56 protein-coding genes, 1 tRNA gene and 1 pseudogene are annotated in these 54,890 nt (G+C 60.5%); 39 read left to right on the forward strand and 19 right to left on the reverse strand.

Translation table 11 applies throughout. From position 1 onward, the window contains the following. Positions 1-55: 55 nt before the first annotated feature. From ACGYK7_RS01850 to ACGYK7_RS01865, 4 genes are read right to left on the reverse strand one after another with little or no spacing between them, the layout of a single operon-like run. Positions 56-904, reverse strand: coding sequence for an ABC transporter permease (locus tag ACGYK7_RS01850; protein ID WP_394398455.1), 849 nt, complete (start codon positions 902-904; stop codon positions 56-58). A 4-nt stretch (positions 905-908) separates the two neighbouring features. Beyond that, positions 909-2,138 (reverse strand): ABC transporter permease, encoded by a 1,230-nt coding sequence (locus ACGYK7_RS01855; RefSeq protein WP_394398457.1) that lies wholly within the window; start codon positions 2,136-2,138, stop codon positions 909-911. Between the two features lie 60 nt (positions 2,139-2,198). Further along, positions 2,199-3,242, reverse strand: a complete 1,044-nt coding sequence (locus ACGYK7_RS01860; RefSeq protein WP_394398459.1) for an ABC transporter substrate-binding protein — start codon at positions 3,240-3,242, stop codon at positions 2,199-2,201. Positions 3,243-3,301: 59 nt separating this feature from the next. Beyond that, complete coding sequence (locus ACGYK7_RS01865; protein WP_394398461.1) at positions 3,302-4,393, reverse strand: ABC transporter ATP-binding protein; 1,092 nt, start codon at positions 4,391-4,393, stop codon at positions 3,302-3,304. A gap of 249 nt (positions 4,394-4,642) precedes the next feature. On the opposite strand from ACGYK7_RS01865, the gene ACGYK7_RS01870 reads away from it, so the two are divergent. The 17 genes from ACGYK7_RS01870 (at position 4,643) to ACGYK7_RS01950 (ending at position 17,483) form a co-directional block, all read left to right on the forward strand. Further along, on the forward strand, positions 4,643-5,725 hold the full coding sequence (locus ACGYK7_RS01870; protein ID WP_394398463.1) for an NAD(P)/FAD-dependent oxidoreductase: 1,083 nt from the start codon (positions 4,643-4,645) through the stop codon (positions 5,723-5,725). A 118-nt stretch (positions 5,726-5,843) separates the two neighbouring features. Further along, positions 5,844-6,023: a hypothetical protein gene (locus ACGYK7_RS01875; protein ID WP_394398465.1), complete on the forward strand. Its 180-nt coding sequence runs from the start codon at positions 5,844-5,846 to the stop codon at positions 6,021-6,023. Between the two features lie 74 nt (positions 6,024-6,097). Then, complete coding sequence (locus tag ACGYK7_RS01880) at positions 6,098-6,493, forward strand: PleD family two-component system response regulator (protein WP_394398467.1); 396 nt, start codon at positions 6,098-6,100, stop codon at positions 6,491-6,493. Between the two features lie 242 nt (positions 6,494-6,735). After that, positions 6,736-7,935, forward strand: coding sequence for a tyrosine-type recombinase/integrase (locus tag ACGYK7_RS01885; RefSeq protein WP_394398469.1), 1,200 nt, complete (start codon positions 6,736-6,738; stop codon positions 7,933-7,935). 73 nt (positions 7,936-8,008) lie between these two features. After that, complete coding sequence (locus tag ACGYK7_RS01890; RefSeq protein WP_394398470.1) at positions 8,009-8,191, forward strand: helix-turn-helix transcriptional regulator; 183 nt, start codon at positions 8,009-8,011, stop codon at positions 8,189-8,191. Positions 8,192-8,255: 64 nt separating this feature from the next. Next, positions 8,256-8,834 (forward strand): hypothetical protein, encoded by a 579-nt coding sequence (locus ACGYK7_RS01895; RefSeq protein ID WP_394398472.1) that lies wholly within the window; start codon positions 8,256-8,258, stop codon positions 8,832-8,834. A 58-nt stretch (positions 8,835-8,892) separates the two neighbouring features. Next, entirely contained in the window at positions 8,893-9,090 is a 198-nt protein-coding gene (locus ACGYK7_RS01900) for a helix-turn-helix transcriptional regulator (protein WP_394398473.1), read from the forward strand. Positions 9,091-9,201: 111 nt separating this feature from the next. Continuing rightward, positions 9,202-9,570 (forward strand): hypothetical protein, encoded by a 369-nt coding sequence (locus tag ACGYK7_RS01905; protein WP_394398474.1) that lies wholly within the window; start codon positions 9,202-9,204, stop codon positions 9,568-9,570. A gap of 103 nt (positions 9,571-9,673) precedes the next feature. Then, entirely contained in the window at positions 9,674-10,102 is a 429-nt protein-coding gene (locus tag ACGYK7_RS01910; RefSeq protein WP_394398476.1) for a hypothetical protein, read from the forward strand. Further along, positions 10,102-11,280: an AAA family ATPase gene (locus ACGYK7_RS01915; RefSeq protein WP_394398478.1), complete on the forward strand. Its 1,179-nt coding sequence runs from the start codon at positions 10,102-10,104 to the stop codon at positions 11,278-11,280. The genes ACGYK7_RS01910 and ACGYK7_RS01915 overlap by 1 nt, the downstream gene beginning before the upstream one ends. A 187-nt stretch (positions 11,281-11,467) precedes the next feature. Continuing rightward, the gene (locus ACGYK7_RS01920; protein ID WP_394398480.1) at positions 11,468-11,914 is read left to right on the forward strand and encodes a DUF5681 domain-containing protein; all 447 of its coding nucleotides are present in this window, start codon (positions 11,468-11,470) and stop codon (positions 11,912-11,914) included. Then, positions 11,911-12,141 carry a hypothetical protein gene (locus tag ACGYK7_RS01925; protein WP_394398482.1) on the forward strand — a complete coding sequence of 77 codons (231 nt, stop codon included), beginning with the start codon at positions 11,911-11,913 and terminating at the stop codon, positions 12,139-12,141. Before ACGYK7_RS01920 ends, ACGYK7_RS01925 begins: the two co-directional genes overlap by 4 nt. Next, the gene (locus tag ACGYK7_RS01930; protein ID WP_394398484.1) at positions 12,138-12,413 is read left to right on the forward strand and encodes a hypothetical protein; all 276 of its coding nucleotides are present in this window, start codon (positions 12,138-12,140) and stop codon (positions 12,411-12,413) included. Before ACGYK7_RS01925 ends, ACGYK7_RS01930 begins: the two co-directional genes overlap by 4 nt. A 90-nt stretch (positions 12,414-12,503) precedes the next feature. Continuing rightward, complete coding sequence (locus tag ACGYK7_RS01935) at positions 12,504-12,896, forward strand: hypothetical protein (protein ID WP_394398486.1); 393 nt, start codon at positions 12,504-12,506, stop codon at positions 12,894-12,896. Continuing rightward, positions 12,896-14,623 (forward strand): hypothetical protein, encoded by a 1,728-nt coding sequence (locus ACGYK7_RS01940; RefSeq protein ID WP_394398488.1) that lies wholly within the window; start codon positions 12,896-12,898, stop codon positions 14,621-14,623. The genes ACGYK7_RS01935 and ACGYK7_RS01940 overlap by 1 nt, the downstream gene beginning before the upstream one ends. Further along, on the forward strand, positions 14,620-17,148 hold the full coding sequence (locus ACGYK7_RS01945; RefSeq protein ID WP_394398490.1) for a hypothetical protein: 2,529 nt from the start codon (positions 14,620-14,622) through the stop codon (positions 17,146-17,148). The genes ACGYK7_RS01940 and ACGYK7_RS01945 overlap by 4 nt, the downstream gene beginning before the upstream one ends. Positions 17,149-17,150: 2 nt before the next feature. Then, positions 17,151-17,483, forward strand: coding sequence for a hypothetical protein (locus ACGYK7_RS01950; protein WP_394398492.1), 333 nt, complete (start codon positions 17,151-17,153; stop codon positions 17,481-17,483). 21 nt (positions 17,484-17,504) lie between these two features. Here ACGYK7_RS01950 and ACGYK7_RS01955 read toward each other — a convergent pair whose 3' ends face one another. The 3 genes from ACGYK7_RS01955 to ACGYK7_RS01965 form a co-directional block, all read right to left on the reverse strand. After that, complete coding sequence (locus ACGYK7_RS01955) at positions 17,505-18,044, reverse strand: hypothetical protein (RefSeq protein WP_394398494.1); 540 nt, start codon at positions 18,042-18,044, stop codon at positions 17,505-17,507. Between the two features lie 86 nt (positions 18,045-18,130). Continuing rightward, positions 18,131-18,487 (reverse strand): Rap1a/Tai family immunity protein, encoded by a 357-nt coding sequence (locus tag ACGYK7_RS01960; protein WP_394398496.1) that lies wholly within the window; start codon positions 18,485-18,487, stop codon positions 18,131-18,133. Between the two features lie 15 nt (positions 18,488-18,502). After that, positions 18,503-18,868 carry a hypothetical protein gene (locus ACGYK7_RS01965; protein WP_394398498.1) on the reverse strand — a complete coding sequence of 122 codons (366 nt, stop codon included), beginning with the start codon at positions 18,866-18,868 and terminating at the stop codon, positions 18,503-18,505. A gap of 732 nt (positions 18,869-19,600) precedes the next feature. Between ACGYK7_RS01965 and ACGYK7_RS01970 the strand changes: the two genes are divergently transcribed. Further along, positions 19,601-20,002 (forward strand): excalibur calcium-binding domain-containing protein, encoded by a 402-nt coding sequence (locus ACGYK7_RS01970; protein WP_394398920.1) that lies wholly within the window; start codon positions 19,601-19,603, stop codon positions 20,000-20,002. Between the two features lie 377 nt (positions 20,003-20,379). On the opposite strand, the gene ACGYK7_RS01975 is transcribed toward ACGYK7_RS01970, so the two are convergent. After that, entirely contained in the window at positions 20,380-20,895 is a 516-nt protein-coding gene (locus ACGYK7_RS01975) for a type II toxin-antitoxin system PemK/MazF family toxin (RefSeq protein ID WP_394398922.1), read from the reverse strand. Between the two features lie 235 nt (positions 20,896-21,130). On the opposite strand from ACGYK7_RS01975, the gene ACGYK7_RS01980 reads away from it, so the two are divergent. The 6 genes from ACGYK7_RS01980 (at position 21,131) to ACGYK7_RS02005 (ending at position 23,707) form a co-directional block, all read left to right on the forward strand. Then, positions 21,131-21,466: a hypothetical protein gene (locus ACGYK7_RS01980; RefSeq protein WP_394398500.1), complete on the forward strand. Its 336-nt coding sequence runs from the start codon at positions 21,131-21,133 to the stop codon at positions 21,464-21,466. 82 nt (positions 21,467-21,548) lie between these two features. Continuing rightward, complete coding sequence (locus ACGYK7_RS01985) at positions 21,549-21,968, forward strand: hypothetical protein (protein ID WP_394398502.1); 420 nt, start codon at positions 21,549-21,551, stop codon at positions 21,966-21,968. Beyond that, a complete protein-coding gene (locus tag ACGYK7_RS01990) occupies positions 21,965-22,477 on the forward strand; it encodes a hypothetical protein (RefSeq protein WP_394398504.1) in 513 nt (170 codons plus the stop codon). Before ACGYK7_RS01985 ends, ACGYK7_RS01990 begins: the two co-directional genes overlap by 4 nt. A gap of 69 nt (positions 22,478-22,546) precedes the next feature. After that, entirely contained in the window at positions 22,547-23,062 is a 516-nt protein-coding gene (locus ACGYK7_RS01995) for a hypothetical protein (RefSeq protein ID WP_394398506.1), read from the forward strand. Positions 23,063-23,134: 72 nt separating this feature from the next. After that, positions 23,135-23,413, forward strand: coding sequence for a hypothetical protein (locus ACGYK7_RS02000; protein ID WP_394398508.1), 279 nt, complete (start codon positions 23,135-23,137; stop codon positions 23,411-23,413). A gap of 138 nt (positions 23,414-23,551) precedes the next feature. After that, positions 23,552-23,707 carry a hypothetical protein gene (locus ACGYK7_RS02005; RefSeq protein ID WP_394398510.1) on the forward strand — a complete coding sequence of 52 codons (156 nt, stop codon included), beginning with the start codon at positions 23,552-23,554 and terminating at the stop codon, positions 23,705-23,707. A gap of 354 nt (positions 23,708-24,061) precedes the next feature. On the opposite strand, the gene ACGYK7_RS02010 is transcribed toward ACGYK7_RS02005, so the two are convergent. Next, positions 24,062-24,147: transfer RNA gene (locus tag ACGYK7_RS02010), tRNA-Leu, on the reverse strand. Between the two features lie 168 nt (positions 24,148-24,315). Between ACGYK7_RS02010 and ACGYK7_RS02015 the strand changes: the two genes are divergently transcribed. The 9 genes from ACGYK7_RS02015 to ACGYK7_RS02055 all read left to right on the forward strand — a co-directional run bounded on the left by ACGYK7_RS02015 (position 24,316) and on the right by ACGYK7_RS02055 (position 37,890). Further along, positions 24,316-25,302, forward strand: a complete 987-nt coding sequence (locus tag ACGYK7_RS02015; protein ID WP_394398512.1) for a complex I NDUFA9 subunit family protein — start codon at positions 24,316-24,318, stop codon at positions 25,300-25,302. Beyond that, the gene (locus tag ACGYK7_RS02020; protein ID WP_394398514.1) at positions 25,302-26,108 is read left to right on the forward strand and encodes an undecaprenyl-diphosphate phosphatase; all 807 of its coding nucleotides are present in this window, start codon (positions 25,302-25,304) and stop codon (positions 26,106-26,108) included. Before ACGYK7_RS02015 ends, ACGYK7_RS02020 begins: the two co-directional genes overlap by 1 nt. Positions 26,109-26,267: 159 nt before the next feature. After that, positions 26,268-27,701: an NAD(P)-dependent oxidoreductase gene (locus ACGYK7_RS02025; RefSeq protein WP_394398516.1), complete on the forward strand. Its 1,434-nt coding sequence runs from the start codon at positions 26,268-26,270 to the stop codon at positions 27,699-27,701. Positions 27,702-27,865: 164 nt separating this feature from the next. After that, positions 27,866-32,398, forward strand: a complete 4,533-nt coding sequence (gltB, locus tag ACGYK7_RS02030) for a glutamate synthase large subunit (RefSeq protein ID WP_394398518.1) — start codon at positions 27,866-27,868, stop codon at positions 32,396-32,398. 242 nt (positions 32,399-32,640) lie between these two features. Then, a complete protein-coding gene (locus ACGYK7_RS02035) occupies positions 32,641-33,345 on the forward strand; it encodes an SGNH/GDSL hydrolase family protein (RefSeq protein WP_394398520.1) in 705 nt (234 codons plus the stop codon). Between the two features lie 7 nt (positions 33,346-33,352). Continuing rightward, on the forward strand, positions 33,353-34,081 hold the full coding sequence (gene mtgA / locus ACGYK7_RS02040; RefSeq protein WP_394398522.1) for a monofunctional biosynthetic peptidoglycan transglycosylase: 729 nt from the start codon (positions 33,353-33,355) through the stop codon (positions 34,079-34,081). Positions 34,082-34,139: 58 nt separating this feature from the next. Then, entirely contained in the window at positions 34,140-34,808 is a 669-nt protein-coding gene (locus tag ACGYK7_RS02045) for a glutathione S-transferase family protein (protein ID WP_394398524.1), read from the forward strand. Then, on the forward strand, positions 34,808-35,872 hold the full coding sequence (gene queG, locus ACGYK7_RS02050) for a tRNA epoxyqueuosine(34) reductase QueG (protein ID WP_394398526.1): 1,065 nt from the start codon (positions 34,808-34,810) through the stop codon (positions 35,870-35,872). Before ACGYK7_RS02045 ends, queG begins: the two co-directional genes overlap by 1 nt. Before the next feature lie 11 nt (positions 35,873-35,883). Continuing rightward, positions 35,884-37,890: a hydantoinase/oxoprolinase N-terminal domain-containing protein gene (locus tag ACGYK7_RS02055; protein ID WP_394398528.1), complete on the forward strand. Its 2,007-nt coding sequence runs from the start codon at positions 35,884-35,886 to the stop codon at positions 37,888-37,890. A gap of 28 nt (positions 37,891-37,918) precedes the next feature. On the opposite strand, the gene msrA is transcribed toward ACGYK7_RS02055, so the two are convergent. The 6 genes from msrA to ade all read right to left on the reverse strand — a co-directional run bounded on the left by msrA (position 37,919) and on the right by ade (position 43,852). Beyond that, on the reverse strand, positions 37,919-38,428 hold the full coding sequence (gene msrA / locus ACGYK7_RS02060; protein WP_394398530.1) for a peptide-methionine (S)-S-oxide reductase MsrA: 510 nt from the start codon (positions 38,426-38,428) through the stop codon (positions 37,919-37,921). Further along, positions 38,425-38,874: a peptide-methionine (R)-S-oxide reductase MsrB gene (msrB, locus tag ACGYK7_RS02065; RefSeq protein ID WP_394398532.1), complete on the reverse strand. Its 450-nt coding sequence runs from the start codon at positions 38,872-38,874 to the stop codon at positions 38,425-38,427. Before msrB ends, msrA begins: the two co-directional genes overlap by 4 nt. Positions 38,875-38,953: 79 nt before the next feature. Next, positions 38,954-39,823: a DMT family transporter gene (locus tag ACGYK7_RS02070; RefSeq protein WP_168612445.1), complete on the reverse strand. Its 870-nt coding sequence runs from the start codon at positions 39,821-39,823 to the stop codon at positions 38,954-38,956. A 351-nt stretch (positions 39,824-40,174) separates the two neighbouring features. Continuing rightward, entirely contained in the window at positions 40,175-40,462 is a 288-nt protein-coding gene (locus tag ACGYK7_RS02075; protein WP_007118569.1) for an HU family DNA-binding protein, read from the reverse strand. Between the two features lie 127 nt (positions 40,463-40,589). Beyond that, a complete protein-coding gene (locus ACGYK7_RS02080) occupies positions 40,590-42,053 on the reverse strand; it encodes an AMP nucleosidase (protein ID WP_394398534.1) in 1,464 nt (487 codons plus the stop codon). Further along, positions 42,050-43,852: an adenine deaminase gene (ade, locus tag ACGYK7_RS02085; RefSeq protein ID WP_394398536.1), complete on the reverse strand. Its 1,803-nt coding sequence runs from the start codon at positions 43,850-43,852 to the stop codon at positions 42,050-42,052. The genes ACGYK7_RS02080 and ade overlap by 4 nt, the downstream gene beginning before the upstream one ends. 123 nt (positions 43,853-43,975) lie before the next feature. Here ade and ACGYK7_RS02090 point away from each other — a divergent pair, with 123 nt between their 5' ends. Continuing rightward, positions 43,976-45,220 (forward strand): glycosyltransferase family 4 protein, encoded by a 1,245-nt coding sequence (locus ACGYK7_RS02090; RefSeq protein ID WP_394398538.1) that lies wholly within the window; start codon positions 43,976-43,978, stop codon positions 45,218-45,220. A gap of 2 nt (positions 45,221-45,222) precedes the next feature. Here the strand turns inward: ACGYK7_RS02090 and ACGYK7_RS02095 are convergent, their stop codons facing one another. Beyond that, positions 45,223-46,341, reverse strand: a complete 1,119-nt coding sequence (locus ACGYK7_RS02095) for a polysaccharide biosynthesis/export family protein (protein ID WP_394398540.1) — start codon at positions 46,339-46,341, stop codon at positions 45,223-45,225. Between the two features lie 186 nt (positions 46,342-46,527). On the opposite strand from ACGYK7_RS02095, the gene ACGYK7_RS02100 reads away from it, so the two are divergent. The 5 genes and pseudogenes from ACGYK7_RS02100 to ACGYK7_RS02120 all read left to right on the forward strand — a co-directional run bounded on the left by ACGYK7_RS02100 (position 46,528) and on the right by ACGYK7_RS02120 (position 51,738). Continuing rightward, positions 46,528-47,370, forward strand: coding sequence for an NAD-dependent epimerase/dehydratase family protein (locus tag ACGYK7_RS02100; RefSeq protein ID WP_394398542.1), 843 nt, complete (start codon positions 46,528-46,530; stop codon positions 47,368-47,370). Between the two features lie 10 nt (positions 47,371-47,380). Further along, positions 47,381-47,992, forward strand: coding sequence for a sugar transferase (locus tag ACGYK7_RS02105; protein ID WP_394398544.1), 612 nt, complete (start codon positions 47,381-47,383; stop codon positions 47,990-47,992). Between the two features lie 242 nt (positions 47,993-48,234). Beyond that, positions 48,235-50,119 (forward strand): annotated as a pseudogene (locus ACGYK7_RS02110) (polysaccharide biosynthesis protein). Positions 50,120-50,263: 144 nt separating this feature from the next. Next, positions 50,264-51,118: an SDR family oxidoreductase gene (locus ACGYK7_RS02115; protein ID WP_394398924.1), complete on the forward strand. Its 855-nt coding sequence runs from the start codon at positions 50,264-50,266 to the stop codon at positions 51,116-51,118. Positions 51,119-51,144: 26 nt separating this feature from the next. Beyond that, positions 51,145-51,738 carry an exopolysaccharide biosynthesis protein gene (locus tag ACGYK7_RS02120; RefSeq protein ID WP_394398546.1) on the forward strand — a complete coding sequence of 198 codons (594 nt, stop codon included), beginning with the start codon at positions 51,145-51,147 and terminating at the stop codon, positions 51,736-51,738. Here ACGYK7_RS02120 and dxs read toward each other — a convergent pair. From dxs to ACGYK7_RS02135, 3 genes are read right to left on the reverse strand one after another with little or no spacing between them, the layout of a single operon-like run. Further along, positions 51,735-53,663, reverse strand: coding sequence for a 1-deoxy-D-xylulose-5-phosphate synthase (gene dxs, locus ACGYK7_RS02125; protein ID WP_394398548.1), 1,929 nt, complete (start codon positions 53,661-53,663; stop codon positions 51,735-51,737). The genes ACGYK7_RS02120 and dxs overlap by 4 nt on opposite strands. 41 nt (positions 53,664-53,704) lie before the next feature. Continuing rightward, entirely contained in the window at positions 53,705-54,586 is an 882-nt protein-coding gene (locus tag ACGYK7_RS02130) for a polyprenyl synthetase family protein (RefSeq protein WP_394398550.1), read from the reverse strand. An 8-nt stretch (positions 54,587-54,594) separates the two neighbouring features. Further along, on the reverse strand, positions 54,595-54,837 hold the full coding sequence (locus tag ACGYK7_RS02135) for an exodeoxyribonuclease VII small subunit (RefSeq protein WP_067264990.1): 243 nt from the start codon (positions 54,835-54,837) through the stop codon (positions 54,595-54,597). Between the last annotated feature and the right edge of the window lie 53 nt (positions 54,838-54,890).

A 54,890-nucleotide genomic window follows, 5' to 3' on the forward strand; every position in this document is an offset into this window, starting at 1 on the left:
CCCTCCTTAAATGGTTATGGATCAGGTGTTTGGTGCCGCCCGCGGGCGGATGCGGTCATTCCTGACCGCGCAACCGGGCCGAGCGCCGCCGCAGCGCTTCGAGCACAAAAAGCATCGTCGCCGAGAGCACGACCAGAAGCGTCGCCACCGCCAGAATCGTCGGGTTGATCTGTTCGCGCAGGCCCGAGAACATCTGCCGCGGAATCGTGCGCTGTTCGGGACCGGCGAGGAAGAGCACCAGCACCACCTCGTCGAAGGAGGTGACGAAGGCAAAAAGCCCGCCCGAGATCACGCCGGGGCGAATGAGCGGAATCACCACGTCCCAGAACACTTTGATCGGCGAGGCACCGAGGCTGAGCCCTGCCACGAAGAGCGAGCGGTCGAAGCCGCTGAGCGTCGCGGTGACGGTGATGATGACAAACGGCACGCCAAGCGCGGCATGGGCGATGATCAGCCCGGTGAAGGTGCCCACGAGGTTGAACTGCGTGTAGAAGAAGAACATGCCCGCCGCGATGATGATCAGCGGCACGATCATCGGCGAGAGCAGCAGCGCGGTGATCACCCGTTTGAACGGCATCCAGGGCGAGGCGAGGCCGACCGCCGCCAGCGTGCCCAGCACCGTGGCAATGCTGGCCGCGGCAATGCCGATAAGGAAGGAGTTGCGAATCGCGATGCGCCATTTCTGGTCATCGACGATCTCGTGATACCAGCGGGTCGAATAGGCGTCCGGATCGAGCGAGAGCATGCCTTGGGTGAAGGTGAAGAAGGGCTCGGCATTGAACGACAGCGGCATGATCACGAGGATCGGCAGCATCAGGAAGATCAGCACCAGCCCGGCCATGATGCGCAGGCCGTAATGCCCCGCCTTGTGCCAGATCGTGTAATAGTCGGGCAGTTGGCTCATGGCGTCATCCCAGCTTGAGGTTGTCGGTGCCGACGAAACGGTCGAACAGCCAGTAGAGAACGAGGATCAGGATCAGCAGGAGCGAGCCCAAGGCCGCCGCCAGCTCCCAGTTGTTCGACACCTGCATGTGGAAGGCGATGATGTTGGAGATCATCTGCCCGTCGGTGCCGCCCACCAGCGCGGGCGTGATGTAGTAGCCCACGGAGATGATGAAGACCAAGAGCGCCCCGGCAGAGAGGCCTGGCAGGCTCATCGGCAGGTAGATCTTGTACCACGCCCCAATCGGGTTCGACCCCATGGAGATCGCCGCGCGCATGAAGCTTGCGTCGATCCCGCGCATCACGGCGTAGAGCGGCAGCACCATGAAGGGCAGCAGGATATGGGTCATGGCGAGGATGGTGGAGAACTCGTTGTAGAGAAGCTCGATCGGCTCATTGATCAGCCCCGCCCAGAGCAGCGAGGAATTTACCACGCCCCCGGCCTGTAGAAGCGCGATCCAGGCGGTGGTGCGGACCAGAAGCGAGGTCCAGAAGGGCAGCAGGACAAAGACCATCAGGAAGTTGGCGCGCGCGGGGCTGGCCTGCGACATGTAGAAGGCCAGCGGATAGCCCAGCAGCATTGTCAGCCCGGTGATGATCAGCGCCATCTTCAGCGTCTTGGTATAGAGCTGTTTGTAAATCTGCGTGTCGCGTAGGACGATCTCCCCTTCGGCGTCGTATTCCATATCGACGGCGGTGAGGTAATAGCTCGAGGTATAGACCTGCCCGGCGCTGCGGATCGCGCGCCAGGTGGCAGGCCGGGACCAGCGCTCGTTTTCCTCCAGCAGCATCTGCGCGCCATCGGCGGCAAGCTCGGCATCCTCGGCCCGGCGCAGGCCCCGGGCGGTGGATTTGATGACGCTCGACATGCCGGGCAAGGCGCGGTTGATCTCATCGGCGAACCTGCCGGAGGTGCGGTTGTTTGCCATGCGCTTCATGTCGATAGCCATTTGGGTGATGACCGCCGCATCGGGCAGGGTCTCGCCCTCCCAGTCCTCCAACATGGTCAGCGTCTCGGGCACCAGTTCGGCCACGGTGGGATTGTAGACGCTGCGGAACAGCATCGTGGTGATCGGGGCGACAAAGGCGAAAAGGATGAAGAGCAGCAGCGGCACCACGAAAAGAAACGCTTGCAGGCGGCGCCTGCGCATTTGGCGACGGGCGTTGGCGGCGTCTTGGGAAGTGAGGCTGGACACGCGGTAACTCTTCTATACGGGGTGGGTGCCCCGCGCCCGGTCAGGCGCGGAGCGGGGTGCTTATTGCAGCAGCCATTCGTTGAACTTCTCGCCCAACGTCTCGCCATAGTCGGCCCAGAAGATGCCATCGGCCTTGACGCCTTCGTCAAGATGCGCGGTGGGCAGATCTTGCTTTACGTCCTCGGGCAGCAGCGCTTGGGCAGAGGCACGGGTCGGGCCATAGGCCACGTCCTGCATGCCCGAGAGCGGCACGGTGCCGGTGGCGAATTTGATGAACTCCATCGCCTCTTCTTTCTTCTCGGTGCCCTTCATGATGGCCCAAACGTCGAGGTCATAGATGTGGCTGTCCCAGACGATCTCGAAGGGGGCGCCATCGTCCTTGATCGCGGCGAAGATGCGGCCATTGGCGGATTGCACCATGGTCGCCCCGCCGTCGTTCAGCAGCACGGGGGCCTGCGACCAGCTGTCGTACCAAGTGATGTCGTCCTTGATGGTGTCGAGCTTGGCAAAGGCGCGCTTCTGCCCCTCTTCGGTGGAAAGCACCTCATAGACCTCTTCCGGGGCGACGCCATCGGCCAGCAGCGCCCATTCCATATTGACCTGAGGCCGCTTGCGCAGACCACGTTTGCCGGGGAACGTCTCGGTATCAAAGAAATCTTCGATGGTTTTCGGGCCTTCGCCGTTCTCGGTGTTCACGGCAAAGACGACGGACCAGACGATATTGCCCACGCCGCATTCATTGGCCAGCGCGTCATCGATGAAGTCATCCGCCGCCGGGGTGCCATCGTCGCCATCGGGCAGAACCGATTGGTCGATCACTTCCAGATAGCCCTCGGCACAGGCGCGTTCGAGGTCGATCACTTCGATGTCGACGACATCCCACAGGATGTTGCCCGCCTCGACCTGCGCCTTCATTTCGGCCACGCCGCCGCCGTAGTCTTCGAACAGGATGTTGGTGCCGGATTTGTCCATATAGGGCTGGATCATATGCTCCATCTGCGCGGCGCCATAAGCCCCGCCAAAGGACGTTACCGTCAGATCCTCGGCCAAGGCGGGGCTGGCGATCAGCGCCGCGGTGGCCAGATAACTCAAATGCTTTTTCATCGGTCTCTCCTTGTCATGTCCAGGTTTTATGCGGGGCCCCGGTTTGCCCCCGGTCGCCCTTAATTGGCAAAGGCGATGCAGTCTTTCGTCAGGGACAACAGCTGCGCCGTCGCGCCCTCGTCGAACTCGGGTGCGGACAGGTCGTTGAGCACTTTGACGATAATGTCGGTGCCGTCCGGCAGGCGGAAATAATATCGGATGAAATCGCCCACGTAGATGCGCGTGACAAAGGTCGCCGTCAGCGCGTTGTCATGCGCATGGGTCGTGGGGTGAATGAACAGTTTCTCGGGCCGGATCGAGACGCGGCATTGCGCGCCTTCGGTCAGCCCTTCGGAGGTCTGTGTGGTGATGGTGCCGGTGTCTGTCTCAACCTTGGCGATCTCCCCTTCGATCCGGGTGACACGGCCCTGCACGAAATTGTTCTCGCCGATGAACTCGGCCACGAAGGCATTCACCGGGCGCTCGTACAATTCCGCGGGCGGGGCGCATTGCTGCACCACACCGTCGTTGAAGACGGCGATCCGGTCGGACATCGACAGCGCCTCGGTCTGGTCGTGGGTGACGTAGATCACGGTAAAGCCGATCTGCTTGTGCAGGCGGGTGATCTCGAACTGCATCTGCTCGCGCAGGTTCTTGTCGAGCGCGCCAAGAGGCTCGTCCATCAGGATCAGCGTCGGCTGGAAGATCATCGCGCGGGCCAGCGCCACGCGTTGCCGTTGCCCGCCCGAAAGCTGCCCGGGGCGACGGTCGCCAAAGGCCGAAAGCTCCACCAGCGACAGATACTCGGCCACCCGGTCCTTGATGTCCGCCTTGGGCATTTTGCGCACGCTCAGCGGATAGGCGAGGTTTTCGGCGACAGTCATATGCGGAAACAGCGCGTAGTTCTGGAACACCATGCCGATGTTGCGCTTGTTCGGCGCGGTCTTGTTGATCGACCGGCCATTGATGGCGATATCGCCTGAGGTCACGCTCTCAAACCCCGCCAGCATCATCAACACGGTGGTCTTGCCCGAGCCGGAGGGGCCAAGAAGGGTGATGAACTCCCCCTCCTGCACATCCATGTCGAAACCTTTGACGACGAGATTTTCCTGATCGTAGCTCTTCTTGACGTTATCGAAACGCAGAAAAGTCTCTGCTTTGGTGTCTTTCATTGTGTCGCGGCTCTCCCTGTCGCTTGGGGGAGTTAAGCAGGTGCGATGATTCTAAACAATATGTTGCACCGTTTAAGAGAATCGCGCCCTTCCCCGCGCTTATCGCGTAAGCATCTAGCCCCCTGTGACGGCAAGATCGGCGGCTTTGGCCACGTTCTGCAAGACATTGGTGAGAGGGCACCTATGTAGATAGCTGACCACGCGGGCAGACTGTCCGGCAGGCGAAACCGACCAAAAGGAGAGACCCCCATGGGCAAGCGTATCGCAATCGTAGGGGGCGGCTATCTGGGGGCCGAACTGGCCAAGGCGATGGACGAGATTGCCGAGGTCACCTTGATCGAGCCGCGCAGTCATTTCGTACATGCCTCCGCGATGATCCGCGCCGTGGTGCAGCCCAGTTTGGTCGAGCAATCGCTGATCCCCTATGACCGTTTGTTGAAGCGGGGCCGTGTCGTCGCGGCGCGGGCGACTGGAGTGGATGGCAATGGTGTCACATTGGAGGACGGGACGCGGGTCGAGGCGGATTACATCGTCGTCGCCACCGGCTCGGACTATGCGACGCCGTTCAAACCAAAGGGCGCAGACATCGACGGGCTGCGGGCCGCGAACCAAGAGACGCGGCAGAAGCTGCTGGCGGCCAAGACCGTGGGCATCATCGGTGCAGGCGCTGTCGGGGTCGAGCTAGCCGGTGAGATTGCCCATGCCATGCCCGACAAAAAGATCACCCTGATCACCAAAGACGACAAGCTTTTTGCCGGAAAGCCCGACAGCCTTGGTGCCTCGCTGAGCAGGAAGCTGAAGCGCGCCGGGGTGGAGCTGATCCTCGGCAAGAAGGCCGAAGGGCTCGCCTCCATGACAGAGCCGCACGCGGGCAGCCTCACCCTCGACGGCGGGGCGGCGCGGAGTTTCGACCTGATCTTCCCCGTTTTGGGTGCGCGCGCCGCCTCTGAGTTGTTGAAGAACCTGCCGGGGGCCGAGGTCACCGCCGCGGAGCGGATCAAGACCGACGGCTATCTGCGCCCCTCGACCTTGCCCAATGTCTTTGCCGCGGGGGATGTGGCAGACCCCGGGGACAACATGACCATCGTCGCGGTCAGTCGCCAGTTGCCTTGGCTGAGAAAGACCCTCACCGGGCTGATCACGGGCCGCAAGCTGGCGGATATGAAAACCTATCGCCCTTGGGGCGCGGAGGCGCCACTTCTCCTGCCCTTGGGGCCGATGCGCGGCAATAGCTTTTTGATGCTCTTCACCGCGGGCGATTGGGCGACGCAAAAGATGAAGGGCGCGCATCTCTTCGTATCGAAGTACCAAAAGCTTCTGAACAGGCATTAACCGCAGCCCGAGGGAGAGGCGCTCTATACCTAAGAATAGGGCGCTTATCCCGACGCCAGCAGGCATTGCGCGGCGAGATGTGTGAAGGTTGAGGCAAGTCAACTCAGGAGCACAAGCCATGTCCATTCAGTTCAGCAACAGTTTCGACGCCGCCCAAGCCGTTACCGAAATCACCCCGATCACCGCCTGCGTCAGCATGGGCAAATACGCGACCGCGCAGGGAGAGCTTATCTGGCAAAGGGGTGAGATCGCCTGCGTGCGTTCCGACTCGGCGATGTTCGTCGGCAGACGCATTTAAGCGTTCACGTCATGTTAAGTCTCGCGCCATACGGTGACCCTCGGGGCGTGACTTTAAGTGTAGGGCGAAATGCGATGAACTGGAATGCTATCGTTATCGACGATTCTGAAATTGCGCGTCAGTTCATTCAAGCCTCCCTCGCTGAGGTCGGGTTTTCCTGCGTGGCGGATTATGGCTGCCCCGCCCAAGCTCTGGCCGTGCTGGCGAAGGAGCGGATCGCGACGGATGTGATCATCACCGATTTCATGATGCCCGCGATGGATGGGCTTGAGTTTTGTAGCCAGGTCAGGGGCTTGCCGTTCTATCGGGGCATCCCGGTCGTCATGATCTCGACCCGGAAAGACGCCGATCTGCTGCGCCGCGCTTTGGCGGCGGGGGCAAGCGATTGTCTGAAAAAGCCTTTCAGCTTGGCTGAGCTTGCCACGCGGCTACAGCTTTGCCTGCAAAATGCGGGTGTCCGCGTCCAATAGGGCAGTTCGAGGCCGGCGGCTCGCAGCGCCCCGAGGGGTAGGGCGTCGGGGCCGTTTAAGGCCTGATCTACAGTCAATCATTTGTCGGGGAATATGGTGCCCAGGAGAGGCATTGAACTGACGTCTCATCTAGTGTCAGCCTGTTTCGATATTTCACCAAGTCACTGTTTCTAAGGTGTTTGGTTGTCTCAGCCTGTTTCATCCTATGTCATGCCATGCTATATGTAGGGGTGGATTGAGAGGTGGATAGAAAATTGGCGGCATTGAACAAGCTTTCTTCGGCCAAGGTCAGAACGGCCCCTCCCGGCAAGTACTCAGACGGGGGAGGGCTTTGGCTGGTAAAGCGTGAAGATGGCGGCGCTCAGTGGGTACTGCGCGTTACAGTTCACGGACGTCGGCGTGAGATGGGCATTGGCAACCTTCAGGCTGTTTCCTTGAAAGAAGCGAGAGCGGCGGCAGAGAAGTGGCGGGCGGTGGTCCGAGAGGGCAAAGACCCGATTAAAGAGCGTGACCGGCAGCGACGGCTAGCGGAGAGGGGGGATCACACGCTGGCTTCAGTTGCTCGCGAGGCGTTCGAATCTCGCAAGTCGCAGCTTAAGGGTGACGGCAAGGCTGGTCGCTGGTTTTCCCCGCTCGAACTGCATGTGCTTCCTAAGATTGGGAAGGTTCCTGTCGAGGAAATCGACCAGCAGGATATCAAAACCGCCTTGGAACCTATCTGGCATGAGAAGGCGGATACGGCCCGCAAAGCCATGAACCGGCTGAACATCACGCTTGAGCATGCAGCGGCGATGGGTCTCAATGTGGATCTTCAGGCAATCATGAAAGCGAAGGCGCTTCTGGGGAAGTCGCGTCACAAAGCAAAGAACATTCCCTATATGCCTTGGCCAGAGGTGCCAGCCTTTTACAAGAGCCTTGTTGAACAGACGCCCACCCATCTTGCATTGCGTTTGCTGATCCTGACAACGGTTCGGTCATATGGAGTTCGCTTTTGTCATTTGGATCAAATTGAAGGCGACGTATGGACCGTACCCGAAGATAACATGAAAGGGCAGGTCGGGGCCGTAACCGATTTTCGAGTGCCGCTATCGAAAGAGGCTCTCGCTGTAATAGAGCTGGCGAAGCCGCTGGCGCGGGATGGATACCTGTTCCCCGGTGCTCGGAAAGGAGTGATTTCGGATGCAGCGATGAGCCGCCATATGGAGCGGCAGGGGTTAGAGGCTCGTCCGCATGGGTTCCGATCAAGCTTCAAGACTTGGTGCGAAGAAACCACCGACGTACCCGAAGTGGTTGTTGAAACGTCATTGGCGCATGTCGATGGCAACAAGGTCAAGCGGTCCTACCGCCGGACGGACTTGCTTGAGCGCCGCCGTCCGCTGATGTCGCGCTGGGCGGACCACGTTACCGGCAAGAACGCCAGCAAGGTGATTAAAATTGCCTAATTCCCGTATTTTAAATCCTGTGGAAACCATGTGCCGGTATGAATGGCATCATTCATTTAAGAAAGAGAAAGCAATGACTGATAAAATTCTACGCTGCCGGGACGTACAGGAGGTGACAGGTCTCAGCAGGTCTACAATTTACCGCATGATGGGACGGGATGATTTTCCGAGGGCTACCAAGTTGGGTGTTCGTGCCATTGGTTGGCGGCAGAGCGTAGTGGATAGCTGGATTGACGGGCGTTCATCGTCAGATTGAGGAAGCCGAGATAAGGGGGGCGTCATAATGAATAATGTTGGCGAAATGATCACGGAAAACTCGCATGGCTGATTTCCAGAAGTACAAAGAAGTCCTTAGCGCTAGAATATCTCAGCTATTGGAGCGGGTGGAAAAAGGAGAGGCGTCAAAAGAGCATGTCGCATTTGAAGTGCTTTGGTCGACTTTCAGCGCGTTCGAAGCGGGGATGACCCATGAAGACCTTAAGGAAGCCTATCCAATTGAGGCATGGCGCGAAGATACGGTCACTATACCTCGCGAACTTGCACAAAGGCTTGCGGAGGGCTGGGGAGCCTACCGAAATCCTGAAAGTGACCTTTCACTCGGTCACGCATTTAATCTCGAAGGTGGAAAGGGAAAATCCCCCACTCGGAAAGTGAACCGAACCCTCGACGCAGAACTCCGTCGTTCGAACAAGGTCGTCGCGATGCTTCTTGAGGCAAGGCTGAACGGCAACCTAATCAAACAGCTTTCCCTTTTCTATGAGGTAGCTGCCGAGGAAACAAAGAGAACTGGTAGGAGGGTCAGCCCCGACACGGTACGGAATGCTTTCCGGAAGCACGGCGATAAGACTATGGAGAAACTTAGGAAAAAGTTCCCCGAGCTTTTAGACCCACCTCCTTGATGCACAAGTTTGAAATGTGAGTAGATTGAGTGTCGCACATATGAATGGAGCGACACACATGCAGACACAAGACAACATCACGCCTCGCTTGCTGAGTATCGCACAGGCCGTAGCGTACACCAGCGAAAGCCGTGCCGTTCTCTATAGGGAATGGAAAGCTGGCAATCTAGAATTCGTGAAAATGGGTGGCTCTACCCGCATTCGGCGCTCCGAATTGGATCGCTATATCGACGCGAAAATCAGAACAGCCGCTTAATGCAAACCCCCGCCCAATCCAGAGGATCAAGCAGGGGTGCTAGTCATTTGACGGTCTTGGCGGACTCCCAAATGTTAGCTGCGCTTGGTCCAAACTTCAAGGACTGAATGTATGAGCATTATCACTAAGAACTTCATCCCGGCTGACAAACCCCCGGCAAATGCCCTGCGAGTAGAGCGTTGGAGCGACATGCCCAAAGGCACCGCCCCGGCGCGCTATGAAGTCGTCAGCGAAGACGGGAAGACCAAGACCTTCACCTTAGCGAAGGGCAACCGGATCATCCTCGATGCGCTGATCCAGCAGCCTGTTTACTGCGCTAGCCCGGTGCGCATCTCGGACCGGGTGTGCATTCTTCGCCGCGACTATGGGGTGCCGATCACGAAGGAGATGTATTCCAACGACACCGCGACCGACCGGGCCAAATTTGGGGTCTATTTCCTGAACGGGACAGTTCGCCGGATCGACGGGGGTGCAGCTTGATTATGGCCCTCAAAATCCAGATTGCCCGCTTGCAGCGCCTCTATGGCCTGACCGCAACTCAAGCCCGCCTTGTGGCTGGCCTGCACTACGGGGAGGGCGTGTAATGGACGGGTTGCATATGCCCGCGAACGACCGGGGCCATAGCGCCTCGGTCAACCGCACCGCCAGCCGCCTCGAAAGCGTATCCCGGTCTCTGGGCTATTGCTTGCAGCTTGATGATCTCGACGCATGGCTTGGCCTTGCATCCATTCTGCGCGCTCGCCTCAATGTGCGTGAGCGGGTGGCTTTGGCCTACGTAGCGCTAAGGGCGCTGCCAACGCATCATGCCCAGTCTGCCGCCGAAGCAGCTGTCGCCGTAGGTGCGGGCCAGCCAATCGCCCCTTTGTTCAACTACATGGATGAGGCGGCATTCTGGGCCGATATGGCTGCGCCTGATGAGCGGGAGGCCTATTGTCTCGCCAGCTTCAAGGCGATGCCATACGAGCGCCAAGCGGCCTTCCTCGACTTTGTGCAAGGGAGGCTGGCAGCTTGATGCGCGATTTCACAGCAATGGCAGTGCAGCTAGATCAGCACCGGGCGGAACACCCGTCCGGTGCAGACCGCTTGCCGACGCCTTTCATCTGGCAGGACCCTAATAGCCTGCCTCGCCGCCCATGGATCTATGGGCGGCACCTTCTTCGTAAGCAGGTCGCGGTCACCGTCGCCCCCGGTGGCGTGGGAAAGTCATCCCTGACCATCGTTGAGGGGCTGGCGATGGTCTCTGAGCGTGAGTTGCTGGGGGAGTGGACAGCCAAGGGTTTGAACGTCTGGCTCTACAACCTCGAAGACCCGCGCGACGAGATGAACCTGCGGATCACAGCAGCTATGCAGTACCATGACGTGCGCCCTGATGAGGTCGAAGGGCGCTTGTTCGTCGATACCGGGCGCGAGCGAGAGCTTTGCACGGCGGTGCAGTCTCGCGAGGGCGTCGTCATCGTGAAGCCTGAAATCGAAGCGCTGGCGCGGGAAATCAATGAACGGCAGATTGATGTGATGGTCGTTGACCCGTTCGTGTCCTCCCATCAGGCGGGCGAAAACGATAACGTTGCGATTGATCTGATTGCCAAAGAGTGGGCGCGTCTTGCCGACCGGTGCAACTGTGCGATTGAACTGGTTCACCATACGCGCAAGACCAACGGCGTAGAGGCCACCTCAGAAGACAGCAGAGGCGGCTCTGCGCTTCTGGCGGCTGCACGGTCAGGGCGGGTTCTCAACCGCATGACAGCGGACGAGAGAGAGCAGGCGGGCATTCAGCCCGATGACCTGACCACCTATTTCACTGTGACCCGCGACAAGTCCAACCTCGCACCCGTGGGAAAGCGCACATGGCGGCGCATGGTTTCGGTCGAACTGGCGAACGGTGAAAGTGTCGGCGTGGCTGAAGCTTGGGAGTGGCCGGATACCTTCGACGGCTTCACTAGCAAGGACCTATTGGCAGTACAGCATGCCATTGAGGGTAAGCAACCGCGATACTCGGATCAGGCTGGCAAAGATTGGGCCGGGGTCATTGTTGCCGATGTCTTGGGGCTGGATGCTGGGAAGGACAAGCGTCGGATCAAGAAGATGATCGAGGCGTGGCTACATTCGGGCGCGCTGGTGAAGGGGACTAAAACCGGCCCCATCAGGAAGCCAGTTCCGACGATTGAAGTCGGCGAGTGGGCTACCGAATGATGTGCGTCACCACCCCTAAAAAGCAGGTGACGCAAGGTGACGCAAACACCCCCCAAAACCACTGCGTCACCACCCCTCCCCCTAAAGGGGGGGAGGGGGTGGTCACGCGCTCAGTTGGTTCTCGCGAGGTGGTGACGCAAATCACCGGGTCCAGACCCTGCACACATTCTCAGAAAGGGCATGCGATATGAGCAAAAGCAACAACCGTAACAACGGCGCGAAAACGGATGAGCGCAATCCGGACGGTACATTTGCCCCCGGCAACCCCGGCAGGCCACGAGGCGCGCGCCACAAGGTCACACAGGCTATTGAAGCTATGCTGGACGGGCAGCAGGAGGCGCTAACACAGAAAGCCATCGACAAGGCGCTTGAGGGCGACGTGACAGCACTGCGCCTTTGTCTCGACCGGATCGCCCCGGCTCGGAAGGATGCGCCCGTATCGTTCGACTTGCCGAACATCGAAACGGCAGAGGATGCTGCCAAGGCCGGACGGGCCATCCTCAATGCTATCGCCGATGGCGAGGTGACCCCATTGGAAGCCGCATCCGTCATGGCGGTGGTCGAGCAGTTCCGCCGCACTTTGGAAACCACAGAAATTGAACGACGCATCACAGCACTGGAGACAGCGAAATGAGAATGCAGAACCGTAGGGTAACAGACCTCGAAACCAAGGCCGGGACAGGTGTCGATACGATCACTTCTGTCGTGACTGAGTTTTTTGTGCCCTCTCCAGATGGCCCGCTTTCGACGGGTCAGTATCGGGGCCATCGGGTTGGCATTAGCAAAGAACTGTTGAGCCTTCCGGGTGAGACCAAAGGTGCCTTTGAGCGCCGGATCATGGAGCAGGAAATCACACAATGAACCGTACTGGGATCACGCGGCGCATTGAGGCGCTGGAAGGCAAATCAGTCGCCGGGCTTAGTGCGATTGTTCGTCTGCCTAAAGAATGGGGAGAGGCGCAGAGAGCCGAGGCGCTTGCGGACTTTCGAGCAAGTGAGGGGCTAAATCCATCGACGCAAGTGGAGGTCAAAGAATGCGTTACAGCGGCAGGACTAGAGGTGCTGTTTGCTGGGTGCATGGCCGAGGTCATGGATCACGTCGCCAAACACGGAAAACGCATAGGTGAGGGCTGAAAAATAGTGCAACGGACGCAAACAGGGGGTGCAGTGATGCGCCAAATGAGGTACTATAATACCGCAAGTGTAATGCCGAAAGGAAGCGTGATGGGGCTACTGAATATGATCGCAGGGCATAACGCGCCTAGTGGAAACCGGGCTACCGGCCTTAACTCACGTTACAATTCCTCGGCGTTCAACAGCCAAGGCATGGCGGCGTTACAGCAAAGCAACCCGGCGTTGTTCGACGCACTCCAGCAGTTGATGGCCAACCAAGTGCAGCCTCAGGAGCAACCCGACTTCGGTGGTTTCAACAACGTTATTGATATGATCGACGGTGGAGGGCCGGGCGCGTCCGGCTCCACCTTTTCCGGTGGGTTCAGGGGCTACAGCAACATCAAAGATATGTTCGACGGCGGTGGCATGGGTAAGTCGGGCGATAAGTTCGAAGGCGGTGGCAAGCTGTCAGCAATTGGCAACCTTTTTCGAGGCAGAAAATAATGGGCTGGCTGCGCTACGCAAACCAAGGCGCGGTGAGGAGCCAGCCGCTTTCTGAGGATCTTCTGACCGCGCTTTCCTTCATGCCTGAATTGGGTCTTGAGCTGGAAGTGTTCTCAGGCGGTCAGCCCGGCAAGGGATCAGGTAAGCCGCGCGTAGGGTCTACCCGTCACGACCACGGCGACGCAGCAGACGTGTTCCTGCGCAAGGACGGGAAGCGGCTGGATTGGGCAAACCCGGATCACCAGCCCATATTTCAAGACTTCGTGCGGCAGGCAAAAGCCAACGGGGTAACAGGCATTGGGGCTGGCGATGGGTATATGCAGCCCGGCTCCCTGCACGTTGGCTTTGGAACCCCGGCAGTATGGGGCGCAGGCGGAAAAGGCGCTAACGCCGCTGGATGGCTACGTGAAGCTTACCATGGCGAACCGGGCCACGTTCACAAACCAAATGAAAACCAAGCCATCGCCAATGACGCTATGGCAGCAATTGGCAAAGCCCCAGTTGGTCGGCCTACAGCCAGTGGCGGCATCACAACAGCGGTGGGCGGAAGCGGAGCAGATACAATGGCGGAATCAGGCGGACTTCTAAGCAAATTCGCGAGGACCGAGGATCAGGTTGGTGGCCTGCTCGGTATGCTTTTCAAGAACATCACCCCCGACCGTGCCGACAGCATCCGCGCTGGATTGGCCAGTATGCAGGGAATTAACAATTCAGGTGTCTACAACGCCGCTATGGGGCGTATGCAGGGCCGCCGCGATACCCGGTCGCAAGAGCGAGGTTTCGAACAGGATCAGGCGCTACAGCAGCAGCGGCTTGATGCCCAGAACGCGGATCGCCGACAGAAAGAACAGGCTGAGGCCATGCGTCGAGAGCGCATGCGGCAGTGGGTAGCCCAGAATGCGCCCGAGCAACTTCATGCATTCGATGCCGGGGTTGTAGGTGGAGGCGATATTTACAAGGCCGCTACCGGCGGGGGCGACTTGAGCGCCAAAGAGGAACAGATTGGCCGCTTGATGGAAACTGGATTGGACCGAACGCAAGCGGTCGGGGTTGCTGACGGGCGCTTCGTCGTTTCTCGCGACCCGATGGATGGCACGGCGGTGGTGGTTGATAAAGGTACAGGCCAGATTGTCGGCGGCACAGCGGGTCAAGGTCAGCCTCCGGCCCAGCCTCTGCCAACCGCCCCTGTCCCTCAGCCTGCACCCGGAAGCATGAGTGCGCCGCAGGATGGGTTCAGCCCTATCGATGTCGGCAGCAACGCTGAGGATGCATTCGGGATTGAAGGCAAAATCAAAGGCGCTGCAAATGCAGTGACTGATGCGATGGGAATGGATCAGCCTTTCCCCGAGGTTGAGAAGGTCACCCGCAATTTCAATGCCCTGAATGAGAACATTCTCTCTGATTTGGCGAACGGCTATCAGCGCCAGCCCCCAGTTATCATCATGAAGGCCTTGCAAGAGTTGCAACCACGTCCCGGCGAGTTGTTTGAAGGTGCCTCCTCAGCGCAAGCAAAGCTGAGCGCCCTACGCACGAGCATCAAGACAGAAGCGCGATCAGTCAGTGAGAGTCTAAACCGCCGCCAAACACCGGCCAATCGTCAGGAATACGAGAAGCGCGCAGCGGCATTGGATGCGGCGCTTGCCCGGATCGATGCAATGTCCGGTGCATTCGGTTCAGGCGAAAGCCAGACGACCAGCGGCGGCGTGAAGTGGAGGATCGTGGAATGAACACAGTCACACTGGAAGTCGAAGGCCGGAAGGTCGAAGTTGACCGGGCATTCCTCGATATGTCGCCGCAGGATCAGGAGGCGGCGATCACAGAAATTGCCGATAGCTTCGAACCGCGTCAGACGTTCATGGGCAACGTGAACAAGGGTATCGCGGAGGCGCTGGGTGGAGCGGTAGACCTGCTGAACCCGTTTGATGTCCCACACAGCCTCAACCCATTCGAAGACGGCACAGGGTCGGCTGTTACCGGGCTTGAAGCAGCCATGGAGGCGGGCGGGATCAATGTAGCGCAAGGCGAGCCTGACAGTCTGGTCAACTCTTTCGCCCGTGGCTCTGGTAACGCGGCAGGCGCAGCCCCTCTGGGGCTTGGTGCAATGCAGGCGGCGGCTAGAATGCCGGGGCTGTTAGGGATGGTCGGAAAAGACGCAGCCAAATCTATGTCTACGACAGGCGGTTTGATCGGCGAATTGATTGCTGGCGGTTCTGCACAAGGGTCCGCAGACTTGGCGAAAGAAGCAGGGGCAGGCCCAATGGCGCAAATGCTGGCTGGCATCGCAGGCGGCGGCGCTACGGCGGCCATTCCGGGCATAGTTAGGGCCTCCCCGACCACGACGCTCACGCGCAAGGCCGTAGGGACTGTGAAGCGGGCTGCATTGCCTTACACCGAAGCTGGCGGTCGCGAAGTTGCTAAGGCACGTATGCAAGACCTCGCTGGGGGTGAGGACCGCGCACGCGAACTCGCTCAGCGCATTCAACCCGGCGAGCTTGGCTTAACTCCTGCCCAGATGACCGGTGACCCCAACATGCTTGCAATCGAGCAGGAAGCCGCGCGCATGAACCCGAACTTGCGCGAGCGTTTGGCGGCTCGTGCAACGCAATCACAGGAAACCGCTGGCCAGACAATAAGCGGGATGGGTGGCGACCCAGCCGAAGCACAACGGTTCTTCGCTCAGCGGCGAGGACAGGCCCGAGAGAGCATCAAGGGGATGATTCAGAGGGCGACACAGCGAGACCTTGATGCAAGGCCTTCAGTGAGGCGCACAGAGGCTGAAAACAGCCAAACCGTTGTCGCCAACCTCCTAGATGCAGAAGCAGAGGCTTTGGCAACAGAGCGTGACCTCTGGGCGCGGGTACCACATGGTACCCAGATTGATACGCTGGGCGCTCAAAGAGCCGCGAGAGCAATCATCGAGGAAACACCGGGGCCAAGCCGCAAACATATCCCGCAAGATATCCTGACTTACTTTGACGGGCCAAACGGTTTTGGGGATGTTGAAAGCGTCAGCGAACTGCATGCGCTGTACTCAGAGCTACGCCAGACGGCCCGTGAGGCTATGGCGCGCCCTGTACCTAACAAGCGGCAAGCAGCTATGGCGAACAGCGTTGCAGAGGCGATCCTAGATGATCTGGGGGCCGGTGGCGGTAGTTCTGAAGTGGGGCAGGCCATCGACACTGCCCGAGCTTTCAGCCGAGAGATGCATGAGGTCTTCGGGCAAGGCCCAGTTGGCAGCGTTCTTAAGCGTTCCATTACTGGTGGCGACCGCGTAGACCCTCAAGCCGCTCTGCAATCGATCATGGGAACAGGCGGCGTAAAGGCCAAGGTTGGTGCAGAAGGCGTAATGCGCGCAGCGGACATCGATTCCACAGAAAATGCCCTGCGAGACTTCATGGCAGGCAAGTTCAATGCGAATGTCTTCAGCGGGGGGCAGTATCGTGATAGCGCAGCTCGCTCGTTCATGCGCCGCTTTGACCCTGCACTAGAGGCCATTCCGGGCATGCGAGACGAGCTTGCAGGGTCCATCCAAATGGCTGAGGGCGCGCAGCGGGCTGCACAACGCGGCAATGCTGCGCTAAAGTCGATTGATAGCAACGCGTCAGTGAGGGCCGGGTTTGAGGAAGCGCCAAGCAATAAGGCAGCGCAGGCAGTATTCAGCGCGCAGCGACCCTCGTCAGCCGCGCGGGAACTGGCAAGAACCGCGCGCAAAGACCCAACTGGGCAGGCTATGGCAGGTCTTAAGGGTTCTTTTCTTGATCACCTGAGAGCTACTACGAAGATGGACGGCGACAAGATGCTTTCCGCGCTAGCTGATCCAGAGACTAAACAGGCGCTTTCCACTGTTTTAGAGCCTGATGAGTTCCAGCGTTTGGCCACTATTGCTGATGAGCTTGGCAGGGTTGGTAAAGCAAAGGGTCAGACGCCGGATATTGGCAGCCTGTCGGCTGCCTCCCCGAACCGCCTAATAGAGAACGCCGCCCGTATTTGGGCCGCAAACTTCGGGGCTAACCTCGGTGATAATGGAGCATCGCTACAAACTGCTCAAATGGCGTCGAGTCAAGTGAAGCGCCTTTTGGGTCGATTGCAGAACGACAAAGCTGAGCAGATGTTGATGGATGCAGTAGAGGATGCAGAGCTGTTCAAGATGCTTCTCAGCGACCCTAAGACAGTGAAGATCACCCCGGAAACACGCAGCCGCCTTGCTCCTTACTTTGCTGGGACCGGCGCGGCACTCGGGGCAGAGGACTGATCATGCAGGAGCTAAGCCTAAAGAAAGCAAAGAACGTGCTGACATTCTTCGGGTCTGAACGCACTGGCCCCTATCACTGTCGTCTGATGGCCCGTTATCACAGCGAGATTCCCAGTTTAGAAGATGATGCTGATTATACGAACTACGCCACGCAGTTCGACACTACGGTGGAGCGGGCAACAAGGTCGGAGGCAAGCTACCTATGGTTCCATGCGCTAGCGCTTCGCATGCTAGAGTATGAGCTAGAAACGGGGTTTGAAGGAGTTATCAGTCAGTTCTTGATGCCTACAGATGCCGATGAAGCTAGGCCCTCTAATAGCGGTTGGACAAATTGACCGCTTATCTAACTAGTTCATTTAATCAGTGCATTTGTTGGAAGTCTTGCTTAGCGTGCCAAACTCTTCAAGTAGCCACTTAGATAGCTCAGTGGCTGATTGTGCCACTTTGAATAGTTCAACGGCAGAGAAGGTTCGCACGATTGGGGCGGAATTCTCATCAAAGGATTCTCGGTCCCAGAAAACGCCATGTACTCGGCCATCCGGAAGTTTTTTGAAGGATGCGTGGCAAAGAAAGTTCCGCCATTTTAGCACCTCAGTAAGGTTATGCTCAAAGGTCTCTGCGGCCTTCTTTGCTATGCCCTTTTGTTCGATGCATCGCCCGATAGCTTTAACCCTCTTGAAGAAGGACTTCTTTGCTACTGATTGGAACTTCTTGGAGTGTTCGCTTTCAGCTAGTACAGTTTCTATACCTATTTCACTTGCAAGGATAGCATTGCCCAAAATGGTTTCCAGCCACGAGAGGCACGCAACTGCTGTGCCGATAGCTCGATAGTCGTCCTCGGATAGTATAAACGTGGCGTTAGCAATTTCAGAACTAGTCGGCTCATCAGTGCGCATGTAAGGAACTCTTGGTCCGTGTTGTTGAGGTTAGTTAGTGCCCTGTTAGAATGAGAGAAGGTTTAGAGCCGGTATGGGAAATAACCTCAGCTGCAAGGGAAAGCGGTCCGATAGGCATCGAGCAGCAACAACCTTGCATCTTGGTGCCTCGATTGAGGGTTATTCTGCAAATATCTGATCGCAATGTCGCGCGCCTGGGTAAACGTGACGTCGGGTGGTGGGCAGGCACCAACATTTATGCTGCCGCTCCCTTGTTTCGCACTGATAGTCGCTCCTAGAGCCAAACCTTCCCAAAGTCCTACCAGATAGCCTGAGCAATACCCGATTGCTACAGGCTGTCCATCATCGCATGCTTCATAAAGTACATTCCCGGTCACATTCTGGCTGGAAGCTTGGCTTCCGAGCAATCCGAGAATCAGAGTGAATATCCTTACTTTTGTCATCTTAAGATTCTGCTTCTAGTTAAGAAGTTGATGGGCGATGATCGCGCCCGTCAGCACTGAGGTCAAAATCAAAGTGTAGCTCTGCCGCTTCTGCATTCTTTTTAAATCTGTCTGCAATTCATAGATAATTCGCAGAATAAGCTGTGTATCCAGGTTGCTCTTGACGGTGTTTACATTGGTTCTGGCAATGAAACCGAGGTAATTCTGAACATCGCCCCGATCACTCATGCTATTTAGCTCTGCCGAAACCTCTCGCACGGCCATGAAATGGTGCATGTCCGACCAATAGTCCGGATCAGCCCGATCCAATTCGGCAATCTGGCGGTTATAGACTTCGTCAGCCTTCTCTAAAGCCTCAAAATAATCTTCTGCGGAACCCATGGTTTAATCCTTCAAAGCAATACCCAATATGCAAAGCTTAGCTGGGTAGTGGTGGTTCAGCCAAGAGGAGCTTGTGGTTTATCGAACTAGTTGGAGGCGCTAAAGTCTAAGAGTTGTTGACCGGACGGTGGCTGTCTGATTCAGTGGTATCGGTTGGCGCTGATTGCTAGCGATTGCAGCCTCACCGTCTTCTCATATGCTCAAACTGTTATTTACAGTTCTTGCGCGGAGGACGGCGTTTGTGGGTAGCCACTTTCACCGTCTTCCGACCTGTCGGTTTGGTTTTACAACCGCACTTCTTGGCCACGAGACATCACCTCCTTTCCCGAGCAGTTGCCCGGTGCGCAATAGGCATTAACATCGGGTTTTGTGCGATGTGACGGTGAGACCACATTCACCTTCCCCGGACATGTGCGATTCCGCAACAATTTTTCTCAGGCGAGTATGTCTAGGAAGGCTGGGTAAAAAGTTGGTGCTAGACACAACTATAGATGTCACTACTTGAACGCGAACATTCAAGTTTGTACGTTTTTTTTTGGAGTAGTAGCATTGAAGAACATTTTCTTAATTCCTCTGATAGCCGTTTCCTTGGCCGCGTGTTCCCCTGCGACAAAGGTAAGTCCGCCAGATGCACAACGTTCAGCCGCGTTTTCGGCCCAGTTAGCAAGTGCTAGTACGGCGACCCTTTGCGCAACATACATGTCGGCAGTAACTAGCTATCGGGCAAAAATGATGGTGGAGGCCGAATTGGGTGCACGGGGCGTCGCTCACTGTTCGCGCAATCATGTGGGAGCACTTTCAGTCGCTCAGCTAAACCGTAGCGTCTATAGTCGCGGCCAGACTGGTCAGTTATCTTCAGATAGAGATTGCAGCGACTTTTCATCTAGCGCGCAAGCGCAGCGCTTTTTTCTCGCCGCCGGTGGACCAGAAACTGACCCCCATAACTTAGACGGGGATGGAGACGGCTTGGCATGTGAATGGGGAGCGGCAGCTAGTCGGCTGTATCGGAAAGCACTACCCGTGGTTCGACGTGCAGCCCCCCGCCGGGTGAGTAGTTCGCGTTGTTATGTAGGGCCGCGCGGGGGCACTTATACGATTACTGCCAGCGGGAATAAGAACTACAGCGGTTGCTAGAAGCTCACCGAAAGTAACGTTTTTCCGAAAACTGGTTAGCAAAACACCGCAGAAAAGTATCGCAACATCGGAGAAATTCGATTTCCGATGTTGTGTTACATTCTTCCGGTGTTTTCGTACTTAACTTCGCGAGTAACGGGGGGAGCACCACCACTCACTCGGCTCAACAAGAGGCTGCATGTGCAATAAATGACAGCAGGAAATTCTCTCAAAGCAAAAAGAGGGCTTTTAGTAGAAGTTTGAAAGAAAACCCCGTGCGGCTTGTTATGGCCTTCACGGGGTTACCACGCGAGTGGTTTTGAGGCTCAGCATTTCTGCGAGCTGACAACATACATATAGGCTTGGTATGTCGGAAGGTCAACGAGACACGGGCGAGTTCAATGAATGCCCAAAGCGGCCTTGAGGCTGGCAACGACCTTTTCAAATTCATGTTCAGAGATACGAGGCGCTAGATACTTCCGTTTCCCAGTGTGATCACGGTCAGTGCGGAAAAGGTCTAGCCTACGAAAGCTCACTGTCGCCAGCATATCCGCCTTTACCCAGCAATTGGTCTCAGGGAAATTCGGAAAGCTATAGGGCAGCTCTATCTGGCAGTGGTAGTCCTCGACACGATCAGGAGGTGAAGTGCTGAGAGGCACTACCGTTAGCAGGCCTTTACGATGCCGTAAGCGTGGGGATACCACGATTGCAGGACGCCGCTTTACCATCTCTGGGGACTGAAATCCGCCTCTACTGTAGTCGCACAGCAAGACCGTGCGCTGCGGTACATCGTACTTGATGGCCAACTTATTCGCCCTTGTCCTGCATGGCGATGCCTGAACCGTTTGCAACCTCGCCGGTTCGTAGAAACTGGATACCTTGCCCTTCAAGAGCGGCCCTGATGGCCTCGGCACTAGAATGCTGCAAGCCGCCCTTACCAGTTTCAAACCGACTGATGGTAGTAAAAGAGACCTCCGCTAATGAGGCTAGTTCCCGGACGCCTATTCGTAGTGCTCCTCGGGCCATTCTTACCTGCTCCGGCGTCATTTAAATACTCCGTTATCATTTTTGCATACACAGTATTGACATGGGGTAGAGTCTCGCCCATATTGCATACAGGATATGCATTAATGCGAACGGAGTAAAGCAATGACCACCGCAGCCCGCTACAATCGCAAAGCCATTATGACCGCCGCTTGGGAAATCGTCCGCAAGGCCAATGTGGCTCTGTACGGGTTCCGGGTGATTATGCGCCGCGCACTGAAAGCCGCATGGGCCAATGCCAAGCATGAACGCGCCATGAGGGCGCGGCAGGAAAAGCAAAAGCAGGCATCGCCCGAAGTGCTTCGCATCCAGAGCGAAATCGCCATCCTCGAAAGCAAGACCCATTGGGCACAGCCTGACTATGCCCGCATTGGCGTCCTGCGCGCCGCGCTAAAGGCCGTGCTCAGCCAATCCGGCGATCATCCCACACATCGCGGTTGAGAGGATTGCCCACGATACCGCGCATGAGCACGCATAACTGGCGGGGTAAACGCCCCGTCATTCTAAGTCAAAGGAGACTACCATGAACGACCTCGAAGTTATCCGCTTTCGCCTCAGCCATTTCGCAGAGAGCGCGGGAGATACCGCTCCATCGAAAATCCTAAGCTCGGACGGCGGTCCAAGCCGGGAGATTATGGATTATTGCGAAAAACATCGCCTGACGCTTGACTGGGCGCTACTGGGGAGTGGGCCGATACATCGAAAGGCCAAAGCCCCTTTGCTGGCTGATATCGAATTCGACGCAATCTTCTTACATGGCTTGTTGCAAGGTCTGGAACTGCTGATCGACGAATCTGAAAGCAACTCATCCCCTGCTTCCAATGCCGCACATGCCTTGGCGCAGGAAGTCATTGCTAAGAGCGAGCGCTTGGCTTGTGACCTCTCCAGTCTCGTGGATGCCACGCCGAATGCACGGAAGGCGCAACTGGAGGCAGTAAAATGAACACACAAATCGCAGATGCAATCAGTGATGCATACGACATCAGCAGCATTCTACGCGTATGTATCCGGTCTCTTGAGGGTGATGCGCCAGACCAGCCTGGTGACGGAGCAGCTACTGCCCATACCGTCAAGCAGGCAAACTATAAGGTTGGGGACCTGATCAGCAGGCTTGAACTGGTTGAGCTGAGAGGCGAACGCCCAGACGAGGATGCCAGCCAAAGGACAGGTGCCGTACAGCTTCTAGATAAATGGAAGGCAGCAAGGCGCAGCAGAAGTGCGTTGATGCAGGAACTGCCTGATGAGCAGGGGGCTGAACCGGCTGAGTTGAGCGAGCTTGATGAGAACATTGAGTGGCTTGCAGAGCGCATTTCCTGCTTTGAGCCGAAGTCAGACACAGATGCGGCAGCCATGCTGGAATGGTGTGTTGAGGATTGCGCTGGCCAGTTGCTCTGTGAGCAGTACCCGCGCGCTCAGAAAGCCGTGATCGAATACCTTCGGGCCAAGGCCTAACGAACCCGCCTGCGCCTCTCTTTCGGGGCGTAGGCAACGCGGTGGGGGCCGCATTGGAGGCTGTCAGAAATGAACTGCTACACGAACAACCGGAACTGGTCCGACAGGTTCTTGCCTGAGATAAAGCAGCTAATCGGTGGCTATCTTTTGGAGACTGCTGCCGACCCTTTCGACCACATTCAAGCCACCGACTTGATGATGCTAGATGCCCGCGACATGCGGGTAGCTGCAAGGGTGCGGCGTCCCGGCTACGCACAGCGCTACCCCTACCAATTCACCATACGCTCAGCGGTGGCATCTGGCGCGCAGACAGAGCTTTCCAAAATTGTTAACGGTAACGGTGATTGGATGTTTTATGGTCACTCTAATGCCGACCAGACGGGCTTAGAGGCATGGTGGTTAATCGACCTGCGGGCGTTCCGAGCTGCGCTCATCCGCAATCGGGTCAACGCTCCGCAGATTGTCATGGGTGATCAGCGCAATGCAGACGGAACGCGGTTCAAGTGGTTTGACTTGCGTTCGTTCCCGGCTGACCCGCCACTTGTGGTGGCTGCTTCAGGAGCTGTGACGGCCAGATCAGTTTAGCTTCACGATCAGGTAATATTGTGCCAGCCTACGCGTGCGATAGTGCCAAGCAGATCAATATGGAGACCGGCCATGCCAGCTTTTTTAATATCATATTCAACGGCTTCGGAGGAAACTAGAGCGAATCTTGACGAGTTCATGGTTGCGTTGGGAGCAGTGCATCTAGGTGATTGTCTATGCGGTTTAGAAATGGAGCTGGAACTTGAGCCATTTCGCGAATGGCTGATTAGTCAGTTAGAAGAAAGCGATGCTTTAGTTGTAATTGAGCTTCGCCCACATCTTGGGCAGACAAATCAGAATCTCTCCAAGGAGGCTGCGATTTGGCTGGAGAGGATGCTGAAGGCTGATTGACTCAGCGCGCATTGTGTAAAATAAAGCGTAAGCTCCTGCTACGCGCTCATAACTTAACGTAGATAAATTTTGTATGGGGCAGAGCGTTGTTGCGATTGGAATTTCACAACAGTTTCTTCTAAGCAACGGAGTTCAGCCATGTCGAAAGACCAACGCGATTTCCGTATTAGTAGGCATTTGCGACGCTGGTTCTGGTTCGGTATCGGTGTACTGGCGCTACTTTGGGTTCTCGCCGCCTTTGAAGTGGTCGATTATCTGTCTGATGCGGATCAGGCTGCGGAAGCACTGCGTTAATCTTTCTTTGCCCGCCCTTGCCCTTGGGTGCGGAGTACCTATTTGATGTCGATGGAATCCGACGAGCAGAATAATACAGCCAGTAAACGAAAAGTGCGTGAGCGCTGGGCTGAAAGCGGGCAGACTCGCGAGCGCTTGGCATTTACTTCGGCTTTGGTGTTGCTCTGGTCGCTGGGCCTGTGGTTCGTTCTGACACACTGAATCGCCGAACGATTCCCAAACTAGAACCCCAATTGAAATGATTGAGAGCGCAAAGCCACGTTAAACGGGCCGCGTTGGGGTGGACTGTAGGGTGGATTGAATTTGCGTAGACTTCTAAAAGCTTATTCAAATCAATCATTTATCGGGGAATATTGGTGCCCAGGAGAGGACTCGAACCTCCACACCGTTGCCAGTACTAGCACCTGAAGCTAGCGCGTCTACCATTCCGCCACCTGGGCACGTATCGTGTGGGGTGCTCTAAGGCTCAGCCGGGGGACTGTCAATCGCAATTTATGCGAAAATTGGAAAATCCTCCACGCAAGGCGCTGCAACCGGGGGTTTGGCCTTGTGACAGGGGCGGTGCGCGGGTACATCCTGTCAGAGAATTTATCTACAGGAGCGGCAGAATGTCTAAGCTGGTCACGATTTATGGCGGTTCGGGGTTTGTCGGACGCTATATCGCGTATCGCATGGCCAGAGCTGGTTGGCGGGTGCGGGTGGCGGTGCGCCATCCCAATGAGGCGCTCTTTGTGCGGACCTATGGTGTGGTCGGCCAGGTCGAACCTGTCTTGTGCAACATCCGCAACGATCGCTCCGTGGCCGATGCGCTGCGTGGCGCGGATGCGGTGGTGAACTGCGTCGGCATTCTGGTCGAAACCGGTAAGAACAGCTTTGACGCCGTCCAATCCGAAGGGGCGGAGCGTATCGCCCGCATGGCCGCCGCCGAGGGGATCGGCCATTTCGTGCATGTCTCTGCCATCGGCGCGGATATGGAGGCCGAGAGCGACTATGCCCGCACCAAGGGCGAGGGCGAGGCTGCCATTCTCAAGCATATGCCCCATGCCGTGATCCTGCGCCCCTCGATCATGTTCGGGCCGGAGGACGAATTCTTTAACCGTTTCGCAGGCATGACCCGCACCGGCCCGATCCTGCCGGTCGCCGGGGCCTCGACCCGGTTCCAGCCGGTGTTTGTCGATGACGTGGCCAAGGCGGCGGAAAAGGCGTTGGAAGGGCAAGCCGCTTCGGGCGTCTATGAACTCGGCGGTCCCGATGTGGATACTTTCCGCGGGTTGATGCAGCGCATGCTCAAGGTCATTCACCGTCGTCGTTTGGTGCTCAACATGCCGTGGTTCTTGGCCAAGATCGTGGCCTTTGGTTTCGACATGGTCCAGGCTGCGACCTTTGGGCTGTTCACCAACAAGATGCTGACCCGCGATCAGGTCAAGAACCTGCGCAAGGACAATATCGTAGCGGAAGACGCGCGCGGCTTTGCCGAGCTTGGCATCACCCCCACCGCAATGGATGCGGTGCTGCCCGACTATCTCTGGCGGTTCCGGCCCTCTGGGCAATATGACGCCATCAAAGCATCGGCACGTAACCTGCGGCAGGGATAATGGAACAATCGACCACTCTGATCGCCGCCTTTCTGGGTTTGCTGGAGGGGCTGACAGAGTTCATCCCCGTATCTTCGACCGGGCATCTTTTGCTGGCCGGTCATTTTCTGGGTTTCGAAAGCGCCGGACGGACCTTCGAGGTCGTGATCCAATTGGGCGCGGTGCTGGCGATCCTCACGGTCTATTCCGCGCGTCTTTGGGCTGTCTTCTCGGCCGCACCGCATGATCCGCAGGCGCGGCGGTTCATCTGGTCGGTGCTTCTGGCCTTTCTGCCGGCGGTCGTGATCGGCGTTCTGGCGCATGACTTCATTAAAACGGTCCTTTTCGAGACGCCCCTGCTGATTGCCGTTATGCTGGTGCTGGGCGGGGTGGTCCTGTTGGTCGTGGATCGCATTGCCCCTGCACCGACCCATTCCGATGCGACCAAATTCCCGCTTTCCATGGCTTTCAAGATCGGTGTGATCCAATGTCTCGCCATGATCCCGGGCACCTCGCGGTCGGGGGCAACGATCGTTGGTGCTCTGTTGCTGGGGGCCAGTAAGCGGGCAGCGGCGGAATTCTCCTTCTTTCTGTCAATGCCGACGATGGCGGGCGCTTTCGCCTATGACATTTACAAGAACCGCGACGTGCTGGACGCTTCGGCGATGGGCGAGATTGCCGTGGGCTTCGTCATGGCCTTTATCTCTGCCGTTTTCGTGGTGCGTTGGGTGCTCGATTACATCAGCCGCTATGGTTACGCGCTTTTCGGATGGTGGCGAATCCTTGTGGGCGGGGTGGTTATCCTCGCGCTTTGGGCTGGGTTTTAGCGGGTAGGTCCGCATCGGACCTTAAATGATGCATAAAAATGATCGCCGAGCCCCCCATTTGCTCGGAAAGAGGTAAATAGGTCAGCATTGCTGTCTTTTATTTACTTTGGCGCTCTCGTATACGAGCCTTCTGACGGAATTTGTCGAAGGAACGGGTATATGGCGAAGCAGGTCATGCTGAAATTTACAGACGTTGCGCGGGATATGCCCGAAAAACGCCCGCCCGATTTGCGCCGGACGGATTTCGATGAAATTTACGCCGAATATGCGGATGCAAAAGCGGCAGAGCAGTCGAGCCGGTGCAGCCAATGTGGCGTGCCCTACTGCCAAACCCATTGCCCTTTGCACAACAACATCCCCGACTGGCTCCGCCTGACTGCCGAAGGGCGTCTGCAAGAGGCCTATGAGATCAGTCAGGCAACCAATACTTTCCCCGAGATCTGTGGCCGCATCTGTCCGCAAGACCGCCTGTGTGAAGGCAACTGCGTGATCGAACAGTCGGGCCATGGCACCGTCACCATCGGCTCGATCGAGAAATACATCACCGACACGGCATGGGAACAGGGCTGGGTCAAACCCGCCGCCCCGCGCGAAGAGCGGCCCGAAAGTGTCGGCATCATCGGCGCGGGCCCGGGCGGTCTGGCGGCGGCGGATATGCTGCGCCGCGCGGGCGTGCAGGTCACTGTCTATGACCGCTATGACCGGGCGGGCGGCTTGCTGACTTATGGCATCCCCGGCTTCAAGCTTGAGAAAGACGTGGTCGAGCGCCGCAATGCGCAGCTTGCCGACGGTGGCGTAACCTTTGAGTTGAACTGCGATGTCGGTGTCGACATCAGCTTCGGCGCGATCCGGGGCAAGCATGACGCCGTGATCATCGCGACCGGCGTCTACAAAACCCGTGAGATCGAAGCCCCCGGTGTGGGCGGATTCGGCGTAGAGCGGGCGATCGACTTCCTCACCGCCTCCAACCGCAAAAGCTTTGGCGACACGGTCGAAGAATTCGAAAACGGCCGTCTGAACGCCGCGGGCAAGAAGGTTGTCGTGATCGGCGGCGGCGATACGGCGATGGACTGCGTGCGCACCTCAATCCGTCAGGGCGCGGAAAGCGTCAAATGCCTCTACCGCCGTGACCGGGCCAATATGCCGGGCAGCCAGCGCGAAGTGCAAAACGCCGAGGAAGAGGGCGTGATCTTCGAATGGCTGAGCGCGCCCAAGGGCTTTGTCGGTGATCCGGTGACCGGTGTGATGGTGCAAAAGATGCGCCTCGGCGCGCCTGATGTCACGGGCCGCCAGTCGCCCGAGGTGATCGAAGGCGCCGACTATGTCGAAGACGCCGACATGGTGATCATGGCCCTTGGCTTTGAACCCGAAGACCTGCCGACGCTCTGGAACGAGCCGGCGCTGCCGGTGAACCGTTGGGGTACGATCAAGGCCGACTACGTCACCGGGGCCACCGCGCTCGACGGGGTCTATGCGGTGGGCGACATCGTGCGCGGCGCGAGCCTTGTGGTCTGGGCGATCAAGGACGGGCGCGACTGCGCGCAGGCGATTCTCGACGATTTCAACGGGGCGCAGCGCATCGCGGCGGAGTGACGGCACCGGGGCGGCTTTGCCGTCCCGCCCCATGCGGCGCTGTCCGAGACCAAGAATGAAATAGACGTGACGCTCGGCAGCCGTGCCTTTGTCAGAGCGCACGAGAACAAAACCAAGGCCGAAGTCACAGCAGGATTTGCGGCGTTTGTGGAAGGAACCAAGACATGACCAAATATGATGATGCCTGGGTGGCCCGCGAAGAAGCCAAACGCGCGATGATGGCCGAAAAAGGCATGTATAGTTTCGAGGAAGAGCATTCCTCCTGCGGCGTGGGCCTTGTGGTCAACATCAATGGCGAGAAGACCCGCGAGGTCGTCGTCAACGGGATCAATGCGCTGAAAGCAATCTGGCACCGCGGCGCGGTCGACGCAGATGGGATGACCGGCGACGGCGCGGGCATTCATGTGCAAATCCCCGTCCCCTTCTTCTATGAACAAGTCCGCCGCACCGGCCACACCCCGCGCGAGGATGAGTTGATCGCGGTGGGCCAAGTCTTCCTCCCGCGCACAAATTTCGCGGCGCAAGAGACCTGCCGGACCATTGTGGAGACCGAAGTGCTCCGCATGGGCTACTACATCTATGGCTGGCGCCATGTGCCCGTGGACATTTCGGTGCTGGGCGAAAAGGCCAATGCGACCCGGCCCGAGATTGAGCAGATCCTGATCTCCAACGCCAAGGGCGTGGATGAAGAGACTTTTGAGCGGGAGCTTTACGTCATCCGCCGCCGGATTGAGAAAGCCGCCATCGCGGCGCAGGTGCCGCAGATGTATATCGCGTCGATGTCCTGCCGCTCGGTCATCTACAAGGGCATGATGCTGGCCGAACAGGTGGCGGAGTTCTATCCCGACCTGAAGGACGACAAATTCATCAGCGCCTTCGCGATCTATCACCAGCGCTATTCCACTAACACCTTCCCGCAGTGGTGGCTGGCGCAGCCCTTCCGCATGTTGGCCCATAATGGTGAGATCAACACCCTCAAGGGCAATATGAACTGGATGAAGAGCCATGAGATCCGCATGGCCTCTGCCACCTTTGGCGACATGGCCGAGGACATCAAACCGATCGTGGCGGCGGGCTCCAGCGACTCTGCCGCGTTGGATTCGGTCTTCGAGGTTCTGGTGCGCGCAGGCCGTTCCGCACCGATGGCCAAGACGATGCTGGTGCCTGAGTCGTGGTCCAAACAGGCGGTGGAACTGCCGCAGGCATGGCGTGACATGTATTCCTATTGCAACTCCGTCATGGAGCCTTGGGACGGTCCCGCCGCCTTGGCGATGACCGATGGCCGCTGGGTCTGCGCCGGGCTTGACCGCAACGGGCTGCGCCCGATGCGCTATGTCGAAACCTCGGACGGCATGTTGATCGCCGGTTCCGAAGCCGGGATGGTGCCGCTGGACGAGGCACGCGTCGTGGCCAAGGGCGCGCTTGGCCCCGGGCAGATCATCGCGGTGGATATGGCAGAGGGCAAACTCTTCCATGACACTGAAATCAAAAACAAACTGGCCGCCAATCAGCCCTTCGGCGAATGGGTCGGCAAGATCACCGAGATGGATGATGTCCTTGCCGGTGTCACCGAAAAACCGCTGTTCGAAGGCGCCGAACTGCGCCGCCGTCAGGTGGCCGCGGGCTATACAATCGAAGAGCTGGAACAGATCCTCGCGCCGATGGCCGAGGACGGCAAGGAAACGCTGGCTTCGATGGGCGACGACACGCCTTCGGCGGTGCTCAGCGGCCAGTACCGCCCGCTGAGCCATTTCTTCCGCCAGAACTTCAGCCAGGTCACCAACCCGCCGATCGACTCCTTGCGCGAATTCCGGGTGATGAGCCTCAAGACCCGCTTCGGCAACCTCAAGAACGTGCTCGACGAAGACAGTTCCCAGACCGAGATCATCGTGCTCGACAGCCCCTTTGTGGGCAACGCGCAGTTTGATGAGCTGATGGCCCAGTTCAAGGTGCATACTGTCACCATCGACTGCACCTTCGAGCCCGGTCCCGGCAACCTGAGCGCCAGCCTCGCGCGCATCCGGGCCGAGGCGGAAGACGCCGTGCGCTCGGGCGCGGGGCATCTGGTGCTGACCGATCAGCACAGCGGCGCTGACCGCGTGGCGATGCCGATGATCCTTGCCACCAGCGCGGTGCACAGTCACCTCGTGCGCAAGGGTTTGCGGACCTTCACCTCGCTCAACGTGCGTTCGGCGGAATGTGTCGATCCACATTACTTCGCCGTGCTGGTGGGCTGCGGTGCGACCGTGGTGAACGCCTATCTGGCCGAGGATTCCCTCGCCGATCGGATCGAGCGCGGGCTGCTGGACATGACCCTGACGCAGGCGGTGCAGAAATACCGTGAGGCGATTGACCAAGGTCTGCTCAAGATCATGGCGAAGATGGGGATTTCCGTGATCTCCTCCTACCGCGGGGGTCTCAACTTCGAGGCGGTGGGCCTGTCCCGCGCCATGTGTGCCGAATATTTCCCCGGTATGACCAGCCGCATCTCCGGCATTGGTGTCGTCGGCATCCAGCGCAAGGCCGAGGAGGTCCACGCCAAGGGCTGGCAGGGCGACGGGGTGGTGATGCCCATCGGCGGCTTCTACAAACTGCGCCGCTCGGGCGAAAAACACGCTTGGGAGGCGAGCAGCATGCATATGCTGCAAATGGCCTGCAACAAAGCGTCCTACCAGATGTGGCAGCAGTATTCGAAGAAGATGCAGAGCAATCCGCCGATCCATCTGCGTGATCTGCTCGACATCAAGCCCAAGGGCACGCCTGTGCCGTTGGAAGAGGTGGAAAGCATCACCTCCATCCGCAAGCGTTTCGTAACGCCGGGCATGTCGCTGGGGGCGCTGTCACCCGAGGCGCATAAGACGCTGAACGTGGCGATGAACCGTATTGGCGCCAAATCCGACAGCGGCGAGGGCGGCGAAGATCCGGCGCATTTCGTGCCGGAGGCCAATGGCGACAACCCCTCGGCCAAGATCAAACAGGTGGCCTCGGGCCGGTTCGGCGTGACGGCGGAGTATCTGAACCAGTGCGAAGAGTTGGAAATCAAAGTCGCACAGGGCGCCAAGCCCGGTGAGGGGGGCCAGCTTCCGGGCATGAAGGTCACCGACCTGATCGCGCGGCTCCGGCATTCGACCAAGGGCGTGACCCTGATCTCGCCCCCGCCGCACCATGACATCTACTCGATCGAAGATCTCGCGCAGCTGATCTACGACCTCAAGCAGATCAACCCGCGCTGCAAGGTGACGGTGAAGCTGGTGGCCTCCTCCGGCGTCGGCACCATCGCGGCGGGTGTGGCCAAGGCCAAGGCCGACATCATCCTGATCTCGGGCCACAACGGCGGCACCGGGGCGTCCCCGGCGACCTCGATCAAATACGCGGGCCTGCCTTGGGAGATGGGCCTCACCGAGGCGCATCAGGTGCTGTCGATGAACAACCTGCGTGACCGGGTGACCCTGCGCACCGACGGTGGTTTGCGCACCGGGCGTGACATCGTCATGGCGGCGATGATGGGGGCCGAGGAATACGGCATCGGCACCGCCGCACTCATCGCCATGGGCTGCATCATGGTGCGCCAGTGCCAGTCCAACACCTGCCCCGTCGGCGTGTGCACGCAGGACGAAGCCCTGCGCGGCAAGTTCACCGGCAATGCCGACAAGGTCGTGAACCTCATCACCTTCTACGCGCAGGAGGTGCGGGAAATCCTCGCCTCAATCGGTGCGCGCAGCCTTGATGAGGTGATCGGCCGCGCCGACCTTCTGACGCAGGTCAGCCGTGGCTCGGCGCATCTCGACGATCTGGACCTCAACCCGCTGTTGATCACCGTCGATGGCGCCCATGAGAACGTCTATGACCGCGACAAGCCGCGTCAGGTCGTGCTCGACACGTTGGACGCGCAGATCGTCCGCGATGCCGCGCGCTTCCTTGAGGATGGTGAGAAGATGCAACTGTCCTATGCCGTGCAGAACACCCATCGGACCGTCGGCACGCGGGTGTCGAGCCATATCGTCAAACGCTTCGGGATGCGCAATTCGCTGCAACCGGACCACCTGACGGTGAAGCTGACCGGCTCGGCTGGGCAGTCGCTGGGTGCCTTTGCCGCACCGGGGCTCAAGCTCGAAGTTTCGGGCGATGCGAACGACTATGTCGGCAAGGGTCTGTCGGGCGGCACGATCGTGGTGCGGCCTTCGATGGCGAGCCCGGTGGTGGCGTCGGAGAATACGATCATCGGCAACACGGTGCTCTATGGCGCGACGGCGGGATACCTCTTTGCCGCGGGCCGGGCGGGCGAGCGTTTCGCTGTCCGCAACTCGGGCGCGCATGTGGTGATCGAAGGCTGCGGCAGCAACGGTTGTGAATATATGACCGGCGGTGTGGCAGTGATCCTTGGAGAGATCGGCGCGAACTTCGCTGCCGGGATGACCGGGGGGATGGCCTATCTCTATGATCCCGAGGGCTCGGCCCATAAGTTGATGAACGCCGAGACCATCGTGAGCTGCCCGGTCACCGTGGCGCATTGGCAGGATCAGTTGCACGGGCTGCTTGAGCGCCATGTCGCCGAGACCAAGAGCCGCAAGGCCGCCGATATCCTCCAGCATTGGGAGACCGAGAAGCACAACTTCTTGCAAGTTTGCCCGAAGGAGATGTTGGTGCATCTGCCCGCGCCGCTGAGCGTGGAAGAGGCGGCGGTTCCGGCGGAGTAAGCTATCCCCCGCGCGGCTCCGGTCGCGCGGGGAGGGCCATCGCCTGCCCGCGGGTGGGCGATACGACGCCGCGAACTGCCACTTCATGGTGCCGCCATGGTGTGTCTTCGCGGGTCTCGCTGAGCCTCGCCAAATCGCCTATCCGTCCGGGCGCAGGCGAAGGCCCGGCGCCTTCGGCTTGATTCCGGGCCGGGGTGGTAGACAGACCGGGATGCGCTACTTCCTCCGCATCGGAGGACTTCATGCGTAAAATTCTGATCACCCTTGCCTTCCTAACCGGCCTCGCTGCCTGCACCGACACCGCCCCGCGCGGCGGGGGCGACATCCTCGTGCTCGGCGATTCCATCATGGCGTGGAACGGCAATGCCGCGATCCCCGATGTCATTGCAAACCAAACAGGGCGCAGTGTCACCAGCCGTGCCGTGCCCGGCGCGCAGTTCGATAACGGCTCGGCCATCGCCTCTGCCGTCGGCTTTGACATTCAGCAGCAGTTCCCCGGCGGGCGCTGGAACTGGGTGGTGGTCAATGGCGGCGCGAATGACCTGAACGCCGATTGCGGCTGTGGTGCCTGTGGGCCGGCCGTAAATGCGCTGATCGCCCCCGATGGCCAAAGTGGCAGCATCCCCGCATTCCTGCAACGTCTGCGCGCCCAGACCGGCGCGCAGGTCATGTGGATGGGCTATTACGCAGGCTCCGGTTCGGGCGCCTTCGCGGGCTGCCGTGATGATCTGGTCGAAATCGAATCCCGCATCGCCAGCCTCGCCGCGAACCGCCCCGGGGTCCATTTCGTCGATTCCGAAGATGTGATCGACCGGGGGGATCGCGGGCTCTTCGCTCGCGACAACGTACATCCCTCGGCCCGTGGCTCGGCCCGGATCGGAGCCTACCTCGCGCAAGAAATCACAGCGCGCGAGAGCCGTTCACAAAAACCCGCAGACGGCCTATAGCTGATCCATGGCGACACGGAAAAAGACCGCCCCCAAGGGCAAGAAATCGAGCAAGGCAAGCCCCCCGTTGAAGAAACGCGCGGGCCGCTGGCTGGTGCGCGCCTTGGCGCTGGCCTTTGCCCTGGTGGTGCTGTTGGTGCTGCTGTTCCGCTTCGTCAATCCGCCCACCGGTTTCTACATGCTTTCGGAATCGCGCCGTCTGGGCGGGATTCAGCGCGACTGGGTGCCGCTTGAGCAGATCGCCCCCGTGATGGCCCGCGCCGCCGTGGCGGCGGAAGATGCGAATTTCTGCAACCACTGGGGTTTTGACATGCAGGCGATCCGGACCGCGATCGAAAACGGATCGGCCCGCGGGGCGTCGACGATCAGCCAGCAGACGGTCAAGAACGTCTACCTCTGGCATGGCCGCTCGTGGCTGCGCAAAGCGCTTGAGGCCGGGATGACCCCGCTGGTCGAAACCCTCTGGCCCAAGCGGCGGATCATCGAGGTCTATCTGAATGTGGCCGAGTTCGACGAAGGCATCTTTGGCGTGGGGGCGGCGGCGCCGCATTACTTTGGCGTCGCGGCGGCAGACCTGAGCGCCACGCAGGCCGCCCGGCTTGCCGCGATCCTGCCCGACCCGAAAGAACGTTCGGCCTCGCGCCCCGGTGACTTTACCCGTAAGCGCACGGCGCAGATCATGGACGGGGCGGCGACCATCCGCGCGGACGGTCGCGCCGCCTGTTTCGAGAGTTGAAAATCCCTCCGCCAGCAGGCATGGAAGAGTGCAATCCCTTTAACCACACGGACTTTATATGACGGCTCGCTTGTTTCACGTTCCCTTGTCCCCCTTCTGTCGCAAGGTGCGGCTTAGCCTTGGGGAGAAGAAGATCGAGGTGGAACTGGTCGAGGAGCGCTATTGGGAGCAAGATTCCGATTTCCTGCGCCGCAACCCGGCGGGCAAGGTGCCTGTGCTGCGGCTTGACGGGATCATGATGGCCGAAAGCGCCGCGATCTGTGAATATATCGAAGAGACCCGCCCCGAGGCATCCTTGCTGCCCAGCGACCCGGTACAGCGCTTGGAAGTGCGGCGTTTGGTCAGTTGGTTCGACGACAAATTCCATGACGAGGTGACCTCGAAACTGCTGTATGAGCGGGTTAACAAGAAAGTCACCAAACAGGGCTATCCGGACAGCAAGAACGTCAAGGCCGGGGCCAAGGCGATCAAATATCACCTCGATTACATGGCGTGGCTGCTGGATCACCGCCGCTGGCTGGCCGGCGACGTGATGACGCTGGCCGATTTCGCCGCCGCGGCGCATCTGTCGTCGCTCGACTATATCTCGGACGTGGATTGGAACCGCTCTGACGTGGTCAAGGACTGGTATGCCAAGATCAAGTCGCGCCCGGCCTTCCGCTCGATCCTCGCCGATCAGCTGCCGGGCTTCCCGCCGCCGGTGCATTACAACAACCTCGACTTCTGATGCCTGCCCGCCCTCGCGCCGAAATCGGGCCGGAGGCTCTGAAGGCGCGGGTGGTGGCCCGGGCGCTTGAGGAAGGCTTTGTCGCCTGCCGCATTTGCCGCCCCCAAGACGTGCCTGAGGTGCCCGAACGGCTTGCCCGCTTTGTCGAGGCCGGGTTTCACGGGCAGATGGGCTGGATGGAAGAGCGGATGCATTGGCGCGGCAACCCTGCCGCCCTTTGGCCCGAGGCGCGGTCGGTCATCATGCTGGCCGAAAGCTACACCCCCGAACATGACCCCCGCGCGGTGCTGGAGCATCCCGACAAGGGCGCGATTTCGGTCTATGCGCAGGGGCGGGACTACCACGATATCGTCAAGAAACGGCTGAAGCGGCTGGCCCGCTGGCTGATGGAAGAGACCCGCGCCCTTGACCCTGAGGTGAAGGTCTTCGTCGATACCGCCCCGGTGCCGGAAAAGGCCTTGGCGCAGGCCGCCGGTTTGGGTTGGCAGGGCAAACACACCAACCTGCTAGGCCGGAAGTTCGGCAATTGGGCCTTTTTAGGCTCGGTTTTCACTACGCTCGATCTGCCGCCCGACGCCCGGGAGGTGGACCACTGCGGCTCTTGCCGGGCCTGTCTCGAGGCTTGCCCCACGGATGCCTTCCCCGCGCCCTATCAACTCGACGCGCGGCGCTGCATTTCCTATCTGACGATCGAACACAAAGGGCCGGTCGATCTGGACCTGCGCGAGAAGATGGGCAACCGGATTTACGGCTGCGACGATTGCCTCGCCGCCTGCCCGTGGAACAAGTTCGCCGTGGCGGCCAGCGATATGCGCTATCACGGCCCCTCGGTGCAGCCCGCCGATCTGGCCGAGCTTGCGGGCCTTGACGATAGCGCTTTCCGCGCGCGCTATTCCGGCTCTCCGATCAAACGGATCGGGCGGGATCGTTTCGTGCGCAACGTGCTCTATGCCATCGGCAATTCCGGGCTGGCGCGGCTGCGCCCCGTGGCGCAATCTCTGACCGAAGACGCTGACCCCACCGTGGCCGATGCCGCGCGTTGGGCCGCAGCGCGTTTGGCATAGGAGGCACGCCCATGGCGGTGTTACTGGGCGTCGACACGGGCGGCACCTACACGGACGCGGTGCTGATCCGCGATGAGACCGAGGTGATCGCCACCGCCAAGGCGCTGACCACCCGCGCCGATCTGGCCGTCGGCGTCGGCAAGGCGGTCAGCGCGGTTTTGGCCCAATCCGGTGTGGCGGCGGAAAAGATCGCCATGGCCTCCCTCTCGACCACGCTGGCGACCAATGCGCTGGTCGAAGGGCAGGGCGGGCGCGCCGCGTTGATCTATGTCGGGTTTCGCGCGGCGGACCTTGAGACCCATGGCCTGTCAGCGGCCCTTCGGGGCGATCCTTGTCTACTGCTCTCCGGCGGGCATGACCACGCGGGGGCAGAGGTGGCGCCCTTGGACGAACCGGCCCTGATCGCCTTTTTAGAGACGTATAAGGCCGAGGTCAGCGGCTTTGCCGTGGCCAGCCAATTCGCCACGCGCAACCCCGCGCATGAGCAGCGGGTCGCGGAACTGGTGGCCGAGGTCACGGGACGCCCCGTCTCGGCCTCTCACAGTCTCTCGGCCAAGCTGAACGGGCCGAAGCGGGCGCTCACGGCGCTGTTGAACGCGCGGTTGATCGGCATGATCGACCGGCTGATTGGCCGGGCAGAGGATCAATTGCGCCATCTCGGCATCCACGCGCCTTTGATGGTGGTGCGCGGCGATGGCGCCCTGATGTCGAGCGCACAGGCCCGCGAACGGCCCATCGAGACCATCCTCAGCGGCCCTGCGGCGTCACTGGTGGGCGCACGCTGGTTGACCGGGGCAGAGACGGCACTGGTATCGGATATCGGCGGCACGACGACCGATGTGGCCCTATTGCGCGACGGTCGCCCGGCGATTGACCCGGCGGGCGCGCAGGTCGGTCCCTACCGCACCATGGTCGAGGCGGTCGCGATGCGCACCCACGGGCTGGGCGGTGACAGCGAGGTGCATTTCACGTCTGAAGGGCTCACCGCAGGCGTGACCTTGGGGCCGAAGCGGCTGTTGCCAATCTCTCTCATCGCGGTCGACGCGCCGGAGGTGGTGCATAGCGCCTTGGATGCGCAGCTACGCCGCAGCGTGGTGGCAGAGCACGATGGCCGCTTTGTCCGCGCCGTAGTGGTGCAGGGGGCCGAAGGTCTGGCTCCGCGCGAAATGGCACTGTTGGAGCGGATCGGCGGCGATGTCTGGCCCTTGGGGGATGTGCTGCGCAATCGGGTCGATCAAAGCGCTTTGGCGCGATTGGTGGCACGCGGGCTGGTGCAACTGGCGGGGGTGACGCCCACGGACGCGAGCCATGTAGCGGGGCATCTTTGCGCATGGGATGCCGGTGCCGCGCGCAAGGCGCTGACCCTGTTCGGGCGCAAGCGCGGCGGATCGGGGATGCGGTTCTGTCCTGATCCTGATGACCTCGCTCAGATCATCCTCGACCGGTTGACCGACCAGACGACCCTGGCCCTGTTAGAGACCGCATTCGCCGAAGAAACACCCGGTTTCGACCTGCCGCCAGAGGTTCTGGCGCGTCATGTGCTGATGCAGCGCGGCCTCTCTGGCCATCGCGGCGTGCTGCGGATCGATGCGGGGCTGAACTTACCTGTGGTGGGGCTGGGCGCCTCGGCGGCGACCTACTACCCGGCGGTGGGCGAAAGGCTGGGCAGTGAGATGATCCTGCCCGCGAACGCTCATGTCGCCAATGCCATCGGCGCGGTTGTGGGGCGGGTGATCATGCGCGAGAGTGCGACCATTACCGTTCCGAACGAAGGGGTGTTTCGCCTCCACCTCGCCGATGGGCCGCAGGATTTTTCGACCGCTGAACGGGCCTTGGCCCAAGGGGAGCGCGCTTTGACCGAAGCCGCCCGCGCCCGCGCATTCACAGCCGGGGCGGCGGAAATCGAATGTCATGTGACGCGGGATATCCGTCTCGCGGATGTCGAGGGGCGGGAGGTTTTTGTCGAAGCCGCGCTCACCGTCGAAGCCTCGGGTCGCCCTCGGGTGGCGGTGGGCTAACCCCCGGCGCGGGGCCGGGGGCAGCGGTTCATTCTGCGGCGTCGCGCTTGGGCAGCACCCAATCGGCGCGCGGGAAGTGGCAGGTGTAGCCGTTCGGCAGCCGCTCAAGATAATCCTGATGCTCGGGTTCGGCCTCCCAGAAATCGCCCACGGGCTCGACCTCGGTCACCACTTTGCCGGGCCAGAGGCCAGAGGCTTCGACATCGGCGATGGTGTCTGCGGCCACGGCTTTCTGCTCGTCATTCACATAGTAGATCGCCGAGCGATAGCTCATCCCGATGTCGTTGCCCTGACGGTTCACTGTGGTCGGGTCGTGGATTTGGAAAAAGAACTCCAGCAACTCACGGTACGAAGTTTTCTCGGGGTCGAAGATGATCTCGATCCCCTCGGCATGGGTGCCGTGGTTGCGGTAGGTCGCGTTGGGCACGTCGCCGCCGGTATAGCCGACGCGGGTCGAGACGACTCCGGGGCGGCGGCGGATCAGGTCCTGCATGCCCCAGAAGCAGCCTCCGGCCAGCACTGCGCGTTCGGTTGTCATGTCACATTCTCCACTTGGTTGAGGTACTCGCCATAGCCTTCGGACTCCATATCATCACGATGGATAAAGCGCAGGGAGGCGGAATTAATACAATAGCGCAGGCCGCCGCGGTCGGGCGGGCCGTCGGGGAAGACATGGCCGAGATGGCTGTCGCCGTGCTTGCTGCGTACTTCCGTGCGGATCATGCCGAGCGAGGCGTCTTCCAATTCTTCGACATAGGCAGGCTCGATCGGCTTGGTGAAGCTAGGCCAGCCGCAGCCGCTTTCGTATTTGTCGGACGACGCAAACAGCGGCTCGCCCGAGACGATGTCGACGTAGATGCCCGGTTCCTTGTTGTCGAGGTACTTGCCGGTGCCGGGGCGTTCGGTGCCGTTGCGTTGGGTGACGTGGAATTCTTCGGGGCTCAGCGCGTCAATCGCGGCGTTGGTTTTCTCGTATTGGGGCATGGCGTCCTCCATTCATGGGCTTGGCCTATAAGATGGGGTGTGGCGGTGAAATTCAAAGGGGGTGCGGCTCACACTGGCGTTACGCCCTGCGCTGGCGCGACACTTGGACGGCAAGGATGCCGCCCGCGATGATCGCAACGCCAAGGATGTCGCGCGGCCCCAGCGTTTCGCCCAGCAGCAGCGCTGCGATGGCCACGCCGAAGAAGGGGTTGAGGAAGTGAAAGGTCGCCGCCCTTGTGGCGCCGATGCGGTTGACCAGCCAGAACCAGACCACGGTGGCGGCAAGGCCGGGGACAAGGCAGGTATAGGCGAAGGCCAGCGTCAGGCGCAGGCTGGGGTCGATCCGAGGTGTTTCGAACAGCGCGGTGGCGATAGAAAGGGCAACGCAACCGACGAGCATTTGCAGCCCCACGACCATCAGGAAGTTGCCGCCCGAGGTCGCGCCGCGCACCAGCAGGGTGGCGGCGGTGAGGGCCACCACCCCGATGGCGCAGAGGATGAGGCCATAGAGGTCCACCTGCCCGCCAAGGCGCGCGCCCATGATGATGGCGACGCCGATGACACCCGCAAACAGTCCTGCGATGCCTAGAGGGCGCAGTTTTTCACCCAAGAAGGCCCAAGCGGCGAAGCCGACCAGCAGCGGCATGGTGGAGGCGATGATCGCGGCGAGGGACGCCTCGATGGTCTGCATGGCAATGAAGTTGAGGCCGAGGTAGACTGCGTTTTGCAGCACGCCGAAGATGATCGTCGCCCGCCACTGCGCCGGGGTGAGCCGCCAGCTTTGCCCCAAAGCCAGCGCGATGCCGACGCCGATCAGGCCGGAGATCAGGTAGCGCAGGGAAAGGGCAAGGAGGGGAGAGGCGTCCATCACGATGATGCGGGCGGAGGTGAAGGCCGAGGACCACATCACGGCAAAGGCCAGACCCATGAGAATTGCGCGGATGTCCATGAAATGCCCCCTGTGCTGAACTTGCTAAGCAATGGCGGGTTTGGAAGGGGAGGGCAAGGTGCAGAAAACTGGTCAGTATGCCACCCAGCCCGGAATCAAGCCGCAAGCGCCGGGCCATCGCCTGCCCGCCCGTCACGCCATAGGTGTTTTTTTGTTAGGGCGCGCCTTTGGTGCGACCGGGTAGGTCATCCAACAAGGCTGGGTAGCGCTTTGCGAAGTCATCGCATGGCTGCATCATAAAGTGGCACGACGCAATGTCGGATCGCCGACCTGCGGGCAGGCGGTGGCCCTCGTGGCCAACGAAAAAGGGCCGCCCGAAGACGACCCTTTCGTAAACGCTCAGCCCAAGGCTTACTCGTTCACGCTGTCCTTCAGCGCCTTCGCGATGGTCATCTTGACCACTTTGTCGGCGTCTTTCTTGAACTGTTCGCCCGTGGCGGGGTTGCGGACCATCCGCTCGGGGCGCTCACGGCAATAGATTTTGCCAACGCCCGGCAGGGTCACGGCACCGCCGGCGGACACTTCGCGGGTGATCAGGTTGCAAACGGCGTCGAGCGCTGCGCCTGCGGATTTCTTGTCGGTGTCCATCTCTTCTGCCAGAGCAGCAACGAGCTGGGTCTTGGTCATCGGTTTTGCCATTTTATTCTCCTTAGACTGCCCGCTTTTTAGGGCCTCATGGCCGGAATGTAACGGTATGTTGTGGGATAACACAACGAATTGTGGCGCTATAAACGCGAAAACATGCGATTTTCCGCTGTTTCGAGCCCTATAGGAACGCCGTTTCGTCGAAGGATCGCAATTTCCGGCTATGGATCCGCTCTAACGGCATGCGGCGCAACAGCTCCATGGCGCGAATGCCGATCATCAGATGGCGGGCGACTTGGGTCTTGTAAAAGTCCGACGCCATGCCGGGCAGTTTCAACTCCCCATGCAGCGGTTTGTCCGACACGCATAGCAACGTGCCATAGGGCACCCGGAAGCGATAGCCGTTGGCGGCGATGGTCGCGCTTTCCATATCCAACGCCACGGCGCGAGACTGGCTCAGCCGTTGCACCGGGCCGGACTGGTCGCGCAGTTCCCAATTTCGGTTGTCGATGGTGGCGACGGTGCCGGTGCGCATGATGCGTTTGAGCTCATAGCCCTCAAGCTGGGTGACCTGCGCCACCGATTGCTCTAGCGCGATCTGGATCTCGGCCAGCGCCGGGATCGGCACCCAGACCGGCAGGTCGTCGTCCAGCACGTGATCCTCGCGCAGGTAGCCATGCGCCAGCACGAAATCACCAAGCGCCTGCGTGTTGCGCAGGCCGGCGCAGTGGCCGACCATCAGCCAGGCATGCGGGCGCAGCACGGCGATATGGTCCGTCGCGGTCTTGGCATTGGACGGCCCGACGCCGATGTTGACCAGCGTGATGCCTGACCCATCCGCCCGCTTGAGGTGATAGGTCGGCATCTGCGGCGTCTTCAACGACTCGCGCAGCGGCGCATCGGGGTCGGTGATCTCGGCGTTGCCGGTCGAGACGAAGGCGGTATAGCCGCTTTCGGGGTCGCGCAGCATCTCGCGGGCGTATTGCTCGAACTCCGTCACGTAGAACTGGTAGTTGGTGAACAGCACATGGGTCTGGAAATGCTCAGGATCCGTGGCCGTGTAATGCGCCAGCCGCGCGAGGGAGTAATCGACCCGCTGCGCGGTGAAGGGCGCAAGCGGGCGCACGTCGTCCTCGGGGACATAGGTGCCGTTGACGATATCGTCATTGGTGGTCGACAGATCCGGCACGTCAAAGACATCGCGCAGGGTAAAGTCGGCGGCCCCCTCTTGCGGCACGTTCATCGCGTTGTCGCCGGACATGGCGAAATGCACCGGAATCGGCGTGGTCGAAGGGCCGACGATCACCGGCTGGTCGTGGTTTTCGATCAACAGGCCGATTTGCTGGATCAGGTAGTTCCGAAACAGATCGGGCCGGGTGATCGTCGCCGCAAAGGTGCCGGGAGAGGAGACATGCCCGAAAGACAGCCGCGTATCCACATGCGCATAGGAGGAGGTGCGAAACCGCAGCTCGGGGTAAAAGGCGCGGACGCGGGCATCGGGGGCCGAACTCTCCATCGCCTTGGCAAAAGCTACCCGCAGGAAGGTCGTGGCCTGCTCATAGAGTTCGGTCAAACGGTCCACGGCAGCGGTCGCATCGCGGAAGCTTTCCGGGGTCGGGGTGTCCGGGGTCAGGATCGTCGTCATGTTTGCGGCTCTAACAATGGGATAATTTCAAATTTTTGCACGTCGACCAGCCCAAGGTCGGAGATACGCAGCTCCGGGATCACCACGAGGGCCAAGAGCGAGTGCTGCATATAGGCGTTGTTGAGCTTGCAGCCGCAGTCGATCATCGCCTGCACCAGACGGTCGGCATCGGCGGCGACTTCGGCGGCGGGACGGTCGGACATCAACCCCGCAATCGGCAGGGCAACCAGTGCCAGTTCCTCGCCATCGCGGAACACGGTGATGCCGCCGCCGACTTCGCGCAGGCGGTTCGCAGCGCGGGCCATCTCCTCGGCATCGGTGCCCACGACGATCATGTGGTGACTGTCATGCGCAACGGTCGAGGCCATGGCCATGCGCCCCTCGTAGCCGAAGCCCGAGACGAAGGCGTTGGTGACCGTGCCGGTGGCGCGGTGGCGCTCCACCAGCGCGATCTGGCAGACCTCGCCAGTGCCCTGCACGCGGCCCTCGGTGACCGGCAGTTCGAACTTCAGCGCTCGCGTCGGGGCTTGGTTCTCGACCACGCCGATGACATTGGCGGTGACGGCATTGGCGCCCTCGGGGGCGGGAATGTCGAAGTCCGCCGCCGCGAGGTCGCGTGCCATGTTCACTGTGTTCCGGGCGCTGCCGGGCCAATCGTAGTGCGGGCAGTCGACGATGCATTTGCCGCCCTCAGCCACGACCTCACCACGGGCAATCACCATCTCCACCGGGAAGGTCGCAAGGTCCGAGGTCAGGATCACGTCGGCGCGGCGCCCGGGGGTGAGCGAGCCGATCTCGCGCTCCAGCCCGAAATGCGTGGCGGTGTTCAGCGTCGCCATCTGCAGCGCCACCAGCGGGTCGCAGCCGCAGTCGATGGCATGACGCAGCACGCGGTTCATATGCCCTTCGTTGATGATCGTGCCCGAGTGGCTGTCATCGGTACACAGGATCATGTTGCGCGGGTCGAGCCCTTTCTCGGTGATCGCGGTGATCTGGGTCTTCACGTCGTACCACGCGCTGCCAAGCCGGATCATCGAGCGCATGCCCTGCCGCATCCGCGCTATCGCGTCGGCCTCGCAGGTGCCCTCGTGATCGTCCGCCGGGCCGCCGGCCACATAAGCGGCAAAGGCGGGGCCAAGGTCGGGCGAGGCGTAATGCCCGCCCACCGTTTTGTTCGCCCGCTGCGTGGCCGCGATCTCGGCCAGCATCTGCGGGTCGGCGTTGCTGACGCCCGGGAAGTTCATCATCTCGCCCAGACCGACGATGCCGGGCCATGTCATTGCCTCGGCCACGTCCTCGGCGGTGATCTCGAAGCCCGTCGTCTCCAGCCCCGGCGCCGAGGGCGCGCAGGAGGGCATCTGGGTGAAGATGTTAATGGGCTGCATCAGCGCCTCATCATGCATCATCCGCACGCCGTTGAGCCCCAGCACGTTGGCAATCTCATGCGGGTCGGTGAAGGCCGAGGTCGTGCCATGCGGGATCACCGCGCGGGCGAATTCGGCCGGGGTGAGCATGGTGCTCTCGATATGCATGTGCCCGTCGCAAAGGCCGGGGGCCATGTAGCGCCCCTTGGCCTCGATGATGCGGGTGCTCTCGCCCCGGCAATGGCTGGCGTCGGGGCCGACGAAGGCGATGCGCCCGGCGGCGATGGCGATGTCATGGTCGGGCAGGCATTCGCGGGTGTGCACATTCACCCAAGTGCCGCCGGTGATGATCGTGTCGGCGGGACGGTGCCCGGCGGCGACCTCGACCAATTGCGCGGCCACATCGGGCCAGGAGGGGAACGTTTTATCTGTCATGTCCAAAGGTGCCATAGGGCTGGGGGAGGTTCAAGCGATCCTGCCCTTGGAAAGGGCGCGCGATGTTGCCAGAGCGCGCCGCTTACGGCTAACTGACGCGCAAGGCATTTGTGGAACGACTATATGAATTTTCTCTTTGTGCATCAGAACATGCCCGGCCAATATCGAGAATTGATACAATGGCTGGCGCAGGCGGGCGGGCATCGCATTTATTTTCTGACCCAACGTCAGAACGCGCCGCAGTTGCCGGGGGTCGAAACCCGTGTCTATCGCCCCCATCACCGCCCCGAAGAGAAGGCCTATGGTCTGTCGCGCATTTGGGAGGAAGCTTCGGGCAATGGGTTTGGCGCCGTCAACGCCGCCCAGCAGATCGAAACGCGAGAGGGGTTTCGCCCTGACCTCATCATCGGTCACGTCGGTTGGGGAGAGCTGAGTTTTTTCAAACAGCTTTGGCCGGACGTGCCGATCATCGGTTATTTCGAGTATTACTATAACATGACCGGCGGGATGGTGGGTTTTGACCCTGCCGAGAAAATCTCGGCCCATGCGCCCTACCTCAACCATGCCCGCAACATCGTGCCGCTGGCCAATATCGAAACCGTCGATCTGGGCCATTGCCCGACCCATTGGCAGCGCGACCGTTTTCCCGAGAGCTTTCACCGCAAGCTTTATGTCTGTCACGATGGCATCCGCACCGATCAGCTCTTGCCCGACCCGGATGTAAGCCTGCGTCTGGGGCGTTTGGCGCGGCCCGTGACGCGCGAGGATGAGATCATCACCTATGTCGCGCGCAATCTGGAAAAAACGCGCGGCTTTCACACGATGATGCGCGCGCTGCCGCGTATCTTGGCCGAACGGCCCCATGCGCGGGTGGTGATCGTCGGCGGCAATGAGGTCTCCTACGGCAAGCAGAGCGATCATCCCGGCGGTCTGCGCGGAGAGATGGCGGCAGAGTTGCAGGATCGGGTCGATTGGGACCGCGTGCATTTCGTAGGCAAAGTGCCTTATTCCGACTTTAAGAAGCTGGTGCAGATCAGCCGCTGCCACATCTATCTGACGATGCCCTTCGTGCTGTCTTGGTCCCTGCTCGAAGCCATGTCGATGCAGGCCACAATCGTCGCCTCCGACGTGGCCCCGGTGCGCGAGGCCGTGACTCATGGTAAAACCGGCCTGCTGGTAGATTTCTTCGACCCCGATGCGCTGGCGGCACAGGTGGTAGAGGTGCTTGCCCATCCGCAGGACCATGCCCATCTCGGCCCGGCGGCGCGGGCGCATGTGGTCGAGAACTACGATTTCCTAACCCGCTGCCTGCCCGAACACCTCGCGCAGATCAACGCATTGGTGCCGGAGGGCAAGCGGATCGGCTAGGGTCAGTTGCCGAGGTTTCCGGCGGTATTCACCAGCCCGAAGACCGATCCTACAAGGCCCAGAATGGTGCGGGTATCCGACAGCGGGCTTTCCGTCGCGAGCACCAGATCGCCGGATTGAATGTGAAAATTCCGCGCCGAGAACAGCCCGTCGGATGTCGTGAGATCCAGCGTGAACACCACCCGCGTGCGGCGCGGGCCGCGCACGCCCGCACTCACCGCGCTGGCGGGATATTCGCGCAGGATCAGGATGCCTTCGGGGTCGGCGCGGGATTCGTTCACCCCGCCGATGATCGCCAATGCGTCCAGCGCCGAGACTTCGTCGCGGTTGAAGGGAAACTGTGCCTCTCGCCCGGCGGCACCCAGCGACAGGAAATAGCGGCGGTCATCTTCGATGATCAGCTTATCGCCCCCGATCAGCCGGGTATCGAGGCTTGGGTTCTCGTAAAGCCTGTCAATCGAAGTGGTATAGATATTGGCGCCGCGCAGCAGTTTGACCTGCGGGTTTTCGATGCTGGGGAGCACACCGCCGCCAGCCGAGATGGCGGCGAGAACGGTGAAGTTGTTGTCCGGCATCAGGACGTTGCCGGGTTTGTTCACCCCGCCCACGAGGTCAACCGAATTGCTGCGCCCTTCGGTCATTGCCAATTGCACCTGTGCGGAGGGCACGATCCCCTCAAGCTGTCGTTGCAGCAATTGACGGGCCGAATCCGGTGTGCGGCCAGAGACTTTGACCTTCCCGATATAGGGCATGAAGATCGTCCCGCTTTCTGAGACGCGAATGCCGGGCAGGGTGGCGACTTGTTGAGCCGGTGATGTCAGCAGGGAGTTGTCGCCGCTGTCCCAGACCAAAAGGTCTAGCCGATCACCGGGGCGGATGACTTGGGCATTCGACCCCCGGCTGGCGCCGATCCAACTATGGCGCTTCCCATCTGTTCGGGGCCATTGGGCGACATGGGGCAGAAAGGCGTGGGTCACCGGATAGACAGCAATATCCGCATCCGGAGTTTCCGCCGCCTGTGTCACTTCTTTCTGAATGGCGGCGCCGCGCGGAAGGCTCGCGCAGGCCGCGAGAGAGGATGCCAGCAGGATCGAGAGGAACAGCTTACTGAAGTGCTTCATAAGATGCGCATCGCTTCCGAATGTGTTGCCGGCAAACCGGGGTATTTGATCAATGTCTAATGTAAAATAACGGGTCTCGCAGGATAGTGCCTGCGCGGCCTATGATTACAATTCCAATTCGGCAGGATAATGACTGAACCTATGGCGTCAATGATTTCAATGGGCAGTGCGGCTTCGGACAGGGGGGTGGCATTCGACGGCGTGGTCTTACTTGGCGCGACGGGTCAGCTGGGCGGCATGTTGCGCCGTCATTGGCCGAGGCCGGAGGCGCTGCGCAGTCAGTCGAGAGAGCCGCGTCCCGGCTTTTATGATTTCAAGCTACCGAATGCGGAAGAGACCCCCAGCGATGCGGCCCTCGCAGCCGCACGTGGGGCAAGGGCGATCATCTCTTTGGCGGGTGTGACGCCAGCCCGGGCGGGGGCTGCCGACTTGGAGGATAACGCGACCCTCGCCCTAGCTGCGGTGAACTTGGCAAAGGTGGCAGGCGTCCCGCGTCTTCTCGTCGCCTCATCGGCGGCGGTCTACGGCGCAGCAGATGGCCCGCTGCGAGAGGGTCTGTCCTCTACCCCGCTGTCGGAGTACGGCAGGCAGAAGCTTGCGATGGAGCAGGCGGTGCATGAGGCGAGCGGAAAGACCGCAGTCACCGCGCTGCGGATCGGCAACGTAGCGGGGGCGGATGCGATCCTCGGCGGCTGGCGACCGGGCATGCTGATTGATCGCTTCCCCAATGGCCGCACGCCAAGCCGCAGTTACATCGGGCCGGTGACCTTGGCGCGGGTGCTTCACGCGCTTTGTCATGTAGAACACCTGCCCTCCATTCTGAACATCGCGGCCCCCGGCGCGGTCGAGATGGGCGCGTTGTTGGATGCGGCGGGGCTGGCGTGGGAGCCCAAGCCGGCCCCTGCTTCCGCCATTCCCGAGGTGCGGCTGGATACGAAGGCACTTGAAAGCCATTTTGATTTCGCGCCAGAAACTCAAACGCCCGCCGGTTTGGTGCGAGAATGGCAGCAGGATATGAACAAACGATGAAGACCCATCAATGACTTGGCGCAAGCGCATTTTCGATCTGTTCTTCGCCAGCCTGCTTGTCGTCATCCTGGGGCCGATCCTTCTGGGGTTGCTGGTCTGGCTGCTGGTCAAAGAGGGACGGCCACTTTTCCATGTGGCCGAGCGGATGAAAACGCCGGAAGAGAGTTTCAAGCTTTGGAAGCTGCGCACGATGACCGTGGCCGAAGAGGATCAGGGCGTGTCGGGCGGCAACAAGGCCGCCCGGATCACCCCCACGGGCGCATGGCTCAGGGCGCGGCGCTTGGATGAGTTTCCCCAGCTTTGGAACATCCTGCGCGGTGATCTGAGCTTTGTCGGCCCCCGCCCGCCGCTGCGTGAATACGTTGAGCGTTTCCCCGAAGTTTACGGCAAGGTTTTGAAATCCCGGCCCGGCGTGACCGGACTGGCCACGATCCGGTTTCACAAACATGAAGAACGGCTGCTGTCAGGCTGCGAGACCGCGGCAGAAACCGATCATGTCTATTGTCGCGTCTGTGTCCCGCGCAAGGCGCAGCTTGATCTGATCTATCAGCGCCACCAAAGCGTCTGCTTCGATTTTGATCTAATGCTGCAAACCGTCCAGAACCTCTTTAGCCGTGGTTAAAGTTTACGGTGGTCGGACGAGACGCCGTTGAGCAAATATGTTAAGAATTGGTTTTGTTAACCAAAGCGTGGCATTGTTTGCCGCACATTTAAGCAGTTGTAGATTCGGATGGCGATGTATTATGCGCGTTTGGCCGTTTTCGCCGTTAGTTTGGTGCATCGGCGCCAAGGACAGAAGATGGTAGTGCGCAGGCGGAGAGTGCAGTGCATTCTCAAACACAGCCGTAAACAGGGGAGCGGCGCATGCTGAGCATTATCAAGTCGCTGACCAAGCGGCAAAAGCGCGTGATCATGCTGGCGCTCGACTCCTGTCTGATTTTACTGGCTGCCATCCTCGCGCTGGCGGTGCGTGGGCTGCCTGAACCCTTCGTTGTTGTTTTCTTAAATTATGCCCTGACGCTGCCCCTTACCCTGATCGTCGGTGTGATCGTTTCGATCCGCTTGGGGGTCTGCACCACGCAACTCAATGCCTATGAAACCGCAGCGGTCGGAAGCACCGCGATACTAGGGACCACCCTTGCAGCCGTATCCCTGCTGGGCGCGACCCTTCTGGGGCTGGATTTCCCTATCGGCGTGCATGTGATGTTCGGAGCGATCTTTTTCTCCCTGGTGGTGCTGTCACGGGTCATCTTGTTGCATATCGTTTTGCAAATCTACCGGACGGGCGATGCGCGGTGCCGTGTTTTGATCTACGGCGCGGGCACCACGGGGACGCAACTGGTTTCGGCCCTGCGCGGCCATGAAACGATCGAACCGATTGCCTTTGTTGATGACAATATCGCGCTTCAGGGGCTCAACGTCTCGAAGCTGCCGGTCTATTCGCCACGGGGCATCGCGGAACTTGCCGTCGAAAAGCAGATCGACCGCGTGTTGCTGGCCGTGCCGTCGCTCAGCACCCCCAAAACAGGCCCAGATCGCCCGACGGTTGGAGAAGCTGGGTCTCGAGGTGCAAACCCTCCCTTCCTTCGCGCAGCTGATCGGCGAAGAGGCTTTGGTCGACAAGCTCTCCCCCGTCTCTCCGAGCCGCTTTTTGAACCGGGATGAGGTCGCGCCTTTGATTAACGAAGGTGGCGAAAGCTATGCGGGCAAAGTGGTTTTCGTCTCGGGGGCAGGCGGCTCCATCGGGTCGGAACTGTGCCGCCAAGTGCTGCTGTGCCGGCCCACCAAACTGGTGCTTTTCGAGTTGAGCGAACTGGCCCTCTATAACGCCGACATGGAGATTCGCCAGTTGGCCGAGGGCAGCGATATTGAGATCGTCTCGGTCTTGGGGACGGTAACGGATACCCGGCAACTGCGCAAAGTGCTGTCGCAACACGGGGTCAATGTGGTCCTCCATGCCGCGGCCTATAAACATGTGCCCTTGGTCGAGGCGAACCCGCTGTCGGGGCTGGTGAACAATGTCCTTGGAACCCATGCTTTGGCCGAACAGGCCGCCCGGGCAGGGGTAGAGCGTTTCATCCTCGTATCCACCGACAAGGCCGTGCGCCCGACCAATATCATGGGCGGGTCCAAGCGGCTTGCCGAACTCGTTATTCAGGATATGGCGCGCAAATATGGCGGTCCGGGCGGTGTCATCTTCTCCATGGTCCGCTTCGGCAATGTTCTGGGGTCCTCCGGGTCGGTCGTGCCACTGTTCCAAGAGCAGGTCAGCCGCGGTGGCCCGTTGACGGTGACAGACCGGGGTGTGGCGCGTTACTTCATGACGGTCGAAGAGGCTGTGCGCTTGGTCCTACAGGCCGGATCGCTGGCCCAAGGGGGCGAGGTTTTTGTTCTGGACATGGGCAAACCCGTACCGATCCTCAAATTGGCGCGGCAGGTGATTGAGACCGCCGGCTACACCGTGCGGGACGAAGACAACCCCGATGGCGATATCGAGATTGAGATCACTGGTTTGCGCCCCGGTGAAAAGATGACCGAAGAACTCACGTTGAGTGGTCTGCTGATCAATACGGCGCATCCCAAAATCTATTCCGCGCGGGAAAACGGGCTGCACGAACTTGAAATCGCCTCGGCCCTGCGAGACCTGCGTGAAGCGCTGGTGGCGAATGACGAAGCACTGGCGCGTCAGGTGGTGTACCGCTGGGTCGAAGGGTTCGCGCCGCCCGAGGCGTTGCGGAAGTCCTCGTAACGTAGGGGATGGTGCGCAGGCTGCGAAAGAAAGTGCCGTGCTAAGCCCAGCAGGGCCGGAAGATCGCAGCAGATCAAACTATTGAAAGAGTAAATCCACCGCTTGCCGCTTGTGGTCGCGGCCCATGCGGGCCACTTTGGCGGCATGGATAAAACGCTTCTTTCCCTCGGCCATGGCTATAGCGCGCGCGCCTTGGCGGCCCGGTTGATGCCGCAGGGCTGGCGCATCATCGGCACGACCCGCAGCCGCGAAAAACTGGATGAGATCGCAGCGTCGGGGGTGGAGCCCATGCTCTGGCCCGGCAGCGATCTGTCTGCGCTTTTGCAAGAGGTTCCCAACCTATTGGTCTCTGCCGGGCCGGGGCCGGAGGGGGATCCGGTTTTGCTGGAACTGCAGGATGAAATCACCGCAGCGGCCCCGCATTTGCGGTGGGTCGGCTATCTGTCCACCACCGGTGTTTACGGCGACCACGGGGGCGCTTGGGTGGACGAGACGACACCGCTCACCCCCTCCACCCGGCGCGGCGCAGCGCGGGTGCAGGCCGAGGCGGCATGGGGCGCGATTCCCGGCTTGCCGCTGCATATCTTCCGGCTCGCGGGCATCTACGGCCCCGGGCGCGGGCCTTTCGCCAAGGTCCGCAAGGGCACGGCGCGGCGCATCATCAAGCCGGGGCAGGTCTTCTCACGCATTCATGTGGAGGATATCGCCCAAGCCTTGGAACTGTCGCTGGACAGGCCGCAGCCGGGGGCGATCTATAACCTGTGCGACGATGACCCCGCCCCGCCGCAGGATGTGATCGGCCATGCCGCCGCGCTTTTGGACCTGCCGATGCCCCCGGCGGTGGACTTCGACAAGGCCGAGATGACCCCCATGGCCCGCAGCTTTTACGCAGAGAGCAAGAAGGTCCGGAACGATCACGCCAAGGCGGCGTTGGGCTGGCAACCGATCTACCCCGACTACCGTTCTGGTCTGGCCGCGCTGCTGGAGGCGGAAGACTGAATCCAAGGCATCGCCCGAGGCATCGCATGCGTCAAGACGAACACACGTTGGCCTATCTGCTGGATAGCATGGAGCGCGCGGCAGAGAAGGAAGCGGTGTCGATCAACGACGTGCTGCATGAGATCGGCGACCGTTCGATCACCCCTCTGATCCTGATCGTCGCCTTGCTGCTGGTCTCCCCCCTGTCGGGCATTCCCGGCGTCTCGACCCTCGCGGCGGTGACGATCATCCTGCTGGCCGTGCAGGCGGTGACCGGACGGCGCAGGCTATGGATGCCGCAGTTTCTGTTGCGGCGCGAGGTCGCGGGCCATCGGTTGAGCGGCTGTGTGCGCTTTCTGCGCCGCCCTTGCGCTTTCGTCGACGGACGCTGCAAGCCGCGCCTTCAGTTCCTCACCACCGGGCCGATGCGGTTCATCACGCTGGTGGTGGTCACGATCATCCCGCTCGGCTGGCCTTTTATGGAGGTACTGCCGATGATGTCATCGCTGGGGGCGGGCACCGTCGCCCTCTTGGTGTTTGGGCTGTTCACCCGCGACGGGCTCTTCGTGCTCTTGGGCTACCTCTGTGTGGTGATCACACTGGCTGCGGGTGCACTGCTGGTGCTGACCGCCGCCAGTTAGGCGCGCTGCGCGTCCAAGTCGCCGATCCCCAGCACCGCGAGCACCTTGGCGGCGATCTGTTCGGCGTTCATCCCCGCCACGGCATACATATCCGCCGGGCTGGCCTGATCGATGAAGGTATCGGGCAGCACCATGGAGCGGAACTTGAGCCCCTTGTCGAACACCGCCTCATCCGCCAGCAGCTGTGCCACATGGCTGCCAAAGCCACCCACGGCGCCCTCTTCGATGGTGATCAGCGCCTCGTGGTCGTGGGCGAGCTTGAGGATCATCTCACGGTCCAGCGGCTTGGCGAAACGGGCATCGGCGATGGTGGGGGTGATGCCCTTGGCCCGAAGCTGTTCGGCGGCTTTCTCGACCTCTTCCAAACGCGTGCCGAAAGACAGAAGCGCGACCTTGCTGCCTTCTTGGATCATGCGGCCCTTGCCGATTTCCAGCGGGGTGCCGCGCTCTGGCATCTCGACCCCGCGCCCTTCGCCGCGCGGATAGCGGAAGGCGATGGGGCCGTCGTCATGGGCGGCGGCGGTGGCGACCATATGGCGCAACTCGGCCTCATCGGCGGCGGCCATGACCACGAAACCCGGCAGGTTGGCGAGGAAGGCCACGTCGAAAGCGCCTGCGTGGGTCGGCCCGTCGGCGCCGACCAATCCGGCGCGGTCGATGGCGAAACGCACCGGCAGGCGCTGGATGGCCACATCGTGCACGACTTGGTCGTAGCCGCGTTGCAGGAAGGTGGAATACATCGCGCAGAAGGGCTTCATCCCCGCCGCGGCGAGGCCCGCGCAGAAGGTCACGCCATGCTGCTCGGCGATGCCCACATCGAAGCAGCGGCTGGGGTAGCGTTCGGCAAAAAGGTCGAGGCCGGTGCCGTCGGGCATGGCGGCGGTCACGGCGCAGATCTTGTCGTCCTCGGCGGCCTCGGCCAGCAGGCTGTCGGCGAAAACGCGGGTGTAGCTCGGCGCGTTGGAGGGGGCTTTCTTTTGCTCGCCCGTCACCACGTTGAACTTGGCCGTGGCATGGCCGCGATCCCGCGCGGCTTCGGCGGGGCCGTAGCCCTTGCCTTTCTGCGTCTGAATGTGGATCAGGATCGGCCCGGTCGCGCGTTGATGCACGGTGCGCAGCACCGGCAGCAACTGCTCCATGTCGTGCCCGTTGATCGGCCCGAGGTAGGAAAACCCGAGGTTCTCGAACAGCGTCCCGCCCACGGCCATGCCCTTGAGCATGTCCTTGGCGCGTTTGGCACCCTCGCGGAAGGGCTCGGGCAGCAGGCTCACCGCGCCCTTGGCGGCGGCTTTGAAGTCCTGAAACGGCGCCTCGGCGTAGAGGCGGCTGAGGTAGGACGACATCGCGCCCACCGGCGGGGCGATGGACATTTCGTTGTCGTTGAGGATCACGATCAGACGTTTCTTCAGGTCGCCCGCGTTGTTCAGCGCCTCATAGGCCATGCCCGCGCTCATCGCGCCGTCGCCGATCACGGCGATCGCGTCGCCCAGTCCTTCGGGGATCACACCGCCCAGATCGCGGCCCACGGCGAAGCCGAGAGCGGCGGAGATCGAGGTCGAGCTATGCGCCGCGCCAAAGGGGTCGTAGGGGGATTCGCTGCGCTTGGTGAAGCCCGACAGCCCATCCTTCATGCGCAGGCTGCGGATACGGTCGCGGCGTTCGGTCAGGATCTTATGCGGGTAGCACTGGTGGCTGACATCCCAGATGATTTTGTCGCGCGGCGTGTCGAAAACCGCGTGCAGGGCAACGGTCAGTTCCACCACACCGAGGCCCGCGCCGAGATGCCCGCCGGTTTCCGACACGGCCGAGATCGTCTCGGCCCGCAATTCGCGGGCGACTTGGGTCAGTTCGGCATCGGACAGGCGTTTCAGGTCCGCAGGGCGGGTGACCTGATCAAGCAGGGGTGTGGCGGGTTTGTCACTCATCGGGGCCTCTCTGGTGCCGCATTGGCGCATGTGCCGCCCGGCTAGCTGTCGCGGGCAATAACGAAGGCGGCAGCGGCTCGCAAGCTCTGCGCCTCTGGTCCATATTCAGATAGGGCGTCGCAGGCCATGTCCACCAATTCGGCGGCGCGGGTCTTGGCCCCGGCCAACCCAAGGTGGGACACGAAAGTGGCCTTGCCCGCCGCATCGTCCTTGCCGACGGCCTTGCCCAGGGTTTCGGCGTCGCCTTCGACATCGAGGATGTCATCGGCGATCTGAAAGGCAAGACCGAGGTGTTTGGCGTAAGTTCCAAGGGCGGTGGCATCGGCACCGGCCATGCGCGGCCCGGCCATGGCGGACCATTCGATCAGCGCGCCGGTCTTGCCCGCCTGAAGCGCCGTGATCTCGGCCAGCGACAGCGGTGCGGGGGCGGTTTCGGCGGCGATGTCCAGCGCTTGGCCGCCGACCATGCCGCCCACGCCCGCCGCTTGGGCGAGGCTGGTCATCAAGGCCAGACGCGGCTCCGCCGGGCAGGGCGCTTGGCCGAGCAGTTCAAAGGCCAGCGTTTGCAGCGCGTCACCGGCCAGAACGGCAGTCGCCTCATCCCATTTGCGGTGCACCGTGGGCTGGCCCCGGCGCAGGTCGTCGTCATCCATGCAGGGCAGGTCGTCATGCACCAGCGAATAGGCATGCAGCGCCTCGATCGCCGCCGCCGCGGGGGCGGCCATGCCGGGGGCGATGCCATGCAGCCGGGCGGATTCGATCACCAGAAAGCCGCGCAGCCCCTTGCCGCCGCTACAGGCATAGCGCATCGCCTCGGCAACGGGGCCGTCATGGGCGCCGAGCGCGGCCTCGATCTGCGCTTGCGCCAGATCGCGGGCATGGGCGAGCGCCTCTGCCAAGGGACGGGGGGTGGTCTCTTGCATGTGGGCGGTCAAAGCCCTTCGACGGGTTTCAGCCCATTCGGGTTGCCGTCGCCGTCAAGCGTGATCGCGGCGACCTTCTCTTCAGCTTCTTTCAGCTTGGTCTCGCAGCGCGCCTTAAGCTTGGCCCCGCGTTCGTAAAGCGCGATGCTTTCGTCCAATGCGACATTGCCGTTTTCAAGCTGGCCCAAGACTTTCTCAAGCTCGGCCATGGCTGTCTCAAAGTTCATCTCTTCTACGGGTGTGTCGGACATTGCGCGCCTCGTTGTCGGAATTTCGCGCGACAATAGAACTTCGCGCCGCGCAT

This window comes from Sulfitobacter sp. 1A15299 (genome assembly GCF_043556915.1).
Taxonomy (GTDB): domain Bacteria; phylum Pseudomonadota; class Alphaproteobacteria; order Rhodobacterales; family Rhodobacteraceae; genus Sulfitobacter.

What these genes read in the sequence shown, in the direction of transcription:
- ACGYK7_RS02105 (WP_394398544.1), top strand. Translation starts at nt 47,381, where the DNA reads ATGACTTGGCGCAAGCGCATTTTCGATCTGTTCTTCGCCAGCCTGCTT.
- ACGYK7_RS01985 (WP_394398502.1), top strand. Translation starts at nt 21,549, where the DNA reads ATGAACGACCTCGAAGTTATCCGCTTTCGCCTCAGCCATTTCGCAGAG.
- ACGYK7_RS01935 (WP_394398486.1), top strand. Translation starts at nt 12,504, where the DNA reads ATGGGGCTACTGAATATGATCGCAGGGCATAACGCGCCTAGTGGAAAC.
- ACGYK7_RS01925 (WP_394398482.1), top strand. Translation starts at nt 11,911, where the DNA reads ATGAGAATGCAGAACCGTAGGGTAACAGACCTCGAAACCAAGGCCGGG.
- ACGYK7_RS02055 (WP_394398528.1), top strand. Translation starts at nt 35,884, where the DNA reads ATGGCGGTGTTACTGGGCGTCGACACGGGCGGCACCTACACGGACGCG.
- ACGYK7_RS01945 (WP_394398490.1), top strand. Translation starts at nt 14,620, where the DNA reads ATGAACACAGTCACACTGGAAGTCGAAGGCCGGAAGGTCGAAGTTGAC.
- ACGYK7_RS01960 (WP_394398496.1), bottom strand. Translation starts at nt 18,487, where the DNA reads ATGACAAAAGTAAGGATATTCACTCTGATTCTCGGATTGCTCGGAAGC.
- ACGYK7_RS01850 (WP_394398455.1), bottom strand. Translation starts at nt 904, where the DNA reads ATGAGCCAACTGCCCGACTATTACACGATCTGGCACAAGGCGGGGCAT.
- queG (WP_394398526.1), top strand. Translation starts at nt 34,808, where the DNA reads ATGCCTGCCCGCCCTCGCGCCGAAATCGGGCCGGAGGCTCTGAAGGCG.
- ade (WP_394398536.1), bottom strand. Translation starts at nt 43,852, where the DNA reads ATGACAGATAAAACGTTCCCCTCCTGGCCCGATGTGGCCGCGCAATTG.
- ACGYK7_RS01920 (WP_394398480.1), top strand. Translation starts at nt 11,468, where the DNA reads ATGAGCAAAAGCAACAACCGTAACAACGGCGCGAAAACGGATGAGCGC.
- mtgA (WP_394398522.1), top strand. Translation starts at nt 33,353, where the DNA reads ATGGCGACACGGAAAAAGACCGCCCCCAAGGGCAAGAAATCGAGCAAG.
- ACGYK7_RS01880 (WP_394398467.1), top strand. Translation starts at nt 6,098, where the DNA reads ATGAACTGGAATGCTATCGTTATCGACGATTCTGAAATTGCGCGTCAG.
- ACGYK7_RS02130 (WP_394398550.1), bottom strand. Translation starts at nt 54,586, where the DNA reads ATGCAAGAGACCACCCCCCGTCCCTTGGCAGAGGCGCTCGCCCATGCC.
- ACGYK7_RS02000 (WP_394398508.1), top strand. Translation starts at nt 23,135, where the DNA reads ATGCCAGCTTTTTTAATATCATATTCAACGGCTTCGGAGGAAACTAGA.
- ACGYK7_RS02120 (WP_394398546.1), top strand. Translation starts at nt 51,145, where the DNA reads ATGCGTCAAGACGAACACACGTTGGCCTATCTGCTGGATAGCATGGAG.
- ACGYK7_RS01905 (WP_394398474.1), top strand. Translation starts at nt 9,202, where the DNA reads ATGAGCATTATCACTAAGAACTTCATCCCGGCTGACAAACCCCCGGCA.
- ACGYK7_RS01990 (WP_394398504.1), top strand. Translation starts at nt 21,965, where the DNA reads ATGAACACACAAATCGCAGATGCAATCAGTGATGCATACGACATCAGC.
- ACGYK7_RS01950 (WP_394398492.1), top strand. Translation starts at nt 17,151, where the DNA reads ATGCAGGAGCTAAGCCTAAAGAAAGCAAAGAACGTGCTGACATTCTTC.
- ACGYK7_RS02045 (WP_394398524.1), top strand. Translation starts at nt 34,140, where the DNA reads ATGACGGCTCGCTTGTTTCACGTTCCCTTGTCCCCCTTCTGTCGCAAG.
- ACGYK7_RS01895 (WP_394398472.1), top strand. Translation starts at nt 8,256, where the DNA reads ATGGCTGATTTCCAGAAGTACAAAGAAGTCCTTAGCGCTAGAATATCT.
- ACGYK7_RS01875 (WP_394398465.1), top strand. Translation starts at nt 5,844, where the DNA reads ATGTCCATTCAGTTCAGCAACAGTTTCGACGCCGCCCAAGCCGTTACC.
- ACGYK7_RS01910 (WP_394398476.1), top strand. Translation starts at nt 9,674, where the DNA reads ATGGACGGGTTGCATATGCCCGCGAACGACCGGGGCCATAGCGCCTCG.
- ACGYK7_RS01930 (WP_394398484.1), top strand. Translation starts at nt 12,138, where the DNA reads ATGAACCGTACTGGGATCACGCGGCGCATTGAGGCGCTGGAAGGCAAA.
- ACGYK7_RS01940 (WP_394398488.1), top strand. Translation starts at nt 12,896, where the DNA reads ATGGGCTGGCTGCGCTACGCAAACCAAGGCGCGGTGAGGAGCCAGCCG.
- ACGYK7_RS01970 (WP_394398920.1), top strand. Translation starts at nt 19,601, where the DNA reads ATGGTGGAGGCCGAATTGGGTGCACGGGGCGTCGCTCACTGTTCGCGC.
- ACGYK7_RS01865 (WP_394398461.1), bottom strand. Translation starts at nt 4,393, where the DNA reads ATGAAAGACACCAAAGCAGAGACTTTTCTGCGTTTCGATAACGTCAAG.
- ACGYK7_RS02115 (WP_394398924.1), top strand. Translation starts at nt 50,264, where the DNA reads ATGGATAAAACGCTTCTTTCCCTCGGCCATGGCTATAGCGCGCGCGCC.
- gltB (WP_394398518.1), top strand. Translation starts at nt 27,866, where the DNA reads ATGACCAAATATGATGATGCCTGGGTGGCCCGCGAAGAAGCCAAACGC.
- ACGYK7_RS01870 (WP_394398463.1), top strand. Translation starts at nt 4,643, where the DNA reads ATGGGCAAGCGTATCGCAATCGTAGGGGGCGGCTATCTGGGGGCCGAA.
- ACGYK7_RS01995 (WP_394398506.1), top strand. Translation starts at nt 22,547, where the DNA reads ATGAACTGCTACACGAACAACCGGAACTGGTCCGACAGGTTCTTGCCT.
- ACGYK7_RS01915 (WP_394398478.1), top strand. Translation starts at nt 10,102, where the DNA reads ATGCGCGATTTCACAGCAATGGCAGTGCAGCTAGATCAGCACCGGGCG.
- msrA (WP_394398530.1), bottom strand. Translation starts at nt 38,428, where the DNA reads ATGACAACCGAACGCGCAGTGCTGGCCGGAGGCTGCTTCTGGGGCATG.
- ACGYK7_RS02090 (WP_394398538.1), top strand. Translation starts at nt 43,976, where the DNA reads ATGAATTTTCTCTTTGTGCATCAGAACATGCCCGGCCAATATCGAGAA.
- ACGYK7_RS02075 (WP_007118569.1), bottom strand. Translation starts at nt 40,462, where the DNA reads ATGGCAAAACCGATGACCAAGACCCAGCTCGTTGCTGCTCTGGCAGAA.
- ACGYK7_RS01890 (WP_394398470.1), top strand. Translation starts at nt 8,009, where the DNA reads ATGACTGATAAAATTCTACGCTGCCGGGACGTACAGGAGGTGACAGGT.
- ACGYK7_RS01965 (WP_394398498.1), bottom strand. Translation starts at nt 18,868, where the DNA reads ATGGGTTCCGCAGAAGATTATTTTGAGGCTTTAGAGAAGGCTGACGAA.
- ACGYK7_RS02135 (WP_067264990.1), bottom strand. Translation starts at nt 54,837, where the DNA reads ATGTCCGACACACCCGTAGAAGAGATGAACTTTGAGACAGCCATGGCC.
- ACGYK7_RS02095 (WP_394398540.1), bottom strand. Translation starts at nt 46,341, where the DNA reads ATGAAGCACTTCAGTAAGCTGTTCCTCTCGATCCTGCTGGCATCCTCT.
- ACGYK7_RS02070 (WP_168612445.1), bottom strand. Translation starts at nt 39,823, where the DNA reads ATGGACATCCGCGCAATTCTCATGGGTCTGGCCTTTGCCGTGATGTGG.
- ACGYK7_RS02015 (WP_394398512.1), top strand. Translation starts at nt 24,316, where the DNA reads ATGTCTAAGCTGGTCACGATTTATGGCGGTTCGGGGTTTGTCGGACGC.
- ACGYK7_RS01955 (WP_394398494.1), bottom strand. Translation starts at nt 18,044, where the DNA reads ATGCGCACTGATGAGCCGACTAGTTCTGAAATTGCTAACGCCACGTTT.
- msrB (WP_394398532.1), bottom strand. Translation starts at nt 38,874, where the DNA reads ATGCCCCAATACGAGAAAACCAACGCCGCGATTGACGCGCTGAGCCCC.
- ACGYK7_RS02020 (WP_394398514.1), top strand. Translation starts at nt 25,302, where the DNA reads ATGGAACAATCGACCACTCTGATCGCCGCCTTTCTGGGTTTGCTGGAG.
- ACGYK7_RS01860 (WP_394398459.1), bottom strand. Translation starts at nt 3,242, where the DNA reads ATGAAAAAGCATTTGAGTTATCTGGCCACCGCGGCGCTGATCGCCAGC.
- dxs (WP_394398548.1), bottom strand. Translation starts at nt 53,663, where the DNA reads ATGAGTGACAAACCCGCCACACCCCTGCTTGATCAGGTCACCCGCCCT.
- ACGYK7_RS01980 (WP_394398500.1), top strand. Translation starts at nt 21,131, where the DNA reads ATGACCACCGCAGCCCGCTACAATCGCAAAGCCATTATGACCGCCGCT.
- ACGYK7_RS01900 (WP_394398473.1), top strand. Translation starts at nt 8,893, where the DNA reads ATGCAGACACAAGACAACATCACGCCTCGCTTGCTGAGTATCGCACAG.
- ACGYK7_RS02080 (WP_394398534.1), bottom strand. Translation starts at nt 42,053, where the DNA reads ATGACGACGATCCTGACCCCGGACACCCCGACCCCGGAAAGCTTCCGC.
- ACGYK7_RS02025 (WP_394398516.1), top strand. Translation starts at nt 26,268, where the DNA reads ATGGCGAAGCAGGTCATGCTGAAATTTACAGACGTTGCGCGGGATATG.
- ACGYK7_RS02035 (WP_394398520.1), top strand. Translation starts at nt 32,641, where the DNA reads ATGCGTAAAATTCTGATCACCCTTGCCTTCCTAACCGGCCTCGCTGCC.
- ACGYK7_RS02005 (WP_394398510.1), top strand. Translation starts at nt 23,552, where the DNA reads ATGTCGAAAGACCAACGCGATTTCCGTATTAGTAGGCATTTGCGACGC.